Here is a 56,070-nt window from a genome sequence, read left to right on the forward strand (position 1 = left end):
GTGAGGATACGGTCGAGGTTGGCCAGGCGGGTGTGTTCGGCCACCAGGGCCTCGTAATCCAGGTCTTCCACCTGGGCCGCTTCCAGTTCCTCGATCTGAAAGCGCAGGAAATCCTCCCGAAGAGCCTGGTCGCCGCTGCGCTGGCGCAGGGCCTGGAGACGGTCGTGGCAGGCTTTCCAGCGTCGGTAGCGTTCGGCGACCTCGGCGGCCAGGGCCTCGCTGCCGCCGTGACGGTCGAGAAGCCGGCGCTGGGCGCCGGGTTGGCACAGGCGCAGATGGGCGTGCTGGCCGTGGATTTCCACCAGGGTGTGTCCCAGCGCCTGGAGGGTCTGAAGGGTGACGGGCCGGTCGTTGACGTAGGCGCGGCTGCGGCCCTTGACCGCCAGGGTGCGGCGGATCAGGCAGGTGTCGCCGGCGGCCAGATCGTTGTCCTCGAGCCAGCGGGCCGCTTCCGGCGCCCGGGTCAGGTCGAATTCCAGTATCACTTCGGCACGTTCGGCGCCGCTGCGGACCCGGTCGGTATCGGCCTTCTCCCCCAGAGCCAGCCCCAGGGCGGTCAGGAGGATGGACTTGCCGGCGCCGGTTTCGCCGGTGAGGGCGGTGAAACCGGATTCCAGCTCCAGGTCCAGTTGCCGGACCACGGCGAGGTCGCGGATGCTCAGGGTGGTCAGCATGGGTGGGGCGTGTGTGTATCCAGGATAGTGGTGGCAGGCGGGCGGGGACCCGGTGGCGGAGACGCGGTGAACCCTTCCCTGGGCGCTCGATACTCGGCCATCCAGGCCGAGTACGCTCCGCCACCGGGTCCCCGCCCGCCTGTGGGTGCGTCTGGACGGAATCGCATCTTCAGCAGTTGCTCCAATGGAGTTTGACCCGCAGGATCTCGAAAAAGTCGTAGTCCAGCGGGTGGAGCAGGCGGAAGGGCTTTTCCGCCTTGCGGACGACGATGTGGTCGTCGATCAGTACCTCGGGGATGGAGACGGTGTCGCAGGTCACTTCCGCGCGCATGTCCTTGGCGGTGCCGAAGGCGATTTTCACTTCGCTGTCGCCGGCGATGACGATGGGACGGTTGGTGAGGGTATGGGGATTGATCGGCACCAGTTCGATGGCGTCCAGGGTCGGATACAGAATCGGGCCACCGCCGGAGAGGGCGTAGGCGGTGGAGCCGGTGGGGGTGGAGACGATCAGGCCGTCGGCGCGCTGAGCGTTGAGAAAGCGGCCGTTGATGTGAGTGAGGATCTCGATCATGTGGGGCGTGATCCAGCGGTGGACCACGACCTCGTTGACCGCCAGCTCCTCGTGGATCACCCGCCCGTCGCGCCGAATCTGTGCCTTGAGCATCAGACGCTCCTCGGTGAGGCAGTGGCCGCGGAGGATCTCCTCCAGGCGGGCGCTGACCTCGTCCGGGGAGATGTCCACCAGAAAACCGATCCGTCCCAGGTTGACGCCGATCACCGGGGTGTCGTGAACCGCCACCGCACGCACGGTGTTCAGCAGAGTGCCGTCGCCGCCGACGGCGATGACCACGTCGCAGCGCCGGCCCAGTTCTTCCAGCGGCAGGATGTCGCCGCCGCCAAGCATCTCCCCACTGACCGGATCGAGCAGCACGGTGAACCCGCGTCGCCGCAGTTCGTCATACAAACGGTGCACCGTCTCGCCGACCCGATCCACGTTGGGTTTGGCGCTGATGCCGATGATCCGGAACCGATAATCGCTCACTAACACAGAACCGCCATGAGGCAAACCAATTATATTAGGTCTTTCTTGACAGGGTATCCAGAGGTTGCTACTTTGTCAGCACTCGAAGAGGAGGAGTGCTAACCATGACCCAGTCCCTGGAATTGACCGACCGCGCCCAGCACCTGCTGAAGGTGCTGATCGAGCGCTACATCGAGGAAGGTCAGCCGGTGGGCTCGCGGGCCCTGGCCCGGGAAGCCGGGCTCAACCTGAGTCCGGCGACGGTCCGCAACGTCATGGCCGATCTCGAAGAAATGGGATTGGTGACCTCGCCGCACACTTCCGCCGGCCGGGTGCCGACCGTGAAAGGCTACCGACTGTTCGTCGATGCCCTGCTGACCGTACAGCCGCCGGAGCAGGCACTGATTCAGCGGCTGTGGGACGATTTCGAAGTTCTGGAAGATCCCCAGGAACTTTTGGAAACCGCTTCCCAGTTGCTGGCGCGCATCACCCGCATGGCCGGCCTGGTGACCCTGCCCCAACGGCAGCGGCTGGCCTTCCAGCACATCGAGTTTCTGCCCCTGTCCGGCGGACGGATCCTGGTGGTGCTGGTGACGGACGACCAGGAGATCCACAACCGTATCATCCGTCCCCAGGTTTCCCTGACGCCATCCCAGCTGCAGGAGGCGGCCAATTATCTCAACTCCCTGCTGCGGGGCCGGCGCCTGAGCGAAGTGCGCGAAACCCTGGTGGCGGAGATGCGGGCCGCCGGCGAACAACTGCGGCAGCTGATCGAGATGACGCAAACGCTGTTCAGCGGCGAAGCGATGGAAGAGGACTTCGTGCTCGCCGGTCAGACCAATCTGATGGAGTTCAACGAACTGGCCGAACGCGAGCGTTTGCGTTCCCTGTTCGAAGTGTTCGAGGAGAAACGCAACCTGATCCATCTGCTCGATCAGTGCATCCAGGCCGAGGGGGTGCAGATCTTCATCGGTGAGGAATCCGGCTACCGGCCGCTGGAATCGTGCAGTTTGGTGGCGCGTCACTACGACGTGGGCGAGCGGGCCCTCGGGGTCATCGGCGTCATCGGCCCGACGCGGATGCACTACGAGCGGGTGATCCCCCTGGTGGACGTGACCGCCAAACTGCTCGGTTCGGCCTTGAATCAGAAATTATCGGCCCCATCTTAAGTCCCGGTTCAGATTTTTGGCAATAGCGTGGAGTGACTATGAGCGAGGAGAAGAAAGAATCCCCCGAGGCGGTGGCTGAATCGGAAACCCCGGCGGAAGGCGGCGACGAGATCGCCGATGTCGAAACCCTGAAGCAGCAGCTCGCCGCGGCCGAACGCAAGGCCGAGGAAAACTGGGAGAAGCTGCTGCGTACCCAGGCCGAGCTGGAAAATCTGCGCAAGCGCATGGAGCGCGAGCTCGACAACGCGCGCAAGTACGCCATCGAGAAGTTCGCCAAGGAGCTGCTGGCGGTGGTGGACAGCCTGGAGCTGGGCTTGCAAGCGGCAGTGGAAACCGATGACGTGGAGAAGATCCGCGAAGGCATCGAGCTGACCCTCAAGCAGCTGCTGACGGTCTTCGACCGCTTCAACATCAAGGCCATCGATCCCACCGGCGAGAAGTTCAACCCCGATTTCCACCAGGCGATGGCCACCGAAGCGGTCAAGGGCGTGGAGCCCGACACCGTGGTCAAGGTGTTCCAGAAAGGTTACACCCTCAACGACCGCCTGATCCGCCCGGCGCTGGTGGTGGTGGCCAAGCCACCCGCCGAGGAGCCGCCGCGCATCGACGAGCAGGCTTGAAATCGACGGGGAAGGCCCCATTTAGTGAGGTAGCCGAAGAAAATCAGGTAATCAGACGAAGGAGAACGAAGCAATGGCAAAGATTCTGGGTATCGACCTGGGTACCACCAACTCATGCATGGCGATCCTCGAGGGCGGCAAGCCCCGGGTGATCGAGAACGCCGAAGGCACCCGCACCACCCCTTCCGTGGTCGCCTTCACCAAGGAAGGGGAGGAACTGGTCGGCCATCCGGCCAAGCGCCAGGCCATCACCAACCCGGAGAACACCCTGTTTGCGATCAAGCGTCTGATTGGGCGCAAGTTCGACGATCCGGTGGTGAAAAAAGACATCGACATGGTGCCCTACAAGATCGTCCCCGGTCCCAACGGGGATGCGTGGGTCGATGTGCCGGCGGTGGGCAAGAAGATGGCGCCGCCGGAGATTTCCGCCCGCGTGCTGCGCAAGCTGAAGCAGGACGCCGAGGCCTATCTGGGCGAGGAGATCAAGGAAGCGGTCATCACCGTACCGGCCTATTTCAACGACTCCCAGCGCCAGGCCACCAAGGACGCCGGCCGCATCGCCGGCCTGGATGTCAAGCGTATCATCAACGAGCCGACCGCCGCCGCCCTGGCCTTCGGCCTCGACAAGGAAAAGGGTGACCGCAAGATCGCCGTGTACGACCTCGGCGGGGGCACCTTCGACATCTCCATCATCGAGATGGCCGACGTGGAAGGCGAGCGCCAGTTCGAGGTGCTGGCCACCAACGGTGACACCTTCCTGGGTGGGGAGGATTTCGACAAGCGCATCATCGACTACCTGGTAGACGAATTCAAAAAGGACACCGGTATCGACCTGCGCAACGATCCGCTCGCCCTCCAGCGCCTCAAGGAAGCGGCGGAAAAGGCCAAGATCGAGCTGTCCTCGACCCAGCAGACCGAGATCAACCTGCCTTACATCACCGCCGACGCCACCGGGCCCAAGCACCTGAACGTAAAGCTGACCCGGGCCAAGCTGGAGGCGCTGACCGAGGATCTGATCGAAAAGACCCGCCAGCCCTGCGAACAGGCGCTGAAGGACGCCGGTCTGTCGGCTTCCGACATCGACGACGTGATCCTGGTGGGCGGTCAGACCCGGATGCCGAAGGTGCAGGAATTCGTCAAGCAGATCTTCGGCAAGGATCCACGCAAGGACGTCAACCCGGACGAAGCGGTGGCTTTGGGTGCAGCGATCCAGGCTGGAGTGCTGTCCGGTGACGTGAAGGACGTGCTGCTGCTCGACGTGATTCCGCTGTCGTTGGGGATCGAAACCCTCGGTGGGGTGATGACCAAGCTGATCGAGAAGAACACCACCATCCCGACCAAGGCGACCCAGATCTTCTCGACCGCCGAGGACAACCAGACCGCGGTGACGGTGCACGTGCTCCAGGGTGAGCGCGAAATGGCCAAGGACAACAAGTCCTTAGGCAAGTTCGACCTCACCGACATTCCGCCGGCGCCGCGCGGGGTGCCGCAGATCGAGGTGACCTTCGACGTGGACGCCAACGGTATCCTCCACGTCTCGGCCAAGGACAAGGCCACCGGCAAGGAGCAGTCCATCGTCATCCGCGCCTCCAGCGGTCTGACCGAAGAGGAAATCCAGCGGATGATCCGCGACGCCGAGGAGCATGCGGAGGAAGACCGCAGGTTCAAGGAGCTGGTGACCGCGCGCAACGAGGCCGACGCTCTGATCCACGCCACCAGAAAGAGCCTGGAGGAACTGGGCGACAAGGTGGCCGCCGGCGACAAGGAGCGGATCGAAGCGGTCATCAAGGAACTGGAAGCGCTGGTCAAGGGCGACGACAAGGACGCCATCGAAGCCAAGACCCGCCAGTTGGCGGAACTGGCCGGCAAGATCGCCCAGCAGGCCTACGGTGCGGGCGGTGCGGCCGGTGCCGGTGGGGCTGCCGGCGGTGCCGGTCCCGAGGCCGGAGCAGGTGCGCAGGCCGGTGGCGAGGACGTGGTCGACGCCGAGTTCGAGGAAGTCAAGGACGACGATAAGAAATAAACCGTCGCTCGAACTTGCGCTAAGCTTTAAGGCATATGCAATGCCGCCGGCCCGTCTTGGGCCGGCGGCTTGTTGCGTTTAAGTGGAAACCGAACGGCCTTCTGGTGAACGAGCCAGGAGAGGAAGCATCATGGCAGAAGATTATTACGTCATTCTCGGGGTGTCCCGCAACGCCAGCGAGGCGGAGATCAAACGCGCCTTCCGCAAGCTGGCGATGAAGTACCATCCGGACCGCAACCGCGACAATCCGGAGGCCGAGGAGAAGTTCAAGCAGATCAAGGAGGCTTACGACGTCCTCAGCGATCCCCAGAAGCGGGCCGCCTACGACCAGTTCGGCCATGCCGGCGTCCACGGCGGGGCCGGCGGCGCAGGTCCGGGGGGCTTCAATGCCGAGACCTTCAGCGACATCTTCGGCGAGGTGTTCGAGGATCTGTTCGGCATGGGCGGCCGGAGCCGCGGGAGCCGCAACCGGCCGCGGCGCGGCACCGACCTGCGCTACAACCTGGAGATCACCCTGGAAGAGGCGGTGGCGGGCACCGAGGTGGAAATCCGGGTGCCGACCTTGGTGGTGTGCGACGAGTGCGGCGGCAGCGGCGCCCGTCCCGGCAGCGCGCCGGTTCCCTGTTCCCTGTGCCACGGGCACGGGGTGGTGCGGATGCAGCAGGGTTTCTTCTCGGTGCAGCAGACCTGTCCCCAATGCCAGGGCACGGGGCAGGAGATCCGCAGTCCCTGTCCGGCCTGCCGGGGCCAAGGCCGGGTGCAGAAGACCAAGACCCTGATGGTCACGATCCCGCCCGGGGTCGATACCGGCGACCGCATCCGCCTGGCAGGAGAAGGGGAGGCAGGCGAGAGCGGCGGCCCGCCGGGGGATCTGTACGTGCAGATCCACGTCAAGCCCCATCCGATCTTCACCCGTGAAGGCAGCGATCTCCACTGCGAGGTGCCGATCAGCTTCACCACCGCCGCCCTGGGCGGTGAGCTGGAAGTGCCGACCCTCGACGGCAAGGTGATGCTCAAGATCCCGGCGGAAACCCAGACCGGCACCCTGTTCCGCCTGCGCGGCAAGGGCGTCAAGCCGGTCCGCGGCGGTCCCCGGGGAGATCTGATCTGCCGGGTGCGGGTCGAGACGCCGGTGAACCTCAACCGGGAGCAGATCGAGCTGCTGAGGCAGTTGGACGCTTCCCTCAAGGGCGGCGGCAGCCGTCACAGCCCCCAGGAGCACGGTTGGTTCGACGGCGTCAAGCAGTTCTTCGAAAAACTGACCGGAAAGGAAAAGGAGCACGAATGACGATTCGAGTCGCCATCCCCGGCGCCGGCGGGCGCATGGGCAAGACCCTGGTGCAGGCCGTGGCCGCGGCCGACGACATGACCCTGGCGGTCGCCACCGCCCGGCCCGGTTCGCCCGACATCGGCAAAGACGCCGGGGAACTGGCGGGCGTCGGCCGTCTGGGGGTACCCCTGAAAGCGGCCATCGGCCCGGAAGACGAGTTCGACGTTCTCATCGACTTCACCCTGCCGCAAGCCTGTGCTCAGTTCGTGGAATTGTGCCGCCACCGCGGCAAGCGCCTGGTCATCGGCACCACCGGCCTGGGCGATGCGGACAAAGAACTGATCGAACAAGCGGCGGAAACCATACCCGTCGTCCTGGCTCCCAACATGAGCGTGGGGGTGAACCTGGCCCTCAAGCTGCTGGATCTGGCCGCGCGGGTGCTGGGGGACGAGGTGGACGTGGAGATCGTCGAAGCCCATCACCGCAACAAGGTGGACGCCCCCTCCGGCACAGCCCTGCGCATGGGCGAGGTGGTGGCCGCGGCCTTGGGAAGGGATCTGGCCCGGTGCGCCGTCTATGGCCGTCAGGGTCACACCGGGCCCCGCGACCGTAACACCATCGGCTTTGCCACCCTCCGCGCCGGTGACATCGTCGGTGAGCACACGGTGATGTTCGCAGGAGAAGGGGAGCGGTTGGAGATCACCCACAAGGCTTCGAGCCGGATGACCTTCGCCCGGGGGGCGCTGCGGGCCGCGCGCTGGCTGATGGGCCAGGCCCCCGGCCTGTACGACATGCAGGACGTCCTCGGGCTCAAAGATTGACGCCCCGGCTTTTCTCCGATAAAGTGCTGCCTTCCAAATGGCTCATTATCGCCTGTGATCGCGATAACGGACGCGAGCGTCCGGGTCATTGAGTTTTTGGGCATAAACACAAAACAACTTGAAGTGGAGCAATATCATGGCGAAAAAAGTAATGATTCAAGTCGCGCTGGATACTCTGGATCCGCAGGTGACTCTGGATCTGGCGGCGAAAACCGCTCCTTACATCGACATCATCGAAATCGGCACCCCGTGCGTGAAGTACAACGGCATTTCCCTGGTCAAGGAAATGAAGGCCAAGTTCCCGGATCGCAAGGTTCTGGCCGACCTGAAGACCATGGACGCCGGTGAATACGAAGCCCGTCCGTTCTTCGAAGCCGGCGCCGACATCACCACCGTGCTGGGTGTCGCCGAGCTGGCCACCGTCAAGGGCGTGATCAAGGCCGCCCACGACAACAACGGTTGGGCCCAGGTGGACATGATCTGCGTGCCGGACATCGTCGCCACCGCCAAGGCAGCCGCCGAAGCTGGCGCTGACATCCTGGGCGTGCATACCGGTCTGGATCAGCAGGCTGCAGGTCAAACCCCGTTCGCCGATCTGGGCAAGCTGACCGCACTGGGTCTGAACGTGATGATCTCCTGCGCCGGCGGCATCAAGCCGGAAACCGTCGCGGACGTGGTCAAAGCCGGCGCCGACATCGTGGTCGTCGGTGGCGCCATCTACGGTGCGGACGATCCCGCAGCCGCCGCCAAGCAGATGCGCGAACTGGTCGACAAGGCTGCCGCTGAGGTCTGAGAATGAACCCTCATCGCAAACTGGTACTGGACAAGATCACCGAGATCCTGTCCGTCACGCCAGACGAATACGAAGACCGTCTGACTGCGATGGTCGATGCGGCCGAGCAGGTATTCGTCGGCGGGATGGGTCGCAGCGGGCTGGTTACCAAGTTCTTCGTCATGCGCCTGATGCACGCTGGCTACAAGGCCTTCGTGCTCGGTGAGACGGTGACCCCGGCCATCCGCAAGGGTGATCTGTTCATCGTCATTTCCGGTTCCGGTGAGACCGGTTCGATGATCACCAACGCCAAGAAGGCCAAGGAAGTCGGCGCCAAGGTGGTGCTGATCACGGCCAAGAGCAGCTCGACTCTGGCCGAGATTGCGGACGAAGTGTTGCAGATCGGCACCGACGAGTCCTACGCCAAGGTCAAGGGACTGCCCATGGGCACCATGTTCGAGCTCTCCACCCTGATCTTCCTGGAAGCCATGGTTTCTCACATCATCCACGAGAAGGGCATTCCGGAAGAGAAAATGCGCGAGCGTCACGCCAACCTGGAGTGATTTGCGCACGGGCAGCAATCGCTGCGAAGGCAGGCATCTTCGGATGCCTGCCTTTTTTAATGGCCGTAGAGGAACACCTGGGGGTTTTCCTCGGCGCGGATGTAGCCGCGGTACATGCCCTCGGTATTGAAAGGCATGGCGATGTGGCCGTCGCGGTCGAGGGCGATGAGACCGCCCTCGCCACCGAGGCGGGCGACCTCCGCCAGCGCCGCCTTTGTGGCCTGGGCCAGTGATTGGCCGGTGTGATGCAGCCGGGCCGAGATGGCATGGCCGGTGACGGTGCGGATGAAGTACTCCCCCTGGCCGGTGGCCGACACCGCCACCCGCTCGTCGGCATAGGTGCCGGCCCCGATGAGGGCGGAGTCTCCCACGCGGCGGTAGCGTTTGCCGGCGATGCCGCCGGTGGAGGTGGCGGCGGCCAGACGGCCGTGGCGGTCGAGAGCGACCGCGCCGACGGTGTCGTAGGCCCGCTGCCACTGGCGGTAGCGGCGTTCGGTGACGAAGTATGCCGGTGGTTCGATGGCCAGTCCCTGATCGGCGGCGAAATGCTCGGCACCGTCCGCCACCAGCAGCACGTAGGGGGAGGCGATCATCACCCGCCAGGCGGCGACGACGGGATTTCTGATCGTTCGCACCGCCGCCACCGCACCGGCCCGACGGCTGACGCCGTCCATCACCGCCGCGTCCATTTCCGCCACTCCCTCGGCGTTGAGGACCGCCCCCCTGCCGGCATTGAACAGGGGGGAATCCTCCATCGCCTGCACGGCGGCCACCACCGCCTCCACGGCGGTGCCGCCGCTCTCGAGAATGGCCAGGCCCCGTTCCAGAGCTTCGCTAAGGACGTCGCGATAGGCGCGTTCGACCTCGGGGCTCATCTCGCCGGCGACGATACGGCCGGCGCCTCCGTGAACGACCAGCGTGACCGGCGAAGATGCGGGTTGACAGGCGCTCAGCATCAGTATGACCAGGGCAAGAATCGGTTGCATCGGCAGGTATCCGTGATGACGGCGACGATGATATGCTGAAAGGCCGTTCCACTGTCAACCGTTCCAGAGTTTCATGAGTCCGAAAAACCGCTACCAACTCGTCGTGCTGGCCCCTTTGGGGGTGTTCGTCGCCACCCTGCCGGTCAACCTGGCCCTGCATCAGCCCCTCATCACCTTCATTCCCACCCTGGCGACCCTGTTCTGGTCCTCGCGTCAACTCGAGGCCATCCGTTGTCCCCAGTGCGACACCCCGGTGCGCAAGGGACGCTTCTTCCTGTTCGGCCTTGACCGTTGCAAGCACTGCGGTGCCGGTCTGAATTAGGACCACGTCATCTATTCGGGCCGGGGCAGATGGTCCGCTTCGAAAAACGCCGTGAATACTTCCCTGTAGGCTCCACGCCGGCTTCCCTGCCGGTGAGGCTTTCGAAGCGGACCACCTGCCTCTCCAAGCAAGGCTTTACGCATTTAGGTAATGTGGCCCTGCGGTCTGAACCGAGCGCATGGAAATTGCCGTCCCGATGGCCTAAAATGAATCCGGTTTCAGATCAACGAATTCCGAGGACGGGATGACCTTGAGCGGCATCCCGTTTTGTTTGCCCGCAGCGGGAGGCGAAGTGAGTACGACTGCGATTCTGGCGCTGGAAGACGGCACCCTGCTTCGGGGTGTTTCCATCGGGGCATCGGGCTGCAGCGTGGGGGAGGTGGTGTTCAACACCGCCATGACCGGCTATCAGGAGATCCTGACCGATCCCTCCTACGCCCGTCAGCTGGTGACCCTGACCTATCCCCACATCGGCAACACCGGGGTCAATCCTGAGGACGTGGAGTCGGCCGCCATCCATGCCGCCGGTCTCATCGTCCGCAACGTACCCGGCCGGGCCAGTAACTGGCGCATGACCGAAACCCTGCCCGAATATCTCCGGCGTCACGGGGTGGTGGGCATCGCCGGCATCGACACCCGCAAACTGACCCGGATCCTGCGCGACAAGGGCGCCCAGCGCGGCTGCCTGTGGGCCGGGGACGACATCGACGAGGCCGCCGCCGTGGCCCGGGCGCGGGATTTCCCCGGCCTCAAGGGTATGGACCTGGCCCGGGAGGTCACCTGCGATGCCCCTTATCCTTGGGAGCAGACCCCTTGGATGCTGGGGCGGGGCTACGGCGTCCGTGAGGAAAGCCGCTACCGGGTGGTGGTCTACGATTTCGGCGTCAAGTTCAACATTCTGCGCCTGCTGGCGGCGCGTGGTTGCGAGGTGACCGTGGTGCCCGCCACCACTCCGGCGGCCGAGGTGCTGGCCAGACACCCGGACGGGGTGATGCTGTCCAACGGCCCCGGCGATCCGGAACCCTGTCGCTACGCCATCGAAGCGATTCGTGAGCTGCTCGACGCCGGCGTGCCCCTCTTCGGCATCTGTCTCGGGCACCAGCTTCTGGCGCTGGCCTGCGGGGCGCGGACGGTGAAGATGAAATTCGGCCACCACGGCGCCAACCATCCGGTGCAGGATCTGGAGACCGGTCAGGTGCTCATCACCAGTCAGAACCACGGTTTCGCCGTGGACGAGGATAGCCTGCCGGTCCATCTTCGGCCCACCCACCGTTCCCTGTTCGACGGCACCCTGCAGGGCGTCGCCCACACCGAGAGGCCGGCCTTCGGCTTCCAGGGCCATCCGGAGGCCAGCCCCGGCCCCCATGACGTGGAGGCCCTGTTCGACCGTTTCATCGACCTGATGGCAGCCAGCTGACATGCCCAAAAGAGACGACATCCAATCCATTCTCCTCATCGGGGCCGGGCCGATCGTCATCGGCCAGGCGTGCGAGTTCGACTATTCCGGCACCCAGGCCTGCAAGGCCCTGCGCGAGGAGGGCTACCGGGTCATCCTGGTCAATTCCAACCCGGCCACCATCATGACCGACCCGGACACCGCCGACCGCGTCTACATCGAGCCGGTGGACTGGCCCACCGTGGCGCGCATCATCGACCAGGAGCGCCCCGACGCCCTGCTGCCCACCATGGGCGGTCAGACGGCCCTCAACTGCGCCCTCGACCTGGAGCGGGAGGGAGTGTTGGAACGCTACGGAGTGGAATTGATCGGCGCCTCACGGCAGGCCATCGAAAAGGCTGAGGATCGCGACCTGTTCCGCCAGGCCATGCGCCGCATCGGTCTCGACGTGCCCAAAAGCGGCGTCGCCCACACCATGGAGGAAGCCTTCGCCGTCCTTGAGGACATCGGTTTTCCCGCCATCATCCGCCCGTCCTTCACCCTCGGCGGCAGCGGCGGCGGTATCGCCTACAACCGTGAGGAGTTCGTGGAGATCTGCGAGCGCGGCCTGGAGCTGTCGCCGGTGAGCGAGCTGCTCATCGAGGAATCCATCCTCGGTTGGAAGGAATTCGAGATGGAGGTGGTGCGTGACCGCAAGGACAACTGCATCATCGTCTGCTCCATCGAGAATCTCGACCCCATGGGGGTCCACACCGGCGATTCCATCACCGTGGCCCCGGCCCAGACGCTCACCGACAAGGAATACCAGATCATGCGCGATGCCTCCATCGCGGTGCTGCGCGAGATCGGCGTCGATACCGGCGGCTCCAACGTCCAGTTCGCGGTCAATCCCGAGGATGGCCGCTTGGTGGTGATCGAGATGAATCCGCGCGTTTCCCGCTCCTCGGCCCTGGCCTCCAAAGCCACCGGTTTCCCCATCGCCCGGGTGGCAGCCAAGCTGGCCGTCGGTTACACCCTCGACGAGCTACGCAACGAGATCACCGGCGGGGCCATCCCGGCCTCCTTCGAGCCCAGCATCGACTACGTGGTCACCAAGGTGCCGCGGTTCGCCTTCGAGAAGTTTCCCGATGCCGACGACCGGCTCACCACCCAGATGAAATCGGTGGGCGAGGTGATGGCCATCGGCCGCACCTTCCAGGAATCGCTGCAGAAGGCCCTGCGGGGGCTGGAGATCGGCGTCGACGGCCTGACCGAGAAGCTCGACCTCCAGGCCGAGGATGCCCGCGACCGCCTGGTGCGCGAGCTGCGCAGCCCCGGCTCCGACCGCCTCTGGTACGTGGCCGACGCCTTCCGTTTCGGCATGTCCCTGGACGAGATTTACGAACACAGCCGCATCGATCCCTGGTTCCTGGCCCAGATCGAAGAAATCGTCGCCGCCGAGCAAAGTCTCAGGAAACGCACCCTGGCCACCCTGAGTCCAGAGGAGCTGCGGGCCTTCAAGCGCATGGGATTCGCCGACTCGCGCCTGGCGGCCCTGCTCGACAGCTCCGAGCTGGAGGTGCGCACCGCGCGCCACAAACACGGTATCCGTCCGGTGTACAAGCGCATCGACTCCTGCGCCGCCGAGTTCGCCTCGAGCACCGCCTACCTTTATTCCACTTACGAGGACGAATGCGAAGCCGAGCCCACGGCCAGGCGCAAGATCATGATCCTCGGCGGCGGCCCCAACCGCATCGGCCAGGGGATCGAGTTCGACTACTGCTGTGTCCACGCCGCCTTCGCCCTCAAGGAAGACGGTTTCGAGACCATCATGGTCAACTGCAATCCGGAAACCGTCTCCACCGACTTCGACACCTCCGACCGCCTCTACTTCGAGCCGCTGACCCTGGAGGACGTGCTCGAGCTGATCCACGTGGAACGGCCGGAGGGGGTGATCGTCCAGTATGGTGGCCAGACCCCGCTGAAGCTGGCGCGCGATCTGGAGGCGGCCGGGGCGCCGATCATCGGCACCTCGCCCGACGCCATCGACCTGGCCGAGGACCGCGAGCGCTTCCAGAAACTGGTGGAGCGCCTGGGGTTGAAACAGCCGGACAACCGCACCGTCCGCTCCCTGGAAGAGGCGGTGCTGAGCGCCCGGGAACTCGGTTATCCCCTGGTGGTCAGACCGTCTTACGTTCTCGGCGGGCGGGCGATGGAGATCGTCTTCAACGAGGAGGAGCTGCGGCGTTACATGGTGGAGGCCGTGAGCGTCTCCAATCAGTCGCCGGTGCTTCTCGACCGTTTCCTCGACGACGCCGTGGAAGTGGACGTGGATGCGGTGTGCGACGGCGAAACCGTGTGGATCGGCGCCATCATGGAACATATCGAACAGGCGGGGATCCACTCCGGCGACTCGGCCTGCTCGATTCCCCCCTACGAGCTCGACGCCGGGCTGCAGCAGCGCCTGCGCGAGCAGATGCGCCGGCTCGGCGAGGCTTTGGGGGTGGTGGGTCTGATGAACACCCAGTTCGCCATCAAGGACCAGGACATCTACATCCTCGAGGTCAATCCCCGGGCCTCGCGCACCGTGCCCTACGTTTCCAAAGCCATCGGCCTGCCGCTGGCGAAGATCGCCGCCCGCTGCATGACCGGCCGCACCCTGGCGCGGCAGGGGATCGCACAGGAGCGGGTGCCGCCCTATTTCGCGGTCAAGGAGGCGGTGTTCCCGTTCATCAAGTTCCCCGGCGTCGATCCGCTGCTGGGGCCGGAGATGAAGTCCACCGGCGAGGTCATGGGGGTGGGGCTGAGCTTCGGTGAGGCTTACGCCAAGGCCCAGCAGGCGGCCGGTTCCCGGCTGGTGCGCGGCGGGCGGGTGCTGATGAGCGTGCGCGAACGGGACAAGCAGCGTCTGGCGCCCATCGCCCGCAGCTTGCTGGAGAAGGGCTTCGAATTGGTGGCCACCCGCGGCACCGCCAGGGTGCTCAAGGAGGCCGGGCTTCCCTGCGAGGTGGTCAACAAGGTCCGCGAGGGCCGGCCCCACATCGTCGATCTGATCAAGAACGGGGAAGTGCAGCTCATCATCAACACCACCGAGGGCAAGAAGGCTATCGCCGATTCCTTCCTGATCCGCCGCGAGGCCCTCCAGCACCAGGTGACCTACACCACCACCCTGGCAGGGGCCTACGCCATCGCCCTGGCGCTGGACGCCCTCGACACCGGGCGGGTCTATTGCCTGCACGATTTGCACCGACAACTGGAGGAAAGCCCATGAACAAAGTGCCCTTGACCGTCCGCGGGGCGGAGAAGCTCAAACAGGAGCTTCACGAGCTCAAGACCGTCAAGCGTCCGCAGGTGATCGCGGCGATCGCCGAAGCGCGGGCCCACGGCGACCTGAAGGAAAACGCCGAATACCACGCCGCCCGCGAGCAGCAGAGCTTCATCGAGGGGCGGATCCGCGAGATCGAGGCCAAGCTCGCCAACGCCCAGATCATCGACGTGACCCAGATCAATGCCGACGGCAAGGTGGTGTTCGGTGCCACCGTCGAGCTGGAGGATCTGGAGACCGGCGATACCGTCACCTACCAGATCGTCGGCGACGACGAGGCCGACATCAAACAGGGTCTGATTTCCATCTCCTCGCCCATCGCCCGCGCCCTGATCGGCAAGGAAGTCGAGGATGTGGTGGAAGTCAAGACGCCCAAAGGCATCCGCGAGTACGAAGTCCTTTCCGTCCGCTACGAATGACCCCAGCTGCGGCATTTCGCCGCAGCCTGCTTATTCTTCCGGATTTTCCCGATACAATGTCGCCACGTGCCCGAGGATCTGGACCAGCTCCGCGTCGAGGCGGTCGCAGATTTGCTGCGCCATCTCCCGCCGGGCTTGACGGTCCTCGGCGTTGATCCGTACCTTGATGAGCTCGTGGGCCGTCAGGGCCCGGTCGATTTCCGCCAGCACCGCTTCGGTGAGGCCGAGCTGGCCGGTGAGCACGACCGGTCTGAGCGGGTGAGCGCGGGCCTTGAGGTGGCGTTTCTGCTTTTTGTCCAGCATGTCGATGGATCGCTTCGAAGAAGGGGCGACAGTATAGCGGAATCCGAACGTCCCGGCGCGATCGCAGTCTAAAATGCAGTAGAATACTCGGAAATTATGGCGAGGAGTCGAAGCAGCGGCCGCTGGCTGGCGGAGCATTTCAACGATGATTATGTCCGTCAGGCCCAGGCGCAGGGCTGGCGCAGCCGGGCGGTGTTCAAACTGGCGGAGATCCAGCAGCGCGACCGAATTCTGCGGCCGGGCATGACGGTGATCGACCTGGGGGCCGCTCCCGGCGGTTGGTCGCAATACGCCGCCGAACGGGTGGCGCCGAACGGCCAGGTGATCGCCCTGGATCTGTTGCCCATGGAGCCGCTGCCGGGCGTGACCTTCCTGCAGGGGGACTTCACCGCGGAGGAAACCTGGCGCCGGCTGCAGGATGAGGTCGGCGGCCGTGCGGTGGACGTGGTGCTGTCGGACATGGCGCCGAATATGAGCGGCAACCGCAGCGTCGATCAGCCCCGGGCGATGTTGTTGGCCGAGTTGGCCCTGGAGGCGGCCGAGAATCTCTTGAGCGAAAGCGGGTGTTTTTTGACGAAACTTTTTCAGGGCGAGGGGTTCGAAGCTTTTCAGAAACAGGTACGCCAGCGTTTCGCCAGGGTAGCGACCCGCAAGCCCAAGGCATCACGGGCACGCAGCCGAGAAGTCTATCTGCTGGCGCAGGGATTCAAACGCTGAGTTTTAAGGCTACTTTTAAGTAGGCAAACCACAGACAATACAGCGGACGTATTGGCAACAAACCGGAAGGAGCCGGTTGGGAGAGAGACCTTTGAGCAACATGCTGAAAAACATACTCCTGTGGGTGGTGATCGCCGCGGTGCTGATGTCGGTGTTCAACAACTTCGGCGCCCGCAAGCCTTCGGGTGCGCAGTTGTCGTATACCCAGTTCATCGAAGCGGTCCACAACGGCCAGGTCAAACAGGTGGTCATCGAGGGCAACGCCGTCAAGGGCATCACCACCGCAGGGCAGAAATTCATCACCTACAACCCCAACGACCCGCATCTGATCGACGATCTTCTGGAGAACAAGGTCGAGATCAAGGCCAAACCGCCGGAAGGCCAGTCGCTGCTGATGCAGATCTTCATTTCCTGGTTCCCGATGCTGCTGCTGATCGGCGTGTGGGTGTTCTTCATGCGCCAGATGCAGGGCGGCGGCGGCGCCGGCCGGGGAGCGATGAACTTCGGCAAGAGCAAGGCGCGGCTGATGGAGGAGGACAAGATCAAAGTCACCTTCAAGGACGTGGCCGGCTGTGACGAAGCCATCGAAGAGGTGCAGGAAGTGGTCGATTTCCTCAAGGACCCGAGCAAATTCCAGAAGCTCGGCGGCCGCATCCCCAAGGGCATTTTGATGGTCGGCCCGCCCGGGACCGGTAAGACCCTGATCGCCCGGGCCATCGCCGGGGAGGCCAAGGTGCCGTTCTTCACCATCTCCGGTTCCGATTTCGTGGAAATGTTCGTCGGGGTCGGGGCCTCTCGGGTGCGCGACATGTTCGAGCAGGCCAAGAAGCACGCCCCCTGCATCGTCTTCATCGACGAGATCGACGCCGTCGGCCGTCACCGCGGCGCAGGACTGGGCGGCGGGCACGACGAACGCGAGCAGACCCTCAACCAGCTGCTGGTGGAGATGGACGGTTTCGAAGGTAACGAAGGAATCATCATCATCGCCGCCACCAACCGTCCCGACGTGCTCGACCCGGCGCTTTTGCGTCCCGGCCGCTTCGACCGGCAGGTCACCGTCGGCCTGCCCGACATCCGCGGCCGCGAGCAGATTCTCAAGGTGCATCTGCGCAAGGTGCCCACCGCAGACGACGTCGATCCGAAAGTGATCGCCCGCGGCACCCCCGGTTTCTCCGGGGCGGATCTGGCCAACCTGGTCAACGAAGCCTCACTGTTCGCCGCCCGCGCCAACAAGAAGCTGGTGGACATGGGGGACCTGGAAAAGGCCAAGGACAAGATCCTCATGGGTGTCGAACGCAGATCCATGGTGATGAGCGACGAGGAAAAGCGCATGACCGCCTACCACGAAGCCGGTCACGCCATCGTCGGCCTCAACGTTCCCGAGCACGATCCGGTCTACAAGGTCAGCATCATGCCCCGGGGGCGGGCTTTGGGGATCACCATGTTCCTGCCCGAGCGGGATCAGTACTCGGCCTCCAAGCGCAAGCTAGAGAGCCAGATCTCCAGCCTGTTCGGCGGCCGCATCGCCGAGGCCCTGATCTTCGGTCCGGAGGCCATCACCACCGGCGCTTCCAACGACATCGAGCGGGCTACCGACATCGCCCGCAACATGGTCACCAAATGGGGGCTGTCGGAAAAGCTCGGGCCTCTGGCCTATGCCGAAGAGGAAGGCGAAGTGTTCCTGGGCCGCTCGGTGACCCAGCACAAGAGCATGTCCGAGGCCACCGCGCGCATGATCGACGAGGAGATCCGCGCCATCATCGACCGCAACTACGAGCGGGCCGAGCGCATCCTCAAGGAGAACATGGACAAGCTCCACATGATGGCCGAGGCCCTGGTCAAGTACGAAACCATCGACCGCGACCAGATCGACGCCATCATGCGGGGCGAAACCCCGCCGCCCCCCAAGGACTGGGAGGACAATCCGCCCACCGGCAAGCAGGCGGCGGATGCCGAGGCAGAGGCCAAGGGCAAGCAGGAAGCCCCGGCCGAGCCTTCCGGCGGCGTCAGTCCCGTCGGCGGTCCGGCAGGGCAGCACTTCGAGTAAGTAACGCCTGCCGCAGAGAAAACCCCGCATCTCCCGAGGGAGGTGCGGGGTTTTTCTTTGTGGGCTATCCTGTTGTGACGTCAGCGACGAAGGAGGAAAACAAGATGAGCGAGGGTTTTCGCCGGCTGCTGTGGCGGCGCCGTTTCACCGCGGAGGAATTTCAGAATCCGGACCCGCTCAACGAATACGACGAGGACTACACGACCTTGGAGGAAGACCGTGATGCCGGAGACGGGCCCATCCGGCATGACGCCTGAGACGGTCGAATACCGTTCCCGGGGGCGGGTGCTGTTCATCGGCGCCACGGCGGTGCTGGCCCCCTGGCTGCGGCGCAACGACTGGCCGGAACCGTTGCGGCCGGCCTTCCTGCTGCTCGACGATGCGCCCGTCACCGCCGCTGTCCGGATGATGCGGGCTGCCGGCCAGGCGGTGTCCATCCAGGGGCATCTGGGTGCCTACCGGGTGCGACTGGACGACGGCCGGGACGTGGCCGCCGAACTGCTGGAGCCCGGCGAGGTCTTCGATCTGATCGTCGATGCCGGCGATCCCCCGCAGCTGGCGCGGGCGGTGGCGCCTTTCGGTTATTTCGCGCCCCTGGCGGAAGGCCGGGAACTGGCCGACGTGGTGGAGCGGCTGTCCGACTGGGTCGGCGAGTTCGAGAAACCCCGTTACTTCGCCTACCGGGCCGAACTTTGCGCCCGCCGCGGGGGGGGACGTGAAGGCTGCCGGCGCTGCGTCGATGCCTGTCCGGCCGAAGCCATCGCCCTGCGCCTGACCGCGGTCGAGGTCGATCCCTATCTGTGCCAGGGTTGCGGCGACTGCACCACGGTCTGTCCCACCGGGGCGCTGTCCTACCGCTGGCCGCCCCGTACGGAAAGCCTGCCCCGCTGGCTGGCGGCGCTCGAATCCCGTCCTGCGGCGCCGGTGGCGTTTGTCAACGCTCAACAGCCGGCCGAGCCCGGCGACGGCTGGCTGGTATTCCCGGTGCATTCGGTGGCCGCCTGCGGCCCGGAGGTGTGGCTGACGCTGCTGGCGGCCGGCGCCGCCGGGGTGTGGCTGCAGCGGACTGGGCTGACGGCGCCGAGCGTGGCGGCCCTGGAAGCTCAGTTCGGCTGGGTGGCGGCCCTGCTTCGGGGATTGGGGTATCGCCAGCGTGGCGTCGGCTGGCTGGAGCAGCTCCCGGAAGACGGCGCCGCAGCGCTTGTTTCCGAACCGGTGTCGTTGGCGGTGGTGGAAAGCAAAATTGACCAGTTGCGCCTGGCCTTGGCGCGGTTGACCGAAGTGGCGCCACTGCAACCGACGTCGGTGCTTCTGCCGTTCCCGGCGCCTTTGGGCGCGGTGGCCGTGAATGCCGACCGCTGCACCCTGTGCTACGCCTGTGTCTCGGTGTGTCCCACCGGCGCCCTGCAGGCAGGCGGGGAATCCCCGCGGCTGGGGTTCGTGGAGGCGGCCTGTGTCCAGTGCGCCCAGTGTCAGAGCCAGTGTCCGGAAGCCGCCGTCACCCTCGAACCCCGTTGGCTGACCGATGCCGGACAGCGCCGCCGCCTGCGCTGGCTGCAGGAGGATGAGGTCTTGCACTGCCCCGACTGCGGCAAACCCTTCGGCAGCCGGCGGCTGGTGGAACAGGTCGCCGCCCGGATCGCCGGACATCCCCTGTTCACCGGTTCCCGTCAGCGCCGGCGCCTATACCTGTGCGAAGACTGCCGCATCCGGGATCTGGCCCATGACTGACGCCCAGACCCGCGCCGACCTGTACCTGCTGTTGGCCGCCCTGCTGCGCGAACCTCCGGAAGCGGTGCTGCTGGAGACCCTGAGAGCGCTGGAGGTGAGCGGTGACGACGAACTGGCCGAAGCCCTGCGCGCCCTGCAGGCGGCAGCGACCGGCGCCGATCCCGAAGCCCTCGTGGACGAATTCCATACCCTGTTCATCGGCGTCACCCAGGGGGAGCTGCTGCCTTATGCCTCCTGGTACCGTCGGGGATTTCTGCACGAGACGCCGCTGGTGGAGCTGCGCCACGATTTGGCCCGGCTGGGGATCTGCCGGAGTGGGCCGGGCGAACCGGAGGACCATGTCGCCGCCCTGTGCGAAGCGATGGCACTGCTGGTCCTGGAGGATCACCCCGGCCAGGGCGATTTCTTCCGGAACCACCTGGCGCCCTGGATCGGCCGCTTCTTCCGGGATCTGGCCCGGGCCGACGGGGCGGATTTCTACCGCCGGGTAGGTACGGTGGGGGAACGTTTCATGGCCCGGGATGCGCGTGTCTGGGGCGGCTGAGCGTCACTCGGCAGCGGCGATACGCTTGCGGGCGATCTCGACGAACTTCTTCAGGTCGCCTTCGGCCTGTTTCTTGGGGACGATCAGCGCTTGATCCACGTCCAGGTAGATGAAGATGTATTTCTTGGTGTCCTCGATGCGGATCAGATCGCGCCAAGGGAAGCGGGTTTCCTCCTTGCCGCGCACCAGCAGCAGCGCTTGGGGTTCGAGCACCAGTTTGTAGTGGCCGGTCAGCTGCGCGATGTCCTCGGCGCTGTATAATTTGAGGGTGCGGCGCCGGATGTTGTATTTGATAATGAGCGGGGCGACGTAACGCCAGAGGATGGCCATGAGGCCGATGTAGATGGCGCCGGGGACGTTGCCGTAATAGAACCATACGAAGAAAGCCAACAGGGCCATGATGGCGGGGAGCAGCACTTCGTGGCGGCGCAGGACCTTCTGAAAGTGTTCCTTGTCCTGCAGTTCGTGTTCGGTGAAAGCGGTCAGGTCCTGTTCCTGGAGGTCGTACTCGATCTGTAACATGGGTCGCGGTTCCGTTTTTTCTTGTCGTGGAGGTCGATTTGGCGCTTCATTGTAACGTAACCGATCGCAGAATCCCGATCGTCGGGCTTTGGAGGACACATGCAACTGATCATTACCGCCTGGGGTGAGCCGGACGGCACGCTGTTCGAGCGACTGCTGGCCAGTATCCGCGAAAGCGACTGCGAGGTGCGCGAGTGCCGCATGGCACGGATCGCCAGGGGGTGCGCCTGTTTCCTGCAGGTCCAGGGCAAGTGGAATCACATGGCGCGGCTGGAGAGCGCGCTTGCCGTGCTGGGACAGCAGGCGCAGATTTTCCATCACCGGCTGGAAGAGACGGACAGGGAAGGCGAGGAAGGAAGCAATGAGCTGCTCTACGTCGCCGACGTGGTGAGCCGCGAGCACGCCGGGGTGTTGGAGGGTCTGGTGGCCTTCTTTTCCCAGGCCGGCGTCGGCATTCAGGACCTGCGCTGCAGCAGCTACCGCCTGCCCTACGTGGACGCCACCGTCTGTACCGTCCACATGCTGCTGCGGATTCCGCCGGGAATCGGGGTGCTGTCGCTGCGCGACGATTTCCTCGACTACTGCGAGCAGTTGCAGGTGGACGCCATTTTCGAACCGCTCAAACCCATCTTCTAGGAGCGCGACATGAGTGAATCCAACGTACAGGCAGGACAGCCGGTGCCGGATTTTTCCGCCCCCGCCACCGGCGGCAGGACCGTCCGGCTGTCGGACCTGAAGGGCAAATGGGTGGTGCTGTATTTCTATCCCAAGGACCACACGCCGGGCTGTACCCTGGAGGGCCGCGCCTTCCGCGACCATTACGAGGCATTCAAACAGCTGGGGGCGGAAATTTTCGGCGTCTCCCGCGACAGCCTCAAGACCCACGAGAACTTCAAGGCTCGCCAGGGGTTTCCCTTCGAGCTGATTTCGGACCAGGACGAAACCCTGTGCCGCCTGTTCGACGTCATCAGGCCCAAAAAGATGTTCGGCCGCGAATACCGCGGCATCGAGCGCAGCACCTTCCTCATCGATCCCGAGGGCCGGCTGGCGGCCGAGTGGCGCAAGGTCAAGGTCCAGGGCCACGTGGACGAGGTGCTCGCCAAACTCAGGGCGTTGCGGCAGGGGGGCGGCTGATTTCCTTGTGCCCGGGCGGCGGGCCGTGGCGCCGTTTGCGCTGGCGCGGCGGCTTGCGGCCTTTCTTGCTCTGGCCCACGTAACGGCCTTCCCGCGGCCAGGCGCTCAGCACCGCCTCCACCAGGGTCGCCAGCGGAATGGCGAAAAACACCCCCCAGAATCCCCACAGCCCACCGAAAAACAGGATGGCGACGATGATCGCCACCGGATGCAGGTTGACCACCTCCGAGAACAGGATCGGCACCAGCACCATGCCGTCGAGGGCCTGGATCACGAAGTAGGCGATGGTCACGTACCAGAAGGGATCGCTCAGTCCCCACTGAAAATAGGCCACGATCAGCACCGGGAAGGTCACCACCGTGGCGCCGATATAGGGAATGATGACCGACAGCCCCACCAGCACCGACAAGAGCAGAGCGTAGTTGAGCCCCAGCAGGGAGAAGGTCAGAAAACTGACGCCGAAGACGATCAGGATCTCGATCACCTTGCCGCGGATGTAGTTGCCGATCTGGGCGTCCACGTTGCGCCAGACCTGGGCGGTCAGGTGGATGTCCTTGGGCAGGTACTGTTTGAACCAGGCCAGAATGCGGTCCTTGTCCTTGAGGAAGAAGAACACCAAAAGCGGCACCAGGATCACGTATACGACGATGGCGATCAGGTTGACCACCGAGGCGTAGGAGTAGGTCAGGAGGCGCTGGCCCAGGAGGATGAATTCCTGGCGTATGGTGGCGATGAGCGCGTCGATCTGCTGCTGGCTGATGAATTCCGGATACAGTTCCGGCAAACGCTCTAGCAGAGCCAGCCCCTGGGTCACCATGTTGGGCAGTTGCTGGGCCAGCTGGGCCAGCTGCTGGTACAGCAGCGGCAACAGGGCGATGACGGTGAACAGCAGCAGAGCCATGAAGGCGACGAAGACGAGCATCACCGCCGCCAGCCGTGGCACGCCGCGCCGCTCCATGGCGCTCACCGGTCCCTCCAGCAGGTAGGCGATCACCAGGGCGGCGAACACCGGCATCAGCATGTCCGCCAGCATCACCACCGCCAGGAAGCCGGCCACCAGCAGCAGGGTCAGGGCGACCGCCTGGGGAGTGGGGAACAGGCGTCGCAGGAAGCGCTGCACGACTTGGGTCAGGGACGGGGCGGGGTCAGGGTGGGGCTGGGTCGGCATGATGATTCTCGTTGGTATTGTCGGGGCATCCTCCTCGAGCGGGATATTGTGCCAAAGTCTTTGAGGTGGAAGGGAGTTTTTCCGTGTCCACAGGTTATCCACAGCCTTTCCGCCGGAAAAACACAGGATATTGAGGTTGACATCCTCTGAAAGCACCGCCTATAGTGTTTTCAACATTCCGAAAATCCTGAATTCCGTCCAAGGGGGAACGCGTATGGAATCCACCACCGCTGCCACCGGGCCGATGCCGGCGTCCAACTATCCGGCCCTCGAGCTGAGTTCCGAGGTTCAGGCCATGATTCCGGAGGAACTCAAGGTCATCCGCCGCAACGGCAAGCTCACCGGCTTCGATCCCAATAAGATCCGCATCGCCATCACCAAAGCGTTTCTCGCCGTCGAGGGCGGTCAGGCCGCCGCCAGCCGCCGCATCCACGACACCTGCGCCGAGCTTACCGAGCAGGTGGTGCGGGCCCTGATGCGGCGCCTGCCCGCCGGCGGTACCGTCCACATCGAGGACATCCAGGACCAGGTGGAGCTGGCCCTGATGCGCGGAGGTTTCCACAAGGTGGCCCGCGCCTACGTCCTCTACCGCGAGGAACGGGCGCGCCTGCGGGCCGAGAAGGCCAAAGCGGAAAATAAGCCCGAGGCACCGCAGCTGCACGTCACCGACGAACACGGCCAGCGCAAGCCCCTGGATGAGGGGCGCATGGCGCGGCTGGTGAAAGAATCCTGTCAGGGTCTGGAAGACCCCGATCCCCAATGGATCCTGCAGGAGGCCAAGCGCAACCTGTACGACGGCGTGCCGGAGAACGAGGTCATCGACACCCTCATCATGGCCGCGCGCCTGCGTATCGAGCAGTCGCCCGATTACGGCTACGTCGCCGCCCGCCTGCTGCTCGACAAGATCCGCTCCGAAGCCCTCGGCTTTCTCAGCGGCCACTTCGAGACCGCCACCGGGGCGGAAATGGAGGAAGGCTACGCCGACTACTTCCAGCGCTACATCCGCCGCGGCATCGAGCTGGAGCTGCTCGACCCGGTGATGGGCCAGTACGATCTGGAACAGCTGGGCCAGGCGTTGAAGCCGGAGCGCGACTTCCAGTTCACCTATCTGGGGCTGCAGACCCTCTACGACCGCTACTTCATCCACCACGACGGCACCCGCTTCGAGCTGCCCCAGGCGTTCTTCATGCGGGTGGCGATGGGGCTGGCCAAGAACGAGATCGACCGCGAGGCCCGCGCCATCGAGTTCTACGAGCTGATTTCCAGCTTCGACTTCATGTGCTCGACCCCGACCCTGTTCAACGCCGGCACCCTGCGGCCGCAGCTGTCGTCCTGCTATCTGACCACCATTCCGGACGATCTGGAAGGCATCTTCAACGGCATCAAGGAAGACGCCATGCTCTCCAAGTACGCCGGCGGACTCGGCAACGACTGGACCCGGGTACGGGCCATGGGGGCCTACATCAAGGGCACCAACGGCAAGAGCCAGGGCGTGGTGCCGTTCATGAAGGTGGCCAACGACACTGCAGTAGCTGTGAATCAGGGAGGCAAACGTAAAGGCGCCATCTGCGCCTACCTGGAAACCTGGCACCTGGACATCGAGGAGTTCCTGGAACTTAGGAAGAATACCGGCGAGGAGCGCCGCCGTACCCACGACATGAACACCGCCAACTGGGTGCCGGATCTGTTCATGAAGCGGGTGGCCGAGGAAGGCGAATGGACCCTGTTCTCCCCCGACGAGGTGCCCGACCTCCACGACAAATACGGCCAGGACTTCGAGCGGGCCTATCTGGCCTACGAGGAAAAGGCCGCCCGCGGCGAGATCAAGCTGTTCAAGAAGGTGCCGGCAGTGCAGCTGTGGCGCAAGATGCTCACCATGCTGTTCGAAACCGGCCATCCCTGGATCACCTTCAAGGATCCGTGCAACCTGCGCTACACCAACCAGCACGTCGGAGTGGTTCACAGTTCAAACTTGTGCTCGGAAATAACCCTGCACACCTCCGACGAGGAAATCGCCGTCTGCAACCTGGGCTCGGTCAACCTGGCCGCCCACGTCACCGAAGACGGCCTCGACATGGACAAGCTTCAGCGCACCTGCCGCACCGCCATGCGGATGCTCGACAACGTCATCGACATCAACTACTACAGCGTTCCCAAGGCACGCCGCGCCAACCTGCGCCACCGGCCCGTGGGGCTGGGGTTGATGGGCTTCCAGGACGCCCTCTACAAGCAGCGTATCCCTTATGCCAGCCAGGAGGCGGTGGAATTCGCCGACCGCAGCATGGAGGCGATCAGTTACTTCGCCATCGAAGCCTCCGCCGCACTGGCCCAAGAACGGGGTTCCTATTCCAGCTTCCAGGGCTCGCTGTGGAGCCAGGGCATCCTGCCCATCGACTCCATCGACCTGCTGCAGGAGGCCCGCGGCGAGTATCTGGACATGGACCGTAGCCGCACGCTCGACTGGGACGCCCTGCGGGAGAAGGTCAGGCAGGGGATGCGCAACTCCAACTGCCTGGCCATCGCCCCCACGGCCACCATCTCCAACATCTGCGGGGTGAGCCAGTCCATCGAGCCGACGTATCAGAACCTGTACGTCAAATCCAACCTCTCGGGCGAGTTCACCGTGGTCAACCCCTATCTGGTGGCCGACCTCAAATCCCTGGGACTGTGGGACGAGGTCATGATCGCCGACCTCAAGTACTACGACGGCAGCGTGCAGCAGATCGACCGCATCCCCGACGAACTCAAGGCCCTGTACGCCACCGCCTTCGAGATCGACCCGCGCTGGTTGGTGGAGGCGGCCTCCCGGCGGCAGAAATGGCTCGACCAGAGCCAGTCCCTCAACCTGTACCTGGCCGAGCCCTCGGGCAAGAAGCTCGACGCCCTGTACAAGTTCGCCTGGCTCAAGGGCCTCAAGACCACCTATTACCTGCGCACCCTGGGGGCGAGTCGGGTCGAGCGCCACACCGCCGCCCCGAAACCGGAAGAGGCACCCAAGGTGTGCTCGATCCTCGACCCCGACTGCGAAGCCTGTCAATGAATTCTGGAGGAGAAAGACCGATGCTGAACTGGGACGACCCCCTCGAACAGATCAAACGCAAGCGACCGGCCGCGGACACCAAGGTCCACTTCGAACCGGTGGCCGCCGACAGCGAGGCTGCTGCGGCGGTGGACGGCGAGAAGCGCCTGGTGGGCGGCAGCGATCTGACCGCCAACATCGCCCCGATCAAATACCACTGGGCCTGGGACGCCTACATCAAGTCCCAGCGCAACTTCTGGTTGCCCACCGAGATCGGCATGGGTGAGGACCTGATGGCGCTGGGCAAGCTCAATGACAACGAGCGCCACACCTTCTTCACCACCTTCGCCACCCTCACCACCGCCGACGCCCTGCACCAGCGCAACCTGGCCCTGGCGGTATACGAGCGCATCACCGCGCCTGAAGTAGGGATGGCCGTCATCGCCCAGATGCACCAGGAAACCATCCACTCGATGAGTTACCAGCACATCATCGAGTCCCTCAACTTCGACGAGGACGAAATCTACCTGCTGTATCAGAAGGTGCCGCAGATCCGCGCCAAGTTCGAATACAGCAACGCCCAGACGCACGCCCTCCAGGGGCAGGGCGGCGATCTTACCGATTACGTCCGCGGCCTGTTCTTCTACTACATGATCTTCGAGGGCGTCTGGTTCATGGCCAACTTCTGTCCCATCTTCTCCCTGCAGCGCCGCCGCCTGATGGTGCGCACCGGCGAGCAGCTGCAGTACATCGCCCGCGACGAGTCCGGCCACGTCGCCTTCGGCAAGGCCCTGATCCAGGCCCTGTGGCGCGAACACCCGGAAACCCGTATCGACGAGTCCCAGGCACACAAGTTGATGGGCGAGGCGATGGAGTTGGAGCAGGCCTACGCCGAATATGCGGTCAAACCCATGCTCGGCTACGATCTGGCGCTCCACCTGCGCCACGTGCGCTATCTCGCCAACCGCCGCCTGCTCGACTTGGGACTAAACCCCCTCTACCAGGAAAGCGAGGCCGAAGTCCTGCCCTGGTGGGAGGAACAGATCGGTTTCCGCAAGGAGAAGAACTTCTTCGAGACCCGGGTGACGGAGTATCAGACGGGTGGGGCGTTGAGTTGGGATTGAAAAAAGCCCCGGAAAAAAGCCGGGGCTTGACAATTAAACTGGAGTTTAGAACCCTGTTGGAGCTGATCCAAGCTTGTTACAAGAGCCGGGTAGATATTTGACAACTTTAGCTTGGTCGGAGCCGCATTCCCATTGACCAACCGCATTGCCAAGGTCTGAAGCCACGGTCATGGCAGTCCCATCCGTTTTTTCTGGAATTAAATATACATATCCTTTTGTTCCTTCTAGGCCAACGTCAATATTTTGTATCTCTGCACGTACTGCGCCATCTGCATTCGTCTCTACCTTTGCTACATATTTAGATCCTGTGCTGTTTTCGCAGCCCCAATTTCCTTTCCCAGGCCCACTAGAGGCGGTTTGATATTTTTCAGTAATTGTAGTTCTGCAGGAACTCAAGGCTAACGTTACCTCTGACATCTTCGCCTTTTTCGTATAATCCTGATATGCCGGCAACGCGATCGCCGCCAGAATCCCGATGATCGCCACCACGATCATCAGTTCGATGAGCGTGAAGCCCTGTTGGTTGCGTTGTTGCATCATATCGATGTCTCCTGTGTGTGGTTGGTAGAAAGTTCGCTTTGAATAGAGCAATCCCCTTGCCAACTTTTCGATTCTTTGAAAATCAAGCAGATGGCGGGAAGCCAGCGCCGTCCGGGGCGGAATCATGGGTGATTCGTGGGCCGGTTTTGACAATTTTGTCACTTTCCGGGCAAAAAAATGCGCCCCGAAGGGCGCACAAGGCAGGTTGAACGAGCAACGCGGGGTTTAGCCCTTGCGGAAGACGATCTTGTCGCCCTCCGTATCGGCGACGATGGTGTCGCCGGGGCCGAACTTGCCGGCGAGGATCTCCATCGCCAGCGGTTCCTCGATGAGGTGCTGGATGGCGCGGCGCAGGGGACGGGCGCCGAACACCGGGTCGTAGCCCACCTCGGCGATGATGTCGAGGGCGGGTTCGGTGACCTCCAGCTTCATCTCCCGCTCTTCCAGGCGCTGCTGCAGCCGGGCGATCTGCAGCCGGGCGATGTTGTGGATGTGCTCGCGGCCGAGCGGGTGGAACACCACGATCTCGTCGATGCGGTTGACGAACTCCGGCCGGAAGTGGCGGTTGACGTAGGTCATCACTTCGTTCTTGATGACCTTGTAGTCGGCCCCTTCCTGGGCCAGCTCCTGGATGCGGTCGGAGCCGAGGTTGGAGGTCATGATCACCACCGTGTTGCGGAAGTCCACCGTACGCCCGTGGCTGTCGGTCAGGCGGCCGTCGTCGAGAATCTGCAGCAGGATGTTGAACACGTCCGGGTGGGCCTTTTCCACCTCGTCGAACAGGATCACCGAGTAGGGCTTGCGCCGCACCGCTTCGGTGAGATAGCCGCCCTCCTCGTAGCCGACGTAGCCGGGGGGCGCCCCGATCAGGCGGGCGACGGCGTGCTTTTCCATGAACTCCGACATGTCGATGCGGATCATGGCGCGCTCGGTGTCGAACAGGAAGTCCGCCAGCGCCTTGCACAGCTCGGTCTTGCCCACCCCGGTGGGGCCGAGGAACAGGAACGAGCCCACCGGCCGGTTGGGATCGGACAGTCCCGCGCGCGAACGGCGGATGGCGTTGGCCACGGCGGTGACGGCCTCGTCCTGGCCGACGACGCGCTTGTGGAGTTCCTCCTCCAGGCGCAGCAGCTTCTGCTTCTCCCCTTCCAGCATCTTGGAGACCGGGATGCCGGTCCACTTGGAGACGATCTCGGCGATCTCCTCTTCGGTCACCTTGTTGCGCAGCAGCTTGAACTCGCGGGTTTCCGCCTCCTGGGCGGCCTTGAGCTGCGCCTCCAGCTGGGGGATGACGCCGTACTGGATTTCTGCCATGCGCTGCAGGTCGCCGGCACGTTTGGCGTTCTCCAGCTCCAGACGGGCCTGTTCCAGTTTCTCCTTGATGGCCTGGGCGCCCTGCAGGGCGGCCTTTTCCGCCTTCCAGACTTCCTCCAGCTCGGAGTATTCCTTCTCCAGCTTGGCGATTTCCTCCTCCAGGGCCTCCAGGCGTTTTTGGGAGGCGGGGTCGGTTTCCTTCTTCAGGGCCACTTGTTCGATCTTGAGCTGCATCAGGCGCCGTTCGAGGCGGTCGAGGGCCTCCGGCTTGGAGTCGATCTCCATGCGGATCTTGGCGGCGGCCTCGTCGATGAGGTCGATGGCCTTGTCCGGCAGCTTGCGGTCGGTGATGTAGCGGTGCGACAGGGTGGCGGCGGCGATGATGGCCGAGTCGGTGATCTCCACGTTATGGTGCAGCTCGTAGCGCTCCTTGAGACCGCGGAGGATGGCGATGGTGTCCTCCACCGAGGGTTCGTCCACCAGCACCATCTGGAAGCGGCGCTCGAGGGCGGCGTCCTTCTCGATGTACTTGCGGTACTCGTCCAGGGTGGTGGCGCCGATGCAGTGCAGCTCGCCGCGGGCCAGGGCTGGTTTGAGCATGTTGCCGGCGTCCACCGCGCCCTCGGCCTTGCCGGCACCGACGATGGTGTGGATCTCGTCGATGAACAGGATGATCTTGCCTTCCGCCTTGGCGATTTCGTTGAGGACGGCCTTGAGGCGCTCCTCGAACTCGCCGCGGAACTTGGCGCCGGCGATCAGGGCGGCCATGTCCAGGGACAGGATGCGCTTGTCGCGCAATCCTTCAGGAACTTCCTTGTTGACGATGCGCTGGGCCAGCCCTTCGACGATGGCGGTCTTGCCCACGCCGGGCTCGCCCACCAGGCAGGGGTTGTTCTTGGTGCGCCGCTGCAGGATCTGGATGGTGCGGCGGATTTCCTCGTCGCGGCCGATGACCGGGTCGAGCTTGCCCTGCTCTGCCTTCTCGGTCAGGTCGATGCAGTATTTTTCCAGCGCCTGGCGGGTTTCTTCGGCGGCTTGGTCGGTCACTTTCTCTCCTCCGCGGATTTCGTCGATGGCCTTTTCGATCAGGCTGCGGGTCGCGCCCAGCTGGCGCAGCAGGTCGGCCAGCGGGGTCTTGCCGTCCTCCAGGGCGGCGAGCACGAACAGCTCGCTGGCGATGTATTCGTCGCCGCGCTTCTGAGCGAACTTGTCCATCAGGTTGAGGATGCGGATCAGGTCGTTGGACAGGTGCACTTCGCCGCCCGCGCCCTCGACGGTGGGCAGGCGGTCGAGCAGTTTGCCCAGCTCGCTGCGCAGCTTGGCGACATCGACGCCGGCCTTGGTCAGCAGCGGGCGGACGGTGCCGCCTTCCTGTTCCAGCAGCGCGATCATCACGTGGACCGGCTCGATGAACTGGTGGTCGCGCCCCAGGGCCAGGCTTTGGGCGGCCTGGAGCGCTTCCTGGAATTTGGTGGTCAGTTTGTCCATTCGCATGTCGTTAAATGCCTTGTTTCCGTTGGTGGGGGTGAAAAAATTCGTCGGTCGCCGTACTAGGTGGGGACGGCGCGGTTTTTTTTCAAGCGCTGCGCCAGATGAGGGCGGCCTGCCGGCCGCAGGTTCCGTCGCGGCGGTGGGAAAAATAGCGGCCCGAGGCGCTGAAGGTGCATTCGTGCCCGCCGAAGACGGCGTAGAGGTCGTGGCGATAGAGCTGGTAGGTGGCGATCTGATACAGATCGGCGAGGAAGCGGTCCTGCCTGGGAAAGAAGGCGGTGTCGAGCTCGGGATGGCGGGTAAGGAAGGCGTCGCGGACCTCGGGACCGACCTCGAAGGCGGCCGGCCCAATGGCTGGTCCCAGCCACACCATCGGCGGGCGGCCCCAGGGAATTTCCGTCAGGGCGCGTTCCAGGATGCCGGCGGCCAGCCCGCGCCAGCCGGCATGGACGGCGGCGACGATGAGGCCGTCGGTGATGAGGACGGGCAGACAGTCGGCGGTCAGCACCGCGCAGACCACGCCGGCGGTGGCGGTGTAGCTGCCGTCGGCGCAGGGCGGCCGGGAGGGGGGCTGCGGGAGATGGACCAGGTCGGTACCGTGGACCTGTTCCAGCCAGGCCGGCTCCGACGGCAGGGCCAGCGTTTCGCGCAGGCGGCGGCGGTTCTCGGCCACCGCCGCGGGATCGTCGCCCACGTGAGCGGCCAGGTTGAAGCTGGCGTATGGCCCGGTGCTGGTCCCGCCGTGGCGCAGGGTGACCGCGGCGTGGATGTCCGGCGGCGCCGGCCAGTCGGGGGTGAACCAGTTCAATCCGGCGGCCATGTCACCTCCCATCCGTCCCCGTCGTCCTCGTCACCGCCAGCATAGGCGTGCCGCAACGCTTCGAGCAAGGCGGCGAAATCGTCCGGCAGGGGGGCTTTCCAGCCCATCTCCCGGTTCGTGGCCGGATGGATCAGGGTCAGCTTCTCGGCGTGCAGCGCCTGGCGGCGGAAGTCTCGCAATGTCTGGATCAGAGCTTCGGAAGCCCCCGGCGGCAGGCGCAGGCGGCCGTACAAAGGATCGCCCACCAGTGGATGGCGCAGGTGGGCCATGTGGACGCGGATCTGGTGGGTGCGGCCGGTTTCCAGGGACACCCGCAGCAGGGTGTGGTGGGGAAAACGCTCGGCGATGCGGTAGTGGGTGATGGCCTCCTTGCCGGTGGGGGTGACGGCGAAGCGCTTGCGGTCCAGCGGGTGGCGGCCGATGGGGGCGTTGACGGTGCCGCCGGCGGTGACCCAGCCCTGCGCCAGGGCCAGATACCGGCGCTTGACGCTGCGGGCCTGCAGCTGCGCCACCAGGGAGGTGTGGGCGCGCAGGCTTTTGGCTACCACCATCAGGCCGGTAGTGTCCTTGTCGAGGCGGTGGACGATGCCGGCCCGCGGCAGCTCGGCCAGTTCCGGGGCGTGATGGAGGAGGGCGTTGACCAGGGTGCCGTCGTGATGGCCGGCGGCCGGATGGACCACCAGCCCGGCGGGTTTGTCGAGGACGATCAGATCGTCGTCTTCGAACACGATGTCCAGGGGGATGTCCTGGGGCAGGTCTTGCGCCTGGATCTCCGCCGCCGGGCACAGTTCGATGGTTTCACCGCCGGCGAGCCTGTCCCGCGGGCGCTTGGTCGCGCCATCGACGGTCACCCGTCCGGCTTCGATCCAGCGCTTGAGGCAGCTGCGGGAATAGTCGGGAAACAGCCTGGCCAGGGCCTGGTCCAGGCGCAGGCCGGCAAGTTCCTCGGAAGCGGTGCGGGTGAGGGGGGTGGTCATGGGTCTATATCACTTCGACGCAGAAAAGGGCCTCGTGTTCACAGACACAAAAAAACCCGATCCGGCTGGATCGGGTTTCTTCGAAACTGGTGCCGAGGAGAGGACTTGAACCTCCACGGGGTTGCCCCCACATGGACCTGAACCATGCGCGTCTACCAGTTCCGCCACCTCGGCGAAGACGGGCGAAAATATATCTTCCCCGTGATAAGATGTCAAGTTTGTTTCAGCAGAGATTTAAGAGCAAGCCTATGGCACGATCGCCCAGATCCGGGCGCAAGCCCCGGAGCGGAGCCCGCAAGGACACGAAAATCGCCAAGAAAAAAACGGAAGCTGCCAAAGGCCGTCCCCGACGTTTCAAGATCCCGGACCCCTACGCCGAGCGCGAAGCGAAGAAATACGAGCGTCCCATTCCCAGCCGCGAAGCGATTCTGATGCTGCTGCGGGAAAAGGGCGTCCCGCTGTCCTTCGAGGAAATCGCCGCCGGGCTGGGGGTGAGCGAGCCGGTGGATCTGGAGGCCCTGGAACGCCGTCTCAAGGCCATGGAGCGCGATGGCCAGCTGTTGCGCAACCGCAGGGACCGTTACTGTCTGGTCAACGAGAGCGATCTCATCCGCGGCCGGGTCATCGGCCATCCCGACGGCTTCGGCTTTCTCAAGCCTGACGAAGGCGGCGAGGATCTGTTCCTGTCGCCGCGGGAGATGCGCCAGGTGTTCCATGGCGACCGGGTGGTGGCCTGCGTCACCGGGATCGACCGCCGCGGGCGCAAGGAAGGCAGCGTCGTCGGGATTCTCGAACGGGCCCACGAGCGGGTGGTCGGCCGTCTGTTCGTCGAGCGGGGCGTGGCCTACGTGGTGCCGGACAACAAGCGCATCACCCACGACGTGCTCATTCCCGAGGCGTATCTGAACGGCGCCAGGCCGGGGCAGATCGTGGTGGCCGAGATCGTCGAGCAGCCGACCCGGCGCAATCAGCCCATCGGCCGCATCGTCGAGGTGCTGGGGGAACACATGGCCCCGGGGATGGAGATCGAGGTCGCCATCCGCGCCTTCGACATTCCTCACGAATGGCCCGACGAGGTGTTGGCCGAGGCGGCCCGCTTCGGCACCGAGGTGCCGGAGGCGGCCAAGGAAGGACGGGTGGATCTGCGCCAGCTGCCCCTGGTCACCATCGACGGTGAGGACGCCCGCGATTTCGACGACGCCGTCTATTGCCGCCCCACTCCCAAGGGCTGGCGCCTGATCGTGGCCATCGCCGATGTGTCCCACTACGTCCGGCCGGGCAGCGCCCTCGATCAGGAGGCCCTCAAGCGCGGCAATTCGGTGTATTTCCCCCAGCAGGTGATCCCGATGCTGCCGGAGGTGCTCTCCAACGGCCTGTGCTCCCTGGTGCCCGACGAGGACCGCCTGTGCATGGTGTGCGAGATGCTGGTCGACCGTGAGGGCCGGGTGACCCGCTCCAGGTTCTATGAAGGGGTGATGCGTTCCCATGCCCGCCTGACCTATACCGAGGTGGCGGCGATGCTGGTGGACAAGGACCCGGCGGTGCGGGCCAGACACGAGAAGCTGCTGCCCCACCTGGAGGAACTGTACGCGGTCTATCAGGCCTTGCGGTGCCAGCGCGAAGCCCGTGGGGCGATGGATTTCGATACCGACGAATACAAGATCGTGTTCGGTGAGGGCCGTAAGATCGAGCGTCTCGAGAAAGTGGTGCGCACCGACGCCCACAAGCTCATCGAGGAATGCATGATCGCCGCCAACGCCGCCACCGCCCGTTTCCTCGACCGCAAGAAGGTTCCCTACCTGCGCCGCATCCACGACGGCCCGGATCCGGAAAAGGTGGCCGACGTGCGTCAGTTTCTCGCCGAGCTGGGGCTCAAACTGCCCGGCGGCGACACCCCGTCACCGGCCGATTACATGAAAGTGCTGAAAGCGGCCGAGGGGCGGCCCGACTATCACCTGGTGCAGACCCTGCTGCTGCGCACCCTGCCGCAGGCGGTCTACAGCCCGGAGAAGAAGGGCCACTTCGGTCTCGCCCTCGACGCCTACACCCACTACACCTCGCCGATCCGCCGCTATCCCGACCTGCTGGTCCACCGCGCCATCCGCCACGCCCTGGCCGGCGGCAAGGCGAAGGACTTCCGCTATTCGGAACCGGAACTCAAGACCATCGGCGAACACTGCTCCATGACCGAGCGTCGCGCCGACGAGGCCACCTGGGACGTGATCGCCTGGCTCAAGTGCGAATATATGCAGGACAAGGTCGGGGAGGTGTTCCCCGGTGTCATCACCGCGGTGACCTCTTTCGGCTTCTTCGTCGAGCTTCAGGACATCTACGTGGAAGGACTGGTGCACATCTCCACCCTGGGGCAGGACTTCTACCACTTCGATCCCCTGCGCCATTGTCTGGTGGGCGAGCGCACCCACGTCACCTATCGCATCGGTGACGTGGTCAAGGTGAAAGTGGCGCGGGTCGATCTGGACGAGCGCAAGATCGACCTGGCGCTGATCGAGCCTCTGGCGCCGGCCAAACATCAGGAGAAAAAGGCCGCCTCGCGCCGGCGCCGTCGCAAGCGCAAGAACGCCGCATGAGCGCGCGCATCTACGGGTTGCATGCGGCCCGCGCCGCCATCGAGAACGCTCCCGAGCGCATCCGCAACGCCTGGCTCGACGCCGGCCGCCGCGACCGCCGGTTGGAGGAACTGCGCCAGCGCCTGCGCGCGCTGGGGATTCCCGCAGCCGACACCGAACGCAAGCGCCTCGACCGCCTCGCCGGCAGTTCCCAGCATCAGGGCATCGTGCTCGAGGTCACCCTGCCCCGGGCATTGGACGACGGCGCTCTGGCGGAGCGGCTGGAGCGCGGCGGTTCGCCCCTGTTCCTGGTGCTCGATCAAGTGCAGGATCCCCACAATCTGGGGGCGTGCCTGCGCACCTGCGACGCGGTCGGTGCCGCCGGCGTCATCGTGCCCAGGGACCGCTCGGTGGGGCTGACGCCCACGGTGTGCAAGGTGGCCAGCGGGGCGGTGGAGACCGTGCCGCTGTTCCGGGTCACCAACCTGGCCCGGAGCCTGGAGCAGATGAAGGCCGCCGGATTATGGCTTTACGGGGCCGACGGCAACGCCGAGCGGCTGGCCTTCGAGGCCGATTTGTCCGCTCCCCTGGCGCTGGTCATGGGGGCCGAGGGCCGGGGGCTTCGGCGCCTGACCCGGGAGTCGTGCGACCTTCTCATCAAGCTGCCGATGTGGGGACGGGTGGAAAGCCTGAACCTTTCGGTGGCCGCCGGGGTGCTGCTGTACGAAAGCCTTCGCCAGCGGCTGACCAAAACCTCAACCCAGGGAGTCTGAATGGTATCGAATCGCGGACGCACCATCGTCTTCATCGACAATTCCAACATCTTCGGTGGCCAGCAGGCCGCCGGCTGGCGCCTCGACTGGGAGAAGCTCATCGACTATTTGCGCCGCGGCGGCGACATCTGGCAGGTGCATTTCTTCGCCTCGGTGGACGAGAAAGCGCCCGAGGGGCAGATGGGTTTCTACCGCTATCTCAAGGAAGTCCTCAACTGGGAGGTGCATCTGTACCCGCTCGGTTACAAGCGCACCCGCTGCGGCCACTGCGGCCAGCTCAGCGAGGTGCGGGTGGAGAAGGGCGTGGACGTGGCCCTGGCGACCCGGATGCTGATCCTGGGCATCAACCGCGCCTACGATACCGCCATCCTGGTTTCCGGCGACGGTGACTACAAGGAAACCGTATGGCTGCTGAAGAACACCCGTGGGCTTCGGGTCGAGATCGTCGCCTGGCGCCGCTCGCTGTCGGCGGAGCTGGCGGAGGAATCCTCCTCCAAGGTCGTTTACCTCGACGACCTCAGGGACGTGATCGAAAAGAAGGACGTTCGCGATCCGGTCCAGGAGGGCGGCGCGCTGCTGGCACCCGATTGATTCGATTCCGATAGAATGGACTTTCCATCCTAGTGTTACGAGGGCAGCGATGAGCGAATACCGCATCGAAAAGGACAGTATGGGCGAGGTCCGGGTTCCGGCCGACGCCCTCTACGGCGCCCAGACCCAGCGGGCGGTGGAGAACTTTCCCATCAGCGGACTGAGGATGCCGCAGGCCTTCATCCGCGCGGTGGCGCTGATCAAGCGCACCGCCGCTGAGGTCAACCGCGACCTGGGACTGCTCGACGAGGCCATCGCCGACGCCATCGTCGCTGCCGCCGACGAGGTGCTGGCGGGCAAACACGACGACCAGTTTCCGGTGGACGTGTTCCAGACCGGTTCCGGCACCAGCACCAACATGAACGTCAACGAAGTGCTGGCCACCCTCGCCAGCCGGATCTGCGGCAAGCCGGTCAGCCCCAACGACCATGTCAACTTCGGCCAGAGCAGCAACGACGTCATTCCCACCGCCATCCACGTCAGCGCCGCCCTGGAAATCCACGAAAAGCTGCTGCCTGCGCTGACCCATCTGGGGGCGGTCATCGGTGCGCGTACGGCGGAACTGGACGACATCGTCAAGACCGGCCGCACCCATCTGATGGACGCGATGCCGGTGCGCATGGGCCAGGAAGCCTCCGGCTGGGAGGCCCAGATCGCCGACGATCTGGCGCGATTGCGCGACGTCTGCCGCCGCCTCTACCGTCTGGCCCAGGGGGGGACGGCGGTGGGGACCGGCATCAACACCCATCCGGAATTCGCCACCCGCTTCGCCGCCCGCCTGGCGGTGGTGACCACCCTGCCGTTCGTGCCGGCCCGCAATTTCTTCGCCGCCCTCAGCGCCCAGGACACCGCGGTGGAGGCTTCCGGCCAGCTCAAGGTGATCGCCTGTAGCCTGATGAAGATCGCCAATGATTTGCGCTGGATGAACTCCGGCCCCCTGGCGGGGCTGGCGGAGATCGAGCTGCCGGCGCTGCAGCCGGGCAGCTCCATCATGCCCGGCAAGGTCAACCCGGTGATCCCCGAGGCGGTGTGCCAGGTCTGCGTCCAGGTGATCGGCAACGACGCCGCCATCGCCATCGCCGGTCAGTCGGGCAATTTCCAGCTCAACGTCATGCTGCCGGTGATCGCCCACAATCTGCTGCAGAGCATCGAAATTCTCGCCAACGCCTGCCGGGTGCTGGCGGACAAGGCGATCGAGGGCTATGCGGTCAAACGGGAAAACATCGAGCGCCCGCTGGCGCGCAATCCCATCCTGGTGACGGCGCTCAACCCCATCGTCGGTTATCTGAAGGCGGCCGAGATCGCCAAGCGGGCCTACCGGGAGGGGCGTGCGGTCATCGACGTGGCCGAGGAGATGACCGGCCTGCCGCGGGAGGAGCTGGAGAAGATCCTCGATCCCCGGCGACTGACCGAAGGAGGGTTCGTCAAGCCATGAGCGCGCCGGTCCTGACCGAACTGCATCTCTACCCGGTCAAGTCCCTGGGCGGCATCGCCGTGGACCGCTGGGAACTGGATGCCTTCGGCCTGCGCTTCGACCGCCGCTGGATGGTGGTGGACCGGGAGGGGAAATTCCTCACCCAGCGCCAGCATCCCCGGATGGCCTGCATCCAGCCCCGTATCGACGCGGCGGGCAGGCTGACGTTACGGCATCCGCGGCAGGGGAGCTTCGAGGTGCCGCCGGCCGATCCAGAAGCGCCGCGCCTGGCGGTGACGGTCTGGGGCGATACCGTGAAGGCGGCGCCGGTGGGAGAGGCCGCCGACCGCTGGCTGAGCGAGGCCATCGGCATCGATTGCCGGCTGGTATGGTTCCCGGACGACGTCAAGCGCCAGGTGGACACCCGCTACGCCGCCCCCGGAGAGCGCACCGCCTTCGCCGACGGTTTCCCCCTGCTCCTCATCGGCCAGTCCTCCCTCGACGATCTCAACCGCCGCCTGGAAAGCCCGGTGCCGATGCGGCGCTTCCGTCCCAATCTGGTGGTGGCCGGCGCCGCAGCCTACGCCGAGGACAGCTGGCGGCGCATCCGCATCGGCGCCGTCACGATGCGCGTGGCCAAGCCTTGCTCGCGCTGCGTCATCACCACCGTCGATCCCGAGACCGGCCGCCGCACCGGCCAGGAGCCTTTGGCGACCCTGGCCAAATACCGCCGCCGCGGCAAGCACGTCTATTTCGGCCAGAACGTCATCCACGAGACCCGGGGGGAACTGGCGGTCGGGGAGACGGTGGCGGTGCTGGCCTGATCAGCGGATGTAATTGAACAGCGACAGGTTCTGTACTTTGACGAAAGCCTGCTGGGCCGCCTGCAGCCCCACCTGCTGCAGATTGAAGCGGGCGATGGCCTCGGTGTAGTCCAGGTCTCTTATTTCCGACAGGGCGCTCTGCATTTCCACCACGAATCGCTCGTTGACCTGCCGCTGCTGAGCGACAGCGTTGAGGCGGGCGCCGATACTGGCGCGGGCATTGTTGAGCTTCTCCAGGGCGTTATCGAGCGCCAGCAGGGAATCACCGATGAGGTTTTTGGCGCTTTTGTCGTCCAGGTCGCCGTCGAGCGCTTTGACGAACTGGTCTATGGCGGTGAAAGTGTTGTCGTAGCGGTGCAGCTGGGCGGTATCGCCGACGCTGCCGGGACTGCTCCAGGTCAGCACCAGCTTGCCGGCGTCGTCGCCCAGGCCCTCGGCGACGGTGAAAGGGGCGGGCAACGCCGTGGCGGCAGCGTTGAGGGCGGTGGCCAGCTCGGTCAGGGTCGGGTCCTTGTCCATCGGCCCCACGCTCAGTTTGACCCCGTCCACTTCCAGTTCGAAAGAAGCCCCGGGGGTGAGGGCGGCGACAGGAATCTTCTGCACTTCCACGGTGGTCGGCGTCCCCTCGGTGATGTCCTCGGGGGTCACGTCGATGCGGGCGGTTTCCACCCGTTCGAACACGTTGCTGCCCGGATCGCCATCCGCCAGGCGCCGGGTGGGGCCGATCTGGATCAAGCGCTGGTTGGCGTCACCCTGGTATCTGTAATAGCCGTCGGTGGCCAGGGTGTCGGCGGTGTAGGGCTGGGTGTGGCTCTTGGTGCCGGCGAACAGGTATTCGCCGTTGGCGTTCTTGGTGTTGGCCAGCCCCAGCAGCTCGCCAAGCGCTTGGCGTACTTCTTGGGCGATGTACTGTCGGTCCTCCGGGCGCAGGGAGGCTTCGTTGTTGGCCCGCACCGCCACCTCGCGGATGCGCTGGAGGATGTTGGTCATGCCGTCAAGGGTGGCGTCTTCCAGACCCAGGCGGTTTTCGATGGTATTGATGTTGTTTTGGTACTGCTCGTGCTTGCGGATGACTTCTTCCAGATCCAGAGTACGGGCGGCGGCGACCGGATCGTCGGCGGGGGTGAGGATCCGGTCGCCGCTGGCCAGTTGCAACTGGGTCTTGTTGAGGTGGCGCTGTTGTTCGAGGATGGCGTTGGTGCCGAGCCGTTGCATCAGGGCGGTGGACAGACGCATGGTTTACGGTCCTCTGACTGATGGTGTGGAAGGGCTCCGGGACAGGGGCAGGGCATGGGTGGAAGGGCGTACCCGGCCTGGATGGCCGGGTATCGAGCCCCCAGGGAAGGGTTCACGGCGTCCCTGGAACCCATGCCCTGCCCCTGTCCCGATACCGTTCACGATGTGGTTACCTCCGAATCGCCCCGATGAGCGTGTCGAAGGTCTGGGTGGCGGTGGCGACCACCTGGGCGGCGGCCTGGTAAGCCTGTTGATACTTGACCAGATTGGCGGCCTCCTCGTCGAGGTTGACGCTGCTGACCTCCGCGCGTGCCTGTTGGGCCTGTTCCTTGACGGTTTCATGAGCGCTGCGGCTGATCTCCGCCGCCCGCGCCAGCGTGCCCACCTCGGCGACCGCCTGACTGTAAGCGTCCTGCAGGGTGGCTTTGCCGCCGAGAAGCAGCTTGCTCGATTCCAGCCCCGCCAGTTCCAGGGCGGTGGCGTTATCACCGATGGCGCCGCCGCTGGTGTCGTTGGCGGCGGCGGCGATCCGGCGCGGGTCGGTCAGATCGGTGGCGATCTGGCCGGCGGCATCGGCGGTGGGGCGGATGAGGAAACGGTCGCCGGCCACCGGTGGGCTGGCGGCATCGAGATCGATGGTGATGCCGTCGATGGTGGCCGGAAAGCCGGTCAGAGTGGTTTGGGTCCGGTCACTCAGCCGGGTCAGGGTGTAGCTGGCGCCGTCGTATTCCAGCAGGTAGTCGCTGGCCTGCAGATTCTGGACGGTGTGATTGCCGCTGGCATCGGCGGCGTAAGTGGCGGTGATGTTGCCGCTGGCATTCTTCAGCACCGGGATCGTCGGTGGGCTGAAGAAGTTTAGGTTGGTGTTGCCGTCGAGATCGTATCCCTTGGCATGGAGATCGTTGAAACGCAGCGCCAGACCGGCGGCCAGCCGTCCCAGCTTGTTCTGGGTCGGGATCAGCACCTCCTCACGGAAGCGCATCAGGCCGCCCAGCTCGCCCCCCGAAAGGGTCTGGGTGATGGTGGTGGTGACGCCGCCGGTGGTGAGGGTGACCTCTTGGCGGTTGGGATCGAGATCGTTGGGCTTCAATCCCAGGGTGCTGGTGCGGGAATCGCTGACCAGATTCTGGCCGTTGCCGATGAAGACGCTGACGGCGCCGTTGTCCTGGGGGACCGGGGTAACGTCGATCTTCTCCGCCAGTTGCTGAATCAGCAGGTCGCGGCGGTCGAGGAGATCGTTGGGAGGCTTGCCTTGGGAGCGGGCCAGCTCGTAGACGATCTTTTGGTTGAGCTGGGCGATCTCCCCGGCGGTGGCGTTGACCTCCGCCACCAGGTTGCGCAGGTCGCGCTGGGTCTGGGCGTCAATTTCTTTGAGGCGGTTGTCGAGGAGGTTGAAACGGTCGGTCAGGGTGGCAGCCTCGGTCAGCAGGGTCTGGCGCCCAGGGATGGAAGTGGGATCGTCGGCAACGGTGTGGACAGCGTTGAAGAAGTTTTTCATCGCCGAGGCCATGCCGACGTCAGGATCGGCGACGATGTTGTCGATCTGCCGGGTCATGGCGTAATAGCGGTCCACCTCGGCGAAGCCGGTGGTCGCCTTGCGCAGGCGGGTGTCGAGGAATTCGTCGTAGGCGCGTCTGATGGCGGTGGTCTGTACCCCGGTGCCGAAGTAGCCGGCGCCGCTGAACTGCGGCTCGCGGGTGCCGACCTCGGTGCGCTGCCGGCTGTAGCCCTCGGTGTTGACGTTGGCGATGTTGTGGCCGGTGGTGTCCAGCGCCCGTTGGGTGACCCGCAGGGCGGAGGTGGCGATGTCGAGGATAGCGCTTCCCATGACCGTTCACTCCTTAGCGTGCTGCCACCCGTCGATGCCGATAAATGGCAAGAATCTTGTCCGCATAATTAGGATCGGTCGCATAGCCCGATTCTTGAAGGGCGCGCAGGTATTTTTCCGGATCGCCGGCATGGCGCAGGGCCCGGCGGTAACGGGGCTGGCGCAGCAGGTCGGCGTAGTCGGCGAAGCTCTGGTCGTAATCGTCGTAGGCACGGAAGGCGGCCCGCTTCTTCACCGCCACCCCGTCGAGATATTCGAGGGTGTTCACCTGGACCCTGTCGCCTTCCCAGCTGCGTCCGGCCTTGATATTGAACAGGTTGTGGCTGCTGCGCCCGTCGGGGTGGTGGATGATGCGTTTGCCCCAGCCGGTCTCCAGCGCCGCCTGGGCCAGCAGCAGGTCCGGATCGACGCCCAGGGCGGCGGCCGCCTTTCTGGCCTTGGGACGCAGCGCGGCGATGAATTGCTGCGGGGATTCGAAGCGTGACGGGGCAGGTTCCGGCGTGGGTGTCGCGGCCGGTGCCGGAGTCGCCGCTTTTTTCGCGCCCCCCGCCGGGACCGCCTGACGGCTGATGCCGGGTTGGGGCATGGCGGGTGGGCGGGCCGGTTCCCCGTCACCGAGCTGGCGCACGATCATGTCGGCGATGCCGACGCTGCCCTGCCGGGACAGGTGCAGGGCCAGCTGGTGGTCGTACATTTCCCGGTAGAAATCGGTGCGGCTGTTGTCGAAGATCGGATCTCCAGGGCTGGCCTGGCGCATCTGCTTGAGCATCAGCTCCAGGAACAGGGCCTCGAACTGTTTGGCCGCTTCCCTGAGGGCCGTGTGGCGGTCCTGTCTGGCCTGCAGGCGCAGCTCGGCCAGCTGGGTGAAATCGGTGTAGAGGGCGGTCGGATTCTGCATGGCCTAGATCACGATCAGTTCCGCATCCAGGGCGCCGGCGTTCTTGAGCGCCTCCAGGATCGCCACTAGGTCCGAGGGGGCGGCGCCGACGGCGTTGACCGCCCGTACCAGATCGTTGAGGGAAACGCCGGGGTCGAACACGAACATGTGCTTGCCCTGTTCCTCGACGCTGATGTCGGACTGGGGCACCACGGCCGTGGTGCCGCCGGCGAAGGGGGATGGCTGGCTCACCCTTGGGTTCTCCCGGATGGTCACCACCAGCTTGCCGTGGGACACCGCCGCCGGGCGCACCCGTACGTGGCGGTTGACGACCACGGTGCCGGTGCGGGCGTTGACGATCACCCGCGCCGGGGCTTCGCCGGGCTCCACTTCCAGATTCTCGATCATGGAGACGAAGGTCACTTTCTGAGCCGGGTCCACCGGCGCTCCCACCTGCACCGAGGTGGCGTCCAGGGGACGGGCGGTGTCCGGTCCCAGGATGCGGTTGATGCTGGCGGCGATGCGCTGGGCGGTGGTGAAGTCGGCCCGGTGCAGGTTGAGCGTCAGATAACGGGCGTTGCCGAAGGGCGAGGGAACCGCCCGTTCCACGGTGGCGCCGTTGGGAATGCGCCCGGCGCTGGGGATGTTGACGGTGATGCGGGAGCCGTCCTGGCCGCTGGCGGTCAGGCCGCCCACCAACAGGTTGCCCTGGGCCACGGCATAGATCTGGCCGTCGATGCCCTTGAGGGGGGTCATCAGCAGGGTGCCGCCGCGCAGGCTCTTGGCGTCTCCGAGGGAGGAGACGGTCACGTCCAGCGTCTGCCCCGGTTTGGCGAAGGGCGGCAACACCGCGTGGACGGCGACGGCGGCGACGTTCTTGGACTTGGGATCGACGCCGGGCGGCAGGGTGATCCCCAGGCGGGCGAGCATGTTGCGCAGGGTCTGGCCGGTGAACTTGGTCTTGTCGCCGGTGCCGTTGAGGCCCACCACCAGGCCGTAACCGATCAGCTGGTTGGGGCGGACCCCGGCGATGCTGGCCAGGTCCTTGATCCGTTCCCCCCGGGCCAGGGGGACCAGCGCCAGTAACAGGATGCCGAGCCAGAGCCTTGCTTTCATGCCGTCACCTCAGAAGGGAAAGAACACGCTGTTGAAGAACCGGGTCAGCCAGCCGACTTGTTTCACGTCGGCCATAGCGCCCTCGCCGGTGTACATGATGGTGGCGTCAGCCACCTTGGTGGAAGGCACCGAATTGTCGGCGTCGAGATCCACCGGGCGGACGATGCCCGCCAGGCGCACGTATTCGTGGCCCTCGTTGATGGTGATGCGTTTTTCCCCCTGGACCCGCAGGTTGCCGTTGGGCAGCACTTCCACCACGGTGACGGTGATGGTGCCCTTGAGTTTGTCGTTCTGTTTGCTCTTGCCGGTTCCCTTGTAGTTTTTGGTACTCTTGGCGTCGGTTTCAAAGTTGACGCCCAGCGGCTTTGCGGTTCCAAACAGCATCGGCAGCGAGCCGCCGATCTTGTTGCCCTTCTTGATTTCCAGTTCGGACTCCTTGGTCGCGTCGGTGTTTTCCACCAGGCGGATGGTAAGAATGTCGCCCACCTGATGGGCGGTCAGGTTCTCGAACAGGGTCAGGTGCTGGTTGGCGCGGAAGATGGCGCCGGTGGGTTGTGGCGGCGGCGGCCGGTAAGCGGGCGTGGCTGGCGCGAACAGGGCGTTGTGGCGCGGCAGCGACTCTGGCAGGGTGGTGCAGCCGGCGGCCAGCAGCAAAGGGACGAAAGCGGGCAGACGCATCATCGCATTACAGGTTGTTGTTGAGGAAGCCCAGCATCTGGTCCACGGTGGAGATGGCCTTGGAATTCATCTCGTAGGCGCGCTGGGTTTCGATCATGTTGACCATTTCCTCCACCACGTTGACGTTGGAGGTTTCCAGGGAATGCTGCACCAGGGCGCCGCGCTCCTCCTCGCCGGGATTGCCCACCGTGGGGGCGCCGCTGGCCACCGACTCGCGGAACAGGTTCTCGCCGATGGGCTCGAGCCCGGTGGGGTTGACGAAGTCGGCCAGCTGGATCTGTCCCAGCTGCTGGGGGGTGGGGGTCCCGGGGATGGTGACCGAGACGATGCCGTCCTCGCTGATGGTGATGCTCTTGGCGTTGGCGGGAACGGTGATCGCCGGCTCCAGAAAGTAGCCGCTGGCGGTCACCAGCTGGCCCTCGGCGTTCAGCTTGAAGGAACCGTTGCGGGTGTAGGCGAGGTCGCCGTTGGGCAGCAGCACCTGGAAGAAGCCACGGCCGTTGATGGCCACGTCCAGGGCGTTGCCGGTCTGGATCAGGTTGCCCTGGGTGTGGAGCTTCTCGGTGGCCACCACCCGCACCCCGGTGCCCAGTTGCAGGCCGGAGGGCAGCTCGGTGTTCTGACTCGACTGGGCCCCCACCTGGCGGATGTTCTGATACAGCAGATCTTCGAACAGGGCCCGCCCCTTCTTGAAACCGGTGGTGTTGACGTTGGCGAGATTGTTGGAAATCACCGCCATCCGGGTCTGCTGGGCATCGAGGCCGGTCTTGGCGACCCAAAGGGCACGGTCGGTCATGGTCGTTTCTCCTTGCGAGGGGTTCGGTTAAACCATGCGCAGCAGCTGCGCGGCGGTGTCGGCGTCGTCCTCGGCGGTCTTCATCATCTTCACCTGCAGCTCGTAGCGCCGCGACAGTTCGATCATGTCCACCAGGGCGGCGACGCTGCTGACGTTGCTGCCTTCCAGGGCGCCGGAGACCAGGGTGATCCCGGCGTCGGCCTCGGCCGGCTGGCCCGATTTGAGCCGTATCAGGCCGTCTTCGCCTTTCTCCAGTTGTTCCGGGGCGGCGCGCACCAGCTTGATGCGGTCGACGACCGCCAGTACGTCGGGTTTTTCCCCCAGCGGGACGATGCTGATGGTGCCGTCGCTGCCGATATCGACCTTCTGCGCCGGGGGAATGGCGATGGGGCCGTTGTCCCCCAGCACCGGATGGCCGTCGCCGGTCTGCAGCAGCCCTTCCGGGGTGATGCGCAGGTCGCCGCGGCGGGTGTAGGCTTCGGAGCCGTCGGCGGCCTGGACCGCGATCCAGCCGTCGCCCTTGACGGCGACGTCGAGCTCGCGGCCGGTGCTCCGGATCGGTCCGGGATCGAAGTCGGTGGCCGGGCGTTCGTTGAGGGCGTAGACCCGGCTGGGATAACCGGGTCCGAACACCGGCATGCTGCGGAACTGTTCCAGATCCTGTTTGAAGCCGGTGGTGTTGACGTTGGCGAGATTGTTGCTCACCGACGCCTGGGCCCGCAGGGTTTCCCGGGCGCCGCTCATGACCACGAACAGGCTGCGATCCATGATTCAGCTCCCTCAGCGCAGGTTGAGGAGGGTCTGGATGACCTTGTCCTCGGTGGAGATGGTCTGGGCGTTGGCCTGATAGCTCTGCTGGGCGACGATGAGGCGTACCAGCTGTTTGGACAGGTCCACGTTGGAGGCTTCCAAAGCTCCGGATTGGACCGTTCCCAGATTGTTCTGCCCCGGCGCCCCCAGGAGTTTTTCTCCGGAAAGGGTGCTTTCCCCCCACATGGTATTGCCCAGTTTGGTCAGGCCCTGTTCGTTCTGGAAGCGGGCCAGGGCGATCTGTCCCAGCTTTTCCGCGTTGCCGTTGCTGAACCGGGCGAACAGGATGCCGTCGTCGCTGATCTCCAGGCCGGTGAAATCTCCCGCCGGGAAACCGTTCTGGCTCATGGCGTTAATGCTGAAGTCGCTGTTGAACTGGGTGGAATCGGCGAAATCGTAGGTGATCGTCAGAGGGTCGGCGCCTGTAATGGAATAGGGCGGGTAGGTTGCCTTGGTCACGCCGGTCGTTCCACCTACGCTGATCAACGCGCCATTGGTGTTGAATTCCAAGGTGGTGGGCCCTCCGAGGGAAGCGCCGTCAATGTATTGATACACGTCCCAAGTGTTGGGGGTGGTGGGATTTTGGGTGACGAAGTAACTCGTTATGGTGTGAGGGTTGCCGAGGGAATCGTAAACCGTGACTGAAGTGGCTTTGTTGTAGGATTCCGGTTTCGTCGGGTCGAAAGGAGTGATGGCGGGTATTGAATCTGCAGAGTCGAGATTCACATTGAGTTTTACTTCGTCAGTGGCCTGGGGTTTGCCTTTTGTCGTCTCCACCTTCAAGGCTCCCTGGGAAAAATCCGCCCGCCAGCCGAACAGATACTTGCCCTGGTCGGTGACGATGTAGCCGTTCTTATCGAGTTGAAAAGCGCCGTTGCGGGTAAAGGCGGTGGGTTCGCCGTTGGGAGTGTCGGTCAGGGAAAAGAAACCGCGGCCGCTGATGGCGATGTCGAGCACGTTTTCGGTGTATTCCAGATTACCCTGGGAATGGATCTGGGCCACTTCGGTCACACGCACGCCGCTGCCGGGCGTGGTCTTGCCGGAACCGAAGAAGCTGCTGGCATAGACGTCGGCAAACTCCGCCCGCGATTTTTTGAATCCGACGGTGTTGGCGTTGGCGATGTTGTTGCCGGTGGTCTGCAGATCGGTGGATGCGGCGTTGAGGCCGCTGAGCGCGGTGCTGAAGCTCATAGGGTTATTACCTCCTTAAAGAATTTGCTCGATGTCCTTGAAGTCGACGCTGCCCAGACCTTCCAGATCCACCTTGAGGCCGTAGCCACCTTTGGCGGTGGAGATGCTTTCCACGGTGGCCGGCACCAGGGTGGTGAGAGCCTGGTTTTCACCGTCGACCACACCTTCGGCCTGGATACGGTAGCGGCCCGGCTCGGCGAACTCGCCGTCGTCCTTGATGCCGTCCCAGCTGAAGGGCGCCCGTCCTTTGTCCTGGGGTCCCAGCTCCAGGGTGCGGACAGTGATGCCCTGGGGATTGACGATTTTGATCCGAACCCCGGTGGCCGGAGCGTCCAGCTTGAGGGCGCCGCGGATTTCGCCGCCGGGAGGCAGGCGGGTCTCGTTCCCTTTCACCAACACCTGCCTTCCCACCAGATTGGCGGCCTGCAGGGCCTGGTCGGAGCCGATGGCCTTGGCGAAGTCGGCAAAGGATTTCTGCAGCGACTGGATGCCGGAGACGGTGCCGAACTGGGCCATCTGGGTCAGGAATTCGGTGTTTTCCATCGGTTTCAAGGGATTCTGATGGGTCATCTGGGTGGTCATAAGTTTGAGGAAGTCGTCCTGGCCCAGTTCGTTGCGCGGCTTTCCAGGGCTTTTAGGCTTCATCAGCCCCAGTTCTTGAAGGCGGTCCACGTTCATGGCTTACTGCCCCATCTTCAGGGTCTGCATCATCATTTCCCTGGCGGTGTTGAGCACCTCGATGTTGTTCTGATAGGAACGGGATGCGGCGATCATGTTGGCCAACTCCTCCACCGGATCGACGTTGGGTTTGAAGATATAGCCGTCGTCGTTGGCCATGGGGTGGTTGGGGGCGTATTCCATCCGCAGCGGTTCCGGGCTTTCCACCACGCCCAGGACCTTGACTTCGGTGGTGGTGCTGTGAAGGCGGTCGAAGGCGTTGCGGAACTGGGCTGCGAACACCGGCTGCCGGGACTTGTAGGTCTGTTCGATGCTGCTGGAGACGCTGTCGACGTTGGCCAGATTGCTGGCGGTCAGATTGAGCCGCAGCATCTGGGCGTTCATGCCGGAGCCGGCGACGTCGAAAATCTTGAGGCTGGACATGGGTTACTCTCCCCGAATCGCTGTCATGAGACCGGAAAACTTGCCGTTGACGAAACGCAGGCTGGCCTGATAACGCAGGGCGTTTTCGGCGAACTTGGCCTGTTCGATGTGCTCCTCGACGGTATTGCCGTCCAAGGCGGCCTGCTGGGGGACGCGGTAGAGCAGACGGAAACGCGCATCCTCATCATCCAGCGACAGATGATCCGGACTGGTTTTTTGGAGCGGCAGCTTGGGCGCATCCGGCCCGCGCAGCAGCCTGTCTACGTCGAAATCTCGGGCTTTGTAATGTGGGGTGTCGGAATTGGCCAGATTGGAGGCCAGTACCTCGGTGCGCCGGGCTCGGAGCTGGAGCGCTTGTGGATGGAGCCCTAGGGCGTTGGCAAAGCTGATCTTCATGGGACTATCCGATACCTGCAATGACCTCGCAGGTAATTTAGCATTTCCCATGCCAGAATTTGCTTTAAAAGAAATCAGGCAGTTGGAGTTTGCGTGTTGGGCGTGGCGGCAAAATTTCGCCGCTGTGACGGATTTCTGCCACTCAAGCCGGACGTCGATAAACTCGCTTTCCCTGCAGGGAAAGCGGTTGCAGTGCTTCGATCGGCCCCGGCAGGGTTTCGGTGCTGCTGAGAAAAAGATAGCCGCCGGGTTCGAGGGTGGCGGCAAGACGTCGGAGGATGTCGCGTTTGGTTTCCGGCGTAAAGTAGATCAGGACGTTGCGGCAAAAGATGAGATCGAAGCGCCCGAGGGCGGTGTAGGCTTTGAGGAGATTGAAGAGCTGAAAACGGACCAGGGCACGGACTTCGGGTTTGAGCTGCCAGCCGTTGACGTGAGGCTGAAAATAACGCTGCCGGATCGGTTCCGCCAGGCCGCGGCTGAGGGAAAGGTCGGAATAGACCGCTTCGGCGGCGGTTTTCAGCACCTGTTGCGACAGATCGGTGCCGACGATACGCAGATTGGCCCGCGGCAGCCGCCCCTCGCGCACGGCTTCCAGGGCGGTGATGGCGATGGAGTAGGGTTCCTGCCCGGTGGAACAGGCAGCGGACCAGATCCTAAGGGTGCGGAAACGCTGCCGGCTCAGATCGGCCAGCAGCCGCTCCTTCAACAGCTCGAAATGGGCCCGGTCACGAAACCAGAAGGTTTCGTTGGTGGTCATGATGTCGACGATGCGGCTGTGGATTTTCCCGGGCAGCCGCCCGCGAACCAGCGCCTCGATCAGGGCGTCCAGGCTGCCCAGGCCGGTTTCCGGCAGGATCTGAGTCAGCCTGCTCTGGACCAGGTAGCGCTTGCCGTCCCCCAGGGTGATGCCGCTGTGATCGCGCAGAAAGCGCTGGAAGTCACGAAACGCAGCCGCCGACAGCGCATCCCCATTGGGGGACGGCAGCTCCAGGGCACGGGCGCCCGCCATCAGGCCGCCTTTCTGGCGTCGTATTCGCGCAAGCGCTCCTGGACCGCAGTGGCCAGTTCGTCAGGAGAGAACTTGGCCAGGAAGCGGTCGGCCCCCACTTTCTTCACCATCGCCTCGTTGAACACGCCGCTGAGAGAGGTATGGAGCAGTATGTAGAGACCCTTCATCTGCGGGTGTTCGCGCATTTTGGTGGTCAGGGTGTAGCCGTCCATCTTGGGCATCTCCACGTCGGAGATGACCATGCTGAGGAAATCGTTGAGATCCTTGCCTTCTTCGATCCAGGCGCTCAGTTTTTCGTAGGCGTCCTGACCGTCGCGGGCGAGGGTGGATTCGACCCCGAGCTGATCGAGCACCCGCTTGATCTGATTGCGGGCGACCATGGAATCGTCCACCACCAGGATGTGGTGTTCGTTATCCACGACCTCGCTGTCGATGATACCTTCGGAAACCTCCTCGTCGCCACCGATGATCTCCTTCATGATCTTTTCCACGTCGATGACCTCGATCAGTTCGTCCTCGAACTCGGTCACCGCGGTCAGATAGCTGTCCTTGCCGGTCCCCCGGGGCGGCGGTTTGATCTGGTCCCAGCCCATGTTGATGATGCGGTCCACTTCGTGGACCAGAAATCCCTGCACCGAGCGGTTGTATTCGCTGACGATGACATAGCCGCTGCCGTCCCGCGGCAACGCTGGCCCGCCGATGCCTTTGGACAGGTCGAGAATGGGGACGGTCTGGCCGCGCAGATGGGCCATGCCGCACATCACCGGGTGGGCTTCCGGCACCTGGGTCAGGGGCGGGCAGGAGATCACTTCCTTGACCTTGAACACGTTGATACCGAAACGCTGCGGCCCCTGAAGGCGGAACAGCAACAGCTCCAGACGGTTGTGTCCGGCCAGCTGGGTACGTTGATCGACTCCGGCAAGAATACTCGACATGGCGCCCTCCTTGATGGGATTTGTACAGAGTTTTTTCCTGTATCGGCCGGAAGGCAGCGGAATTGAATACTAAATCTTGATTTCAAATCCCCTGGGGTGCCCTGTCCATTTGTGTGAGGACGCTTGGGATCACTGTGATGGAAGGACCAAGGGGGCTCCAGAAACAGTACAGTGCAAAATTCTCCAACAGGCGTCGAGGTTGACGCCGGCCGGGCAGGGCGGAAAATAGAACCCTTTTGGCAACAACAAGGATAGGACTTCCACCATGTCGACCTGGCTGTCCCTGCTTCCCGCCCTGGTGGCGATTCCGGTGGCGATGATCACCCGCCGCGTGCTGCTGGCCCTCGGCCTCTACATCTTTCTCGGTGCCCTGATCCTGGAGGGGGGCTGGCTGCCGGACGCCTCGGCGCGGATGGTGAGGACCGTCTGGCAGGTGGCCACCGACCGCGACAATGTCCTCATCATCGTCTTCAGCCTGTTGATCGGGGGGCTGATCGGCCTGATCCAGCGCTCCGGCGGCATTCAGGGCTTCATCCACTGGGCCGAGGAGCGCTGGTTGAACAACGATCCCCGCAAGGTCAGCGGCCTGGCTTTCCTCACCAGCATGGCGCTGTTCATCGAAACCTATTTCGGCGTGCTCATCGCCGGTCTGGTGGCGCTGCCCCTGTTCGACCGCTACAAGCTGCCGCGACTGCGCCTGAGCTACATTCTCGACACCACCTGTTCTCCCAAATGCATGTTGATTCCGGTCAACGCCTGGGGTGCCTACATCATCACCCTGCTGGCCGATCAGGGGGTGGCGAGCCCTGCCTGGGTGCTGGTGAAATCCCTGGGGTTCATCTTCTACGGCTGGGTCGCCATCGCCCTGGTGGCGGTGGTGGCGCTCACCGGCTGGGAACTGCCCTGGCGGTTGCCGGTTTCGGAAAAGATCGTCGGCGACCTGCCCCACTTCGGCACCGCCATCGCACCTTACCCCCGCTCTCCCGCCCACCCGCGCTATCTGTGGTGGCCCATCGCCGGGCTGGTGGGCAGCGCCCTGCTCCTGCTGCTGGTCACCGGTGATGCCCCGCTGGCCATCTTCAGCGCGGTGCTGGTGACGCTGATCGCCACGGTGATCTACTTCCGCCGCGACGGCGTTTTGCCCTGGCGGGAGATGGTGGCCCCGGTGCGCGAAGGGGTGCGGGTCATCCTGCCGCTGATGTACTTGCTGATCTTCGCCTTCTCCGTCGGGGCGACCACCCACGCCCTCGGGACCGGCGAATACTTGGCCGGCGCCCTGCGGGGGGAGCTCGATCCCCTGTGGCTGCCGTTCCTGGTGTTCGGCATCGGGTGTCTGATCTCCTTCGCCACCGGCACTTCCTGGGGCACTTTCGCCATCCTCATCCCCACCGTGGTGCCGATGGCGGAGGCCTTCGAGGTTTCCACCGCGCTGCTGGTCGGCGCCGCCCTCAGCGGCGGGTTGTTCGGCGATCACTGTTCACCGGTGTCCGACACCACCATGATCGCCTCCCTCGCCGCCGGGGTGGAGCCCATCGAACACATCCGCCACCAGTTCCCCTACGCCCTGCTGGGGGCCGGTGTGGCCCTGATCCTCTACCTGATCGTGGGATCGGCGATGGTCTGATCGCGGCTGCCGGCGCTTAGGGCGCCACGTTGGGATAACAGCGGTGGACCGCCTCGATTTCCTGCAGCACCGCCTCCGGCAGTTCCAGTTCGATGCTGGCGAGGTCGGCCTCCAGCTGTTCCAGAGTGGTGGCGCCGATGATGTTGGCGAGCAGGAACGGACGCGAATTGACGAAGGCCAGGGCCATCTGCGCCGGGTCGAGCCGGTGACGGCGGGCGATCTCCACGTAGCGGCGCACCGCCGGTTCCACGTGGGGGCCGCTGTAACGGCGGTAGGCCGGGAACAGAGCCAGGCGGGAGCGGGGCGGCAGGCGGCCGTCGAGGTATTTGCCGCTCAGGACCCCGAAGGCCAGGGGCGAATAGGCCAGCAGCCCCACGTTCTCGCGGTGGGCGATCTCCGCCAGGCCGATCTCGAAGCTGCGGTTGAGGAGGTTGTAAGGGTTCTGGATGCTGACGATCCGCGGCCAGCCGTGTTTCTCCGCCAGCCGCAGATACTGCATGACGCCCCAGGGAGTTTCGTTGGAGACGCCGATGGCGCGCACCTTCCCTTCTTCCACCAGCCGGGCCAGGACCGCCAGGGTCTCCTCGATGGGAATGCCGTCGGCCCCGGGCTGGTGCCGATAGCCGAGACGGCCGAAGAAATTGGTGCGCCGCTCGGGCCAATGGACCTGATACAGGTCGATGTAGTCGGTGCGCAGGCGTCGCAGGCTGCCTTCGATGGCCTGACGGATGTGCTTTTCGTTGAGGCGGGGGCCGCCGCGGATATGGGCGATCCAGTCACCGGGACCGGCCACCTTGGTGGCCAGGACGATGCGGTCGCGGCGCCCCGTTTTGGCCAGCCAGTTGCCGATGTAGGTTTCGGTCCGGCCCTGGGTTTCGGCTTTGGGCGGAATGGGATACATCTCGGCGGTGTCGAAGAAGTTGACGCCGCGCTCGAAGGCCAGGTCCATCTGGGCGTGGGCCTCGGCCTCGGTGTTCTGCTCGCCGAAGGTCATGGTGCCGAGACAGATGCGGCTGACTTCCAGGCCGGTGTCCCCGAGGGGCTGACAGGGCATTTTCATGGAATTGTGCTGCAGGAAAGTTGGCTTCGGGCTATTTTATAGCCGTTTCCAGTTTTCGGAGTCACCATGCCCTCATCTGAAGCCCATACCTGGTGGCTGAGTATCGCCGCAGGCGTCGTCATCGTCGCCGGCATGCAGGCGGCGGCCGACATCCTGGCGCCGCTGCTGCTGTCGCTGTTCATCGCCATGATCTGCTGGCCCCTGGTGGATTGGCTTTACCAGCGCAAGATGCCGGCGTGGGGCGCGATCGCCATCGTCATGCTGGGGCTGATCGTGGCCATGACCCTGATCGGCCTGTTTCTGGGCCAGTCCATCAACCACTTCATCGACAACCTGCCCTATTACCAGACCCGGCTGCAGGCCAGCCTCGGGGTGCTGGTGGAGTGGTTGCAGGACCTCGGTATCGACGTGTCCCAGGAGGAGTTCGAGCAGACCATCAACGCCGGGCGCCTGATGGGCTTCGCCGGCACCCTGCTGACCACCTTGACCAACGCCTTCGCCAACACGGCGCTGATCCTGTTCTACGTGACCTTCATGTTCATGGAGGCGTTCATCCTCCCGGCCAAGCTGCAGGCGGCCTTCTCCGTCTCCAGCCGGGCGTTCCGTTTCGAGCGCTTTTTCGCCAACCTGCGCCGTTATCTGCGGCTCAAGACCCTCGTCAGCCTGGCCACCGGGGTGGCGGTGGCCCTGTGGCTGACGTTCCTGGGGGTGGACTATCCGATCCTCTGGGGTTCGGTGGCCTTCGTCCTCAACTTCATTCCCAACATCGGTTCCTTCATCGCCGCCATTCCCGGCATTCTCTTGGCCCTGGTGCAGCTGGGACCGGAGGGGGCCTTCTATACTGCCCTCGGCTATCTGGTGGTCAACACCGTCATCGGCGGCCTGATTGATCCGCGGGTGGTGGGCAGCGGCCTGGGCCTGTCCACCCTGGTGGTGTTTCTGTCGCTGATCTTCTGGGGCTGGATTCTGGGACCGGTGGGAATGTTCCTGTCGGTGCCGATCACTGTGGTGGGCAAGATGCTGCTGGAGGAGCATCCCCAGACCCGCTGGATCGCCGCCTTGCTGGGAGACGGCCGTATCCGCACCGGTCTGCCGGACTGAAGCGGATTTTCGGCTACCTTTAATCGTAACGGTGAGTCTTTCAGGGAGCCGATGGATGACGGGGAATCGGTTGTTGCAGGTGGCGCCCAGCCGTTTCGAGGCGTGGGTGGAGGAGGAGGCGCTGGCGCGGCTGGGACAGTTCTTGGTGATCGAGGGCCGCGGCGTCCGGGTGCTGGGGCTGGTCAACTGGAGCCGGGCCGAGGATGACGGTTTCCGAGTGGGGCTGTTGCCGCTGGGGGAGCTGGACGCGCGCCGCCGTTTCCAGCGCGGGGTGCGCTGTTATCCGGTGCCGGGCGCCGGCATCGCTGCGGTGGACGAGGACGACCTGCGGCAGATGTTCGCCACCTTCAGCGCCTTCGGTTTTGGCATTGGCGAGATCAGCGGCCGCACCGGGCAGACCGCCTACCTCAATCCCAGCGCCCTGTTCGGACGCAGCTTCACCATCCTGGGCCAGTCCGGCGCCGGCAAGTCCTGGACCGTGGCCAGCCTGTTGCAGCAGGCGGTGGCGGCGATGCCCAAAGCCCACGTCATCCTCCTCGATCTTCACGGCGAATACTGCTGGCGCGACGACGAGGGCGCCCTGCACGCCGCCTTCCCGGAGGGGACCTACCGCCACCTGGACGCCCGGCGCCTGGAGATCCCCTACTGGCTGATGACCTTCAGCGAGCTGATCGATCTGCTCATCGACCGCAGCGACGAAGGCGCCTCGATCCAGACCGCCTTCCTGCGCGACACCCTGCACCGGCTCAAGAAGCAGGAGGCCGAGCGTCTCAACATCGGCTTCGTCTCCATCGACGCGCCGATCTGGTTTTCCATCGAGGAGCTGTACCGCGAGTTCAAGGCCGCCAACGAGCAGCGCACCGACTTCGGCAAGACCAAAGGCCCCCTGTTCGGTCAGTTCGACGAGTTCCTGGTCAAGCTCCAGAGCCGCTTCAACGACGTGCGCTACGACTTTCTCCTCAAACCCCGGCGGCGCAACGCTTCCGAGGCCCTGGCCGGGCTGCTGCGGGATTTCGTCGGCCTTGGCGATCCCAGGTGCCAGATCACCGTCATCGACCTCAGCGGCGTGCCCTTCGACGTGCGTCCGGCGGTGTCGGCCCAGATTGGCCGGCTGGCGTTCGAGTTCAACTACTGGAACCCGCGCCGGCGCGAGTTCCCGCTGGTGCTGATGTGCGAGGAGGCCCATGCCTACATCCCCCGTGCCGGCGGCAGCCGGTTCGAGGGCACCCGGCGGTCGATGGAGCGGATCGCCAAGGAAGGGCGCAAGTACGGCGTCGGCCTCGGGGTCATCAGTCAACGTCCCCACGAATTGTCGGAGACGGTGCTGGCCCA

General features: G+C 64.5%; 52 protein-coding genes, 1 tRNA gene and 1 pseudogene (2 of these 54 only partly in view). 28 read left to right on the forward strand and 26 right to left on the reverse strand.

Annotated elements, in window-relative coordinates; genetic code table 11:
* Both recN and MIN45_RS05100 read right to left on the reverse strand, forming a co-directional pair.
* Positions 1-674, reverse strand: the 5' end (the start) of a protein-coding gene (gene recN, locus MIN45_RS05095; RefSeq protein ID WP_286293793.1) for a DNA repair protein RecN. The gene continues 994 nt to the left of window position 1, outside the view; only the first 674 of its 1,668 coding nucleotides appear in the window; it begins with the start codon at positions 672-674; its stop codon lies off the left edge, out of view.
* Between the two features lie 169 nt (positions 675-843).
* On the reverse strand, positions 844-1,716 hold the full coding sequence (locus MIN45_RS05100) for an NAD(+) kinase (protein ID WP_286293794.1): 873 nt from the start codon (positions 1,714-1,716) through the stop codon (positions 844-846).
* Positions 1,717-1,820: 104 nt separating this feature from the next.
* On the opposite strand from MIN45_RS05100, the gene hrcA reads away from it, so the two are divergent.
* The 7 genes from hrcA (at position 1,821) to hxlB (ending at position 8,933) form a co-directional block, all read left to right on the forward strand.
* Positions 1,821-2,864, forward strand: coding sequence for a heat-inducible transcriptional repressor HrcA (gene hrcA, locus MIN45_RS05105; protein ID WP_286293796.1), 1,044 nt, complete (start codon positions 1,821-1,823; stop codon positions 2,862-2,864).
* Between the two features lie 38 nt (positions 2,865-2,902).
* Positions 2,903-3,484, forward strand: coding sequence for a nucleotide exchange factor GrpE (grpE, locus tag MIN45_RS05110; protein WP_286293797.1), 582 nt, complete (start codon positions 2,903-2,905; stop codon positions 3,482-3,484).
* A gap of 73 nt (positions 3,485-3,557) precedes the next feature.
* A complete protein-coding gene (dnaK, locus tag MIN45_RS05115) occupies positions 3,558-5,507 on the forward strand; it encodes a molecular chaperone DnaK (RefSeq protein ID WP_286293798.1) in 1,950 nt (649 codons plus the stop codon).
* Between the two features lie 127 nt (positions 5,508-5,634).
* Positions 5,635-6,795 carry a molecular chaperone DnaJ gene (dnaJ, locus tag MIN45_RS05120; RefSeq protein WP_286294122.1) on the forward strand — a complete coding sequence of 387 codons (1,161 nt, stop codon included), beginning with the start codon at positions 5,635-5,637 and terminating at the stop codon, positions 6,793-6,795.
* Positions 6,792-7,598 carry a 4-hydroxy-tetrahydrodipicolinate reductase gene (dapB, locus tag MIN45_RS05125; RefSeq protein ID WP_286293799.1) on the forward strand — a complete coding sequence of 269 codons (807 nt, stop codon included), beginning with the start codon at positions 6,792-6,794 and terminating at the stop codon, positions 7,596-7,598. The genes dnaJ and dapB overlap by 4 nt, the downstream gene beginning before the upstream one ends.
* 136 nt (positions 7,599-7,734) lie before the next feature.
* Positions 7,735-8,391, forward strand: a complete 657-nt coding sequence (gene hxlA / locus MIN45_RS05130; RefSeq protein ID WP_286293801.1) for a 3-hexulose-6-phosphate synthase — start codon at positions 7,735-7,737, stop codon at positions 8,389-8,391.
* A 2-nt stretch (positions 8,392-8,393) separates the two neighbouring features.
* A complete protein-coding gene (hxlB, locus tag MIN45_RS05135) occupies positions 8,394-8,933 on the forward strand; it encodes a 6-phospho-3-hexuloisomerase (RefSeq protein WP_286293803.1) in 540 nt (179 codons plus the stop codon).
* 56 nt (positions 8,934-8,989) lie between these two features.
* Here the strand turns inward: hxlB and MIN45_RS05140 are convergent, their stop codons facing one another.
* The gene (locus tag MIN45_RS05140; RefSeq protein WP_286293805.1) at positions 8,990-9,919 is read right to left on the reverse strand and encodes an isoaspartyl peptidase/L-asparaginase family protein; all 930 of its coding nucleotides are present in this window, start codon (positions 9,917-9,919) and stop codon (positions 8,990-8,992) included.
* 73 nt (positions 9,920-9,992) lie between these two features.
* Here MIN45_RS05140 and MIN45_RS05145 point away from each other — a divergent pair, with 73 nt between their 5' ends.
* From MIN45_RS05145 to greA, 4 genes are all read left to right on the forward strand, one after another.
* Positions 9,993-10,241 (forward strand): hypothetical protein, encoded by a 249-nt coding sequence (locus tag MIN45_RS05145; RefSeq protein ID WP_286293807.1) that lies wholly within the window; start codon positions 9,993-9,995, stop codon positions 10,239-10,241.
* Between the two features lie 292 nt (positions 10,242-10,533).
* Positions 10,534-11,658 carry a glutamine-hydrolyzing carbamoyl-phosphate synthase small subunit gene (carA, locus tag MIN45_RS05150; protein ID WP_286293808.1) on the forward strand — a complete coding sequence of 375 codons (1,125 nt, stop codon included), beginning with the start codon at positions 10,534-10,536 and terminating at the stop codon, positions 11,656-11,658.
* Between the two features lies 1 nt (position 11,659).
* Complete coding sequence (gene carB, locus MIN45_RS05155) at positions 11,660-14,887, forward strand: carbamoyl-phosphate synthase large subunit (RefSeq protein WP_286293809.1); 3,228 nt, start codon at positions 11,660-11,662, stop codon at positions 14,885-14,887.
* Positions 14,884-15,360: a transcription elongation factor GreA gene (greA, locus tag MIN45_RS05160; protein ID WP_286293812.1), complete on the forward strand. Its 477-nt coding sequence runs from the start codon at positions 14,884-14,886 to the stop codon at positions 15,358-15,360. The genes carB and greA overlap by 4 nt, the downstream gene beginning before the upstream one ends.
* A gap of 30 nt (positions 15,361-15,390) precedes the next feature.
* On the opposite strand, the gene yhbY is transcribed toward greA, so the two are convergent.
* Positions 15,391-15,663 (reverse strand): ribosome assembly RNA-binding protein YhbY, encoded by a 273-nt coding sequence (gene yhbY / locus MIN45_RS05165; protein WP_286293814.1) that lies wholly within the window; start codon positions 15,661-15,663, stop codon positions 15,391-15,393.
* Between the two features lie 93 nt (positions 15,664-15,756).
* Between yhbY and rlmE the strand changes: the two genes are divergently transcribed.
* The 5 genes from rlmE to MIN45_RS05190 all read left to right on the forward strand — a co-directional run bounded on the left by rlmE (position 15,757) and on the right by MIN45_RS05190 (position 20,702).
* On the forward strand, positions 15,757-16,380 hold the full coding sequence (gene rlmE / locus MIN45_RS05170) for a 23S rRNA (uridine(2552)-2'-O)-methyltransferase RlmE (RefSeq protein WP_286294123.1): 624 nt from the start codon (positions 15,757-15,759) through the stop codon (positions 16,378-16,380).
* Between the two features lie 100 nt (positions 16,381-16,480).
* The gene (ftsH, locus tag MIN45_RS05175) at positions 16,481-18,427 is read left to right on the forward strand and encodes an ATP-dependent zinc metalloprotease FtsH (protein ID WP_286294125.1); all 1,947 of its coding nucleotides are present in this window, start codon (positions 16,481-16,483) and stop codon (positions 18,425-18,427) included.
* Between the two features lie 104 nt (positions 18,428-18,531).
* Complete coding sequence (locus tag MIN45_RS05180; protein ID WP_286293816.1) at positions 18,532-18,684, forward strand: hypothetical protein; 153 nt, start codon at positions 18,532-18,534, stop codon at positions 18,682-18,684.
* On the forward strand, positions 18,674-20,158 hold the full coding sequence (locus tag MIN45_RS05185; RefSeq protein WP_286293817.1) for a 4Fe-4S binding protein: 1,485 nt from the start codon (positions 18,674-18,676) through the stop codon (positions 20,156-20,158). The genes MIN45_RS05180 and MIN45_RS05185 overlap by 11 nt, the downstream gene beginning before the upstream one ends.
* Positions 20,151-20,702, forward strand: a complete 552-nt coding sequence (locus MIN45_RS05190; protein WP_286293819.1) for a TorD/DmsD family molecular chaperone — start codon at positions 20,151-20,153, stop codon at positions 20,700-20,702. The genes MIN45_RS05185 and MIN45_RS05190 overlap by 8 nt, the downstream gene beginning before the upstream one ends.
* 3 nt (positions 20,703-20,705) lie before the next feature.
* On the opposite strand, the gene MIN45_RS05195 is transcribed toward MIN45_RS05190, so the two are convergent.
* The gene (locus MIN45_RS05195; protein ID WP_286293821.1) at positions 20,706-21,224 is read right to left on the reverse strand and encodes a YcxB family protein; all 519 of its coding nucleotides are present in this window, start codon (positions 21,222-21,224) and stop codon (positions 20,706-20,708) included.
* Between the two features lie 99 nt (positions 21,225-21,323).
* On the opposite strand from MIN45_RS05195, the gene MIN45_RS05200 reads away from it, so the two are divergent.
* Entirely contained in the window at positions 21,324-21,860 is a 537-nt protein-coding gene (locus tag MIN45_RS05200) for a glycine cleavage system transcriptional repressor (protein ID WP_286293825.1), read from the forward strand.
* 9 nt (positions 21,861-21,869) lie between these two features.
* Positions 21,870-22,358 carry a peroxiredoxin gene (locus MIN45_RS05205; RefSeq protein ID WP_286293829.1) on the forward strand — a complete coding sequence of 163 codons (489 nt, stop codon included), beginning with the start codon at positions 21,870-21,872 and terminating at the stop codon, positions 22,356-22,358.
* On the opposite strand, the gene MIN45_RS05210 is transcribed toward MIN45_RS05205, so the two are convergent.
* Positions 22,330-23,526 (reverse strand): AI-2E family transporter, encoded by a 1,197-nt coding sequence (locus MIN45_RS05210; RefSeq protein ID WP_286293830.1) that lies wholly within the window; start codon positions 23,524-23,526, stop codon positions 22,330-22,332. The two genes, MIN45_RS05205 and MIN45_RS05210, sit on opposite strands and share 29 nt — an antisense overlap.
* 214 nt (positions 23,527-23,740) lie before the next feature.
* Here MIN45_RS05210 and MIN45_RS05215 point away from each other — a divergent pair, with 214 nt between their 5' ends.
* Positions 23,741-26,566 carry a ribonucleoside-diphosphate reductase subunit alpha gene (locus MIN45_RS05215; protein WP_286293831.1) on the forward strand — a complete coding sequence of 942 codons (2,826 nt, stop codon included), beginning with the start codon at positions 23,741-23,743 and terminating at the stop codon, positions 26,564-26,566.
* A gap of 20 nt (positions 26,567-26,586) precedes the next feature.
* Positions 26,587-27,669 carry a ribonucleotide-diphosphate reductase subunit beta gene (locus MIN45_RS05220; protein WP_286293833.1) on the forward strand — a complete coding sequence of 361 codons (1,083 nt, stop codon included), beginning with the start codon at positions 26,587-26,589 and terminating at the stop codon, positions 27,667-27,669.
* Positions 27,670-27,714: 45 nt separating this feature from the next.
* On the opposite strand, the gene MIN45_RS05225 is transcribed toward MIN45_RS05220, so the two are convergent.
* The 6 genes and pseudogenes from MIN45_RS05225 to MIN45_RS05245 form a co-directional block, all read right to left on the reverse strand.
* A complete protein-coding gene (locus MIN45_RS05225) occupies positions 27,715-28,086 on the reverse strand; it encodes a pilin (protein ID WP_422732684.1) in 372 nt (123 codons plus the stop codon).
* Between the two features lie 5 nt (positions 28,087-28,091).
* A pseudogene (locus MIN45_RS12425) lies at positions 28,092-28,206 on the reverse strand (prepilin-type N-terminal cleavage/methylation domain-containing protein); the annotation flags it as partial.
* A 228-nt stretch (positions 28,207-28,434) separates the two neighbouring features.
* Positions 28,435-31,017 carry an ATP-dependent chaperone ClpB gene (gene clpB / locus MIN45_RS05230; protein ID WP_286293834.1) on the reverse strand — a complete coding sequence of 861 codons (2,583 nt, stop codon included), beginning with the start codon at positions 31,015-31,017 and terminating at the stop codon, positions 28,435-28,437.
* An 82-nt stretch (positions 31,018-31,099) separates the two neighbouring features.
* Positions 31,100-31,834 carry a peptidoglycan editing factor PgeF gene (gene pgeF / locus MIN45_RS05235; RefSeq protein ID WP_286293836.1) on the reverse strand — a complete coding sequence of 245 codons (735 nt, stop codon included), beginning with the start codon at positions 31,832-31,834 and terminating at the stop codon, positions 31,100-31,102.
* Positions 31,819-32,811 (reverse strand): 23S rRNA pseudouridine(1911/1915/1917) synthase RluD, encoded by a 993-nt coding sequence (gene rluD / locus MIN45_RS05240; protein ID WP_286293840.1) that lies wholly within the window; start codon positions 32,809-32,811, stop codon positions 31,819-31,821. Before rluD ends, pgeF begins: the two co-directional genes overlap by 16 nt.
* Before the next feature lie 87 nt (positions 32,812-32,898).
* Positions 32,899-32,985: transfer RNA gene (locus tag MIN45_RS05245), tRNA-Leu, on the reverse strand.
* A gap of 74 nt (positions 32,986-33,059) precedes the next feature.
* On the opposite strand from MIN45_RS05245, the gene rnr reads away from it, so the two are divergent.
* Genes rnr through MIN45_RS05270 form a run of 5 tightly spaced genes read left to right on the forward strand, consistent with a single transcriptional unit; the run spans position 33,060 to position 38,980 of the window.
* On the forward strand, positions 33,060-35,399 hold the full coding sequence (gene rnr, locus MIN45_RS05250; protein ID WP_286293841.1) for a ribonuclease R: 2,340 nt from the start codon (positions 33,060-33,062) through the stop codon (positions 35,397-35,399).
* Positions 35,396-36,151: a 23S rRNA (guanosine(2251)-2'-O)-methyltransferase RlmB gene (rlmB, locus tag MIN45_RS05255; protein ID WP_286293844.1), complete on the forward strand. Its 756-nt coding sequence runs from the start codon at positions 35,396-35,398 to the stop codon at positions 36,149-36,151. The genes rnr and rlmB overlap by 4 nt, the downstream gene beginning before the upstream one ends.
* Positions 36,152-36,742, forward strand: coding sequence for a LabA-like NYN domain-containing protein (locus tag MIN45_RS05260; RefSeq protein ID WP_286293846.1), 591 nt, complete (start codon positions 36,152-36,154; stop codon positions 36,740-36,742).
* A 49-nt stretch (positions 36,743-36,791) separates the two neighbouring features.
* Positions 36,792-38,177 carry a class II fumarate hydratase gene (locus MIN45_RS05265; protein ID WP_286293849.1) on the forward strand — a complete coding sequence of 462 codons (1,386 nt, stop codon included), beginning with the start codon at positions 36,792-36,794 and terminating at the stop codon, positions 38,175-38,177.
* A complete protein-coding gene (locus MIN45_RS05270; protein WP_286293851.1) occupies positions 38,174-38,980 on the forward strand; it encodes an MOSC domain-containing protein in 807 nt (268 codons plus the stop codon). The genes MIN45_RS05265 and MIN45_RS05270 overlap by 4 nt, the downstream gene beginning before the upstream one ends.
* On the opposite strand, the gene flgL is transcribed toward MIN45_RS05270, so the two are convergent.
* From flgL to MIN45_RS05335, 13 genes are all read right to left on the reverse strand, one after another.
* Positions 38,981-40,216 carry a flagellar hook-associated protein FlgL gene (flgL, locus tag MIN45_RS05275; RefSeq protein WP_286293852.1) on the reverse strand — a complete coding sequence of 412 codons (1,236 nt, stop codon included), beginning with the start codon at positions 40,214-40,216 and terminating at the stop codon, positions 38,981-38,983. It abuts the gene before it with no gap.
* A 169-nt stretch (positions 40,217-40,385) separates the two neighbouring features.
* A complete protein-coding gene (gene flgK, locus MIN45_RS05280; RefSeq protein ID WP_286293853.1) occupies positions 40,386-42,044 on the reverse strand; it encodes a flagellar hook-associated protein FlgK in 1,659 nt (552 codons plus the stop codon).
* 13 nt (positions 42,045-42,057) lie between these two features.
* Positions 42,058-42,942, reverse strand: a complete 885-nt coding sequence (gene flgJ, locus MIN45_RS05285; protein ID WP_286293855.1) for a flagellar assembly peptidoglycan hydrolase FlgJ — start codon at positions 42,940-42,942, stop codon at positions 42,058-42,060.
* A gap of 3 nt (positions 42,943-42,945) precedes the next feature.
* The gene (locus tag MIN45_RS05290; protein WP_286293857.1) at positions 42,946-44,037 is read right to left on the reverse strand and encodes a flagellar basal body P-ring protein FlgI; all 1,092 of its coding nucleotides are present in this window, start codon (positions 44,035-44,037) and stop codon (positions 42,946-42,948) included.
* Positions 44,038-44,046: 9 nt separating this feature from the next.
* Entirely contained in the window at positions 44,047-44,718 is a 672-nt protein-coding gene (locus MIN45_RS05295) for a flagellar basal body L-ring protein FlgH (RefSeq protein ID WP_286293858.1), read from the reverse strand.
* A 4-nt stretch (positions 44,719-44,722) separates the two neighbouring features.
* Positions 44,723-45,511, reverse strand: coding sequence for a flagellar basal-body rod protein FlgG (flgG, locus tag MIN45_RS05300; protein WP_286293859.1), 789 nt, complete (start codon positions 45,509-45,511; stop codon positions 44,723-44,725).
* A gap of 27 nt (positions 45,512-45,538) precedes the next feature.
* Entirely contained in the window at positions 45,539-46,279 is a 741-nt protein-coding gene (flgF, locus tag MIN45_RS05305) for a flagellar basal-body rod protein FlgF (RefSeq protein ID WP_286293861.1), read from the reverse strand.
* Positions 46,280-46,291: 12 nt separating this feature from the next.
* On the reverse strand, positions 46,292-47,512 hold the full coding sequence (gene flgE / locus MIN45_RS05310) for a flagellar hook protein FlgE (RefSeq protein WP_286293862.1): 1,221 nt from the start codon (positions 47,510-47,512) through the stop codon (positions 46,292-46,294).
* 15 nt (positions 47,513-47,527) lie between these two features.
* Positions 47,528-48,190: a flagellar hook assembly protein FlgD gene (locus MIN45_RS05315; protein WP_286293863.1), complete on the reverse strand. Its 663-nt coding sequence runs from the start codon at positions 48,188-48,190 to the stop codon at positions 47,528-47,530.
* A gap of 3 nt (positions 48,191-48,193) precedes the next feature.
* The gene (flgC, locus tag MIN45_RS05320) at positions 48,194-48,613 is read right to left on the reverse strand and encodes a flagellar basal body rod protein FlgC (protein ID WP_286293864.1); all 420 of its coding nucleotides are present in this window, start codon (positions 48,611-48,613) and stop codon (positions 48,194-48,196) included.
* Between the two features lie 3 nt (positions 48,614-48,616).
* Complete coding sequence (gene flgB / locus MIN45_RS05325; protein ID WP_286293865.1) at positions 48,617-49,009, reverse strand: flagellar basal body rod protein FlgB; 393 nt, start codon at positions 49,007-49,009, stop codon at positions 48,617-48,619.
* 142 nt (positions 49,010-49,151) lie between these two features.
* Positions 49,152-50,018 (reverse strand): CheR family methyltransferase, encoded by an 867-nt coding sequence (locus MIN45_RS05330; protein ID WP_286293866.1) that lies wholly within the window; start codon positions 50,016-50,018, stop codon positions 49,152-49,154.
* Positions 50,018-50,953 carry a chemotaxis protein CheV gene (locus MIN45_RS05335; protein ID WP_286293867.1) on the reverse strand — a complete coding sequence of 312 codons (936 nt, stop codon included), beginning with the start codon at positions 50,951-50,953 and terminating at the stop codon, positions 50,018-50,020. Before MIN45_RS05335 ends, MIN45_RS05330 begins: the two co-directional genes overlap by 1 nt.
* 265 nt (positions 50,954-51,218) lie before the next feature.
* Here MIN45_RS05335 and MIN45_RS05340 point away from each other — a divergent pair, with 265 nt between their 5' ends.
* Positions 51,219-52,577 (forward strand): Na+/H+ antiporter NhaC family protein, encoded by a 1,359-nt coding sequence (locus MIN45_RS05340; RefSeq protein WP_286293868.1) that lies wholly within the window; start codon positions 51,219-51,221, stop codon positions 52,575-52,577.
* 16 nt (positions 52,578-52,593) lie between these two features.
* Here the strand turns inward: MIN45_RS05340 and MIN45_RS05345 are convergent, their stop codons facing one another.
* Positions 52,594-53,637 carry an NADP(H)-dependent aldo-keto reductase gene (locus MIN45_RS05345; RefSeq protein ID WP_286293870.1) on the reverse strand — a complete coding sequence of 348 codons (1,044 nt, stop codon included), beginning with the start codon at positions 53,635-53,637 and terminating at the stop codon, positions 52,594-52,596.
* 66 nt (positions 53,638-53,703) lie between these two features.
* Here MIN45_RS05345 and MIN45_RS05350 point away from each other — a divergent pair, with 66 nt between their 5' ends.
* Positions 53,704-54,738: an AI-2E family transporter gene (locus MIN45_RS05350; RefSeq protein WP_286293871.1), complete on the forward strand. Its 1,035-nt coding sequence runs from the start codon at positions 53,704-53,706 to the stop codon at positions 54,736-54,738.
* A 55-nt stretch (positions 54,739-54,793) separates the two neighbouring features.
* On the forward strand, positions 54,794-56,070 hold the 5' portion of the coding sequence (locus MIN45_RS05355) for a helicase HerA-like domain-containing protein (protein ID WP_286293872.1). The gene runs 292 nt beyond the window's last position; only the first 1,277 of its 1,569 coding nucleotides appear in the window; the start codon lies at positions 54,794-54,796; its stop codon lies off the right edge, out of view.

It is taken from the genome of Methylomarinovum tepidoasis (assembly GCF_030294985.1).
Taxonomy (GTDB): domain Bacteria; phylum Pseudomonadota; class Gammaproteobacteria; order Methylococcales; family Methylothermaceae; genus Methylohalobius; species Methylohalobius tepidoasis.

Excerpts from the sequence above, each read along its gene's own strand:
- hrcA (WP_286293796.1), top strand. The coding sequence starts at position 1,821 with ATGACCCAGTCCCTGGAATTGACCGACCGCGCCCAGCACCTGCTGAAG.
- grpE (WP_286293797.1), top strand. The coding sequence starts at position 2,903 with ATGAGCGAGGAGAAGAAAGAATCCCCCGAGGCGGTGGCTGAATCGGAA.
- dnaK (WP_286293798.1), top strand. The coding sequence starts at position 3,558 with ATGGCAAAGATTCTGGGTATCGACCTGGGTACCACCAACTCATGCATG.
- dapB (WP_286293799.1), top strand. The coding sequence starts at position 6,792 with ATGACGATTCGAGTCGCCATCCCCGGCGCCGGCGGGCGCATGGGCAAG.
- hxlA (WP_286293801.1), top strand. The coding sequence starts at position 7,735 with ATGGCGAAAAAAGTAATGATTCAAGTCGCGCTGGATACTCTGGATCCG.
- hxlB (WP_286293803.1), top strand. The coding sequence starts at position 8,394 with ATGAACCCTCATCGCAAACTGGTACTGGACAAGATCACCGAGATCCTG.
- MIN45_RS05140 (WP_286293805.1), bottom strand. The coding sequence starts at position 9,919 with ATGCAACCGATTCTTGCCCTGGTCATACTGATGCTGAGCGCCTGTCAA.
- MIN45_RS05145 (WP_286293807.1), top strand. The coding sequence starts at position 9,993 with ATGAGTCCGAAAAACCGCTACCAACTCGTCGTGCTGGCCCCTTTGGGG.
- carB (WP_286293809.1), top strand. The coding sequence starts at position 11,660 with ATGCCCAAAAGAGACGACATCCAATCCATTCTCCTCATCGGGGCCGGG.
- greA (WP_286293812.1), top strand. The coding sequence starts at position 14,884 with ATGAACAAAGTGCCCTTGACCGTCCGCGGGGCGGAGAAGCTCAAACAG.
- yhbY (WP_286293814.1), bottom strand. The coding sequence starts at position 15,663 with ATGCTGGACAAAAAGCAGAAACGCCACCTCAAGGCCCGCGCTCACCCG.
- ftsH (WP_286294125.1), top strand. The coding sequence starts at position 16,481 with ATGCTGAAAAACATACTCCTGTGGGTGGTGATCGCCGCGGTGCTGATG.
- MIN45_RS05180 (WP_286293816.1), top strand. The coding sequence starts at position 18,532 with ATGAGCGAGGGTTTTCGCCGGCTGCTGTGGCGGCGCCGTTTCACCGCG.
- MIN45_RS05185 (WP_286293817.1), top strand. The coding sequence starts at position 18,674 with ATGACGCCTGAGACGGTCGAATACCGTTCCCGGGGGCGGGTGCTGTTC.
- MIN45_RS05190 (WP_286293819.1), top strand. The coding sequence starts at position 20,151 with ATGACTGACGCCCAGACCCGCGCCGACCTGTACCTGCTGTTGGCCGCC.
- MIN45_RS05195 (WP_286293821.1), bottom strand. The coding sequence starts at position 21,224 with ATGTTACAGATCGAGTACGACCTCCAGGAACAGGACCTGACCGCTTTC.
- MIN45_RS05200 (WP_286293825.1), top strand. The coding sequence starts at position 21,324 with ATGCAACTGATCATTACCGCCTGGGGTGAGCCGGACGGCACGCTGTTC.
- MIN45_RS05205 (WP_286293829.1), top strand. The coding sequence starts at position 21,870 with ATGAGTGAATCCAACGTACAGGCAGGACAGCCGGTGCCGGATTTTTCC.
- MIN45_RS05210 (WP_286293830.1), bottom strand. The coding sequence starts at position 23,526 with ATGCCGACCCAGCCCCACCCTGACCCCGCCCCGTCCCTGACCCAAGTC.
- MIN45_RS05215 (WP_286293831.1), top strand. The coding sequence starts at position 23,741 with ATGGAATCCACCACCGCTGCCACCGGGCCGATGCCGGCGTCCAACTAT.
- MIN45_RS05220 (WP_286293833.1), top strand. The coding sequence starts at position 26,587 with ATGCTGAACTGGGACGACCCCCTCGAACAGATCAAACGCAAGCGACCG.
- MIN45_RS05225 (WP_422732684.1), bottom strand. The coding sequence starts at position 28,086 with ATGTCAGAGGTAACGTTAGCCTTGAGTTCCTGCAGAACTACAATTACT.
- clpB (WP_286293834.1), bottom strand. The coding sequence starts at position 31,017 with ATGCGAATGGACAAACTGACCACCAAATTCCAGGAAGCGCTCCAGGCC.
- pgeF (WP_286293836.1), bottom strand. The coding sequence starts at position 31,834 with ATGGCCGCCGGATTGAACTGGTTCACCCCCGACTGGCCGGCGCCGCCG.
- rluD (WP_286293840.1), bottom strand. The coding sequence starts at position 32,811 with ATGACCACCCCCCTCACCCGCACCGCTTCCGAGGAACTTGCCGGCCTG.
- rnr (WP_286293841.1), top strand. The coding sequence starts at position 33,060 with ATGGCACGATCGCCCAGATCCGGGCGCAAGCCCCGGAGCGGAGCCCGC.
- rlmB (WP_286293844.1), top strand. The coding sequence starts at position 35,396 with ATGAGCGCGCGCATCTACGGGTTGCATGCGGCCCGCGCCGCCATCGAG.
- MIN45_RS05260 (WP_286293846.1), top strand. The coding sequence starts at position 36,152 with ATGGTATCGAATCGCGGACGCACCATCGTCTTCATCGACAATTCCAAC.
- MIN45_RS05265 (WP_286293849.1), top strand. The coding sequence starts at position 36,792 with ATGAGCGAATACCGCATCGAAAAGGACAGTATGGGCGAGGTCCGGGTT.
- MIN45_RS05270 (WP_286293851.1), top strand. The coding sequence starts at position 38,174 with ATGAGCGCGCCGGTCCTGACCGAACTGCATCTCTACCCGGTCAAGTCC.
- flgL (WP_286293852.1), bottom strand. The coding sequence starts at position 40,216 with ATGCGTCTGTCCACCGCCCTGATGCAACGGCTCGGCACCAACGCCATC.
- flgK (WP_286293853.1), bottom strand. The coding sequence starts at position 42,044 with ATGGGAAGCGCTATCCTCGACATCGCCACCTCCGCCCTGCGGGTCACC.
- flgJ (WP_286293855.1), bottom strand. The coding sequence starts at position 42,942 with ATGCAGAATCCGACCGCCCTCTACACCGATTTCACCCAGCTGGCCGAG.
- MIN45_RS05290 (WP_286293857.1), bottom strand. The coding sequence starts at position 44,037 with ATGAAAGCAAGGCTCTGGCTCGGCATCCTGTTACTGGCGCTGGTCCCC.
- MIN45_RS05295 (WP_286293858.1), bottom strand. The coding sequence starts at position 44,718 with ATGATGCGTCTGCCCGCTTTCGTCCCTTTGCTGCTGGCCGCCGGCTGC.
- flgG (WP_286293859.1), bottom strand. The coding sequence starts at position 45,511 with ATGACCGACCGTGCCCTTTGGGTCGCCAAGACCGGCCTCGATGCCCAG.
- flgF (WP_286293861.1), bottom strand. The coding sequence starts at position 46,279 with ATGGATCGCAGCCTGTTCGTGGTCATGAGCGGCGCCCGGGAAACCCTG.
- flgE (WP_286293862.1), bottom strand. The coding sequence starts at position 47,512 with ATGAGCTTCAGCACCGCGCTCAGCGGCCTCAACGCCGCATCCACCGAT.
- MIN45_RS05315 (WP_286293863.1), bottom strand. The coding sequence starts at position 48,190 with ATGAACGTGGACCGCCTTCAAGAACTGGGGCTGATGAAGCCTAAAAGC.
- flgC (WP_286293864.1), bottom strand. The coding sequence starts at position 48,613 with ATGTCCAGCCTCAAGATTTTCGACGTCGCCGGCTCCGGCATGAACGCC.
- flgB (WP_286293865.1), bottom strand. The coding sequence starts at position 49,009 with ATGAAGATCAGCTTTGCCAACGCCCTAGGGCTCCATCCACAAGCGCTC.
- MIN45_RS05330 (WP_286293866.1), bottom strand. The coding sequence starts at position 50,018 with ATGGCGGGCGCCCGTGCCCTGGAGCTGCCGTCCCCCAATGGGGATGCG.
- MIN45_RS05335 (WP_286293867.1), bottom strand. The coding sequence starts at position 50,953 with ATGTCGAGTATTCTTGCCGGAGTCGATCAACGTACCCAGCTGGCCGGA.
- MIN45_RS05340 (WP_286293868.1), top strand. The coding sequence starts at position 51,219 with ATGTCGACCTGGCTGTCCCTGCTTCCCGCCCTGGTGGCGATTCCGGTG.
- MIN45_RS05345 (WP_286293870.1), bottom strand. The coding sequence starts at position 53,637 with ATGAAAATGCCCTGTCAGCCCCTCGGGGACACCGGCCTGGAAGTCAGC.
- MIN45_RS05350 (WP_286293871.1), top strand. The coding sequence starts at position 53,704 with ATGCCCTCATCTGAAGCCCATACCTGGTGGCTGAGTATCGCCGCAGGC.